This window comes from Streptomyces sp. NPDC048352, assembly GCF_040651895.1.
In the GTDB taxonomy this organism is placed as follows: Bacteria; Actinomycetota; Actinomycetes; order Streptomycetales; family Streptomycetaceae; genus Streptomyces.
In genome coordinates, this window is sequence record NZ_JBEZKZ010000005.1 from 115,344 (window position 1) to 167,081 (window position 51,738).

General features: G+C 74.9%; 49 protein-coding genes, 1 tRNA gene and 1 pseudogene (1 of these 51 cut by a window edge). 23 read left to right on the forward strand and 28 right to left on the reverse strand.

What is annotated here, in order from left to right; genetic code table 11:
- Nucleotides 1–210 carry the 3' end of a hydrogen peroxide-dependent heme synthase gene (gene hemQ / locus AB0D45_RS04900; RefSeq protein ID WP_361603574.1) on the forward strand. It extends 504 nt beyond the left edge of the window, so only the last 210 of its 714 coding nucleotides appear in the window; its start codon lies beyond the left edge, outside the window; its stop codon occupies nt 208–210.
- Between the two features lie 112 nt (nt 211–322).
- Here the strand turns inward: hemQ and AB0D45_RS04905 are convergent, their stop codons facing one another.
- The 6 genes from AB0D45_RS04905 to AB0D45_RS04930 form a co-directional block, all read right to left on the reverse strand.
- Nucleotides 323–2,062 (reverse strand): alpha/beta hydrolase, encoded by a 1,740-nt coding sequence (locus AB0D45_RS04905; RefSeq protein ID WP_362455306.1) that lies wholly within the window; start codon nt 2,060–2,062, stop codon nt 323–325.
- Nucleotides 2,063–2,199: 137 nt separating this feature from the next.
- The gene (locus tag AB0D45_RS04910; RefSeq protein WP_362455307.1) at nt 2,200–2,958 is read right to left on the reverse strand and encodes a TIGR04222 domain-containing membrane protein; all 759 of its coding nucleotides are present in this window, start codon (nt 2,956–2,958) and stop codon (nt 2,200–2,202) included.
- Between the two features lie 84 nt (nt 2,959–3,042).
- Nucleotides 3,043–4,110 carry a TIGR04222 domain-containing membrane protein gene (locus AB0D45_RS04915; protein WP_362455308.1) on the reverse strand — a complete coding sequence of 356 codons (1,068 nt, stop codon included), beginning with the start codon at nt 4,108–4,110 and terminating at the stop codon, nt 3,043–3,045.
- A complete protein-coding gene (locus tag AB0D45_RS04920) occupies nt 4,107–5,396 on the reverse strand; it encodes a DUF692 domain-containing protein (protein ID WP_362455309.1) in 1,290 nt (429 codons plus the stop codon). The genes AB0D45_RS04915 and AB0D45_RS04920 overlap by 4 nt, the downstream gene beginning before the upstream one ends.
- A 199-nt stretch (nt 5,397–5,595) precedes the next feature.
- Entirely contained in the window at nt 5,596–6,033 is a 438-nt protein-coding gene (locus tag AB0D45_RS04925) for an SMI1/KNR4 family protein (protein WP_362455310.1), read from the reverse strand.
- Nucleotides 6,030–6,779 (reverse strand): aminoacyl-tRNA hydrolase, encoded by a 750-nt coding sequence (locus tag AB0D45_RS04930; RefSeq protein ID WP_362455311.1) that lies wholly within the window; start codon nt 6,777–6,779, stop codon nt 6,030–6,032. Before AB0D45_RS04930 ends, AB0D45_RS04925 begins: the two co-directional genes overlap by 4 nt.
- 71 nt (nt 6,780–6,850) lie before the next feature.
- Between AB0D45_RS04930 and AB0D45_RS04935 the strand changes: the two genes are divergently transcribed.
- Genes AB0D45_RS04935 through AB0D45_RS04945 form a run of 3 tightly spaced genes read left to right on the forward strand, consistent with a single transcriptional unit; the run spans nt 6,851 to nt 8,993 of the window.
- Nucleotides 6,851–7,525, forward strand: coding sequence for an AIM24 family protein (locus AB0D45_RS04935; RefSeq protein ID WP_361610958.1), 675 nt, complete (start codon nt 6,851–6,853; stop codon nt 7,523–7,525).
- Nucleotides 7,522–8,340 (forward strand): ATP-binding cassette domain-containing protein, encoded by an 819-nt coding sequence (locus AB0D45_RS04940; protein WP_362455344.1) that lies wholly within the window; start codon nt 7,522–7,524, stop codon nt 8,338–8,340. Before AB0D45_RS04935 ends, AB0D45_RS04940 begins: the two co-directional genes overlap by 4 nt.
- A complete protein-coding gene (locus AB0D45_RS04945) occupies nt 8,337–8,993 on the forward strand; it encodes an ABC transporter (RefSeq protein ID WP_362455312.1) in 657 nt (218 codons plus the stop codon). The genes AB0D45_RS04940 and AB0D45_RS04945 overlap by 4 nt, the downstream gene beginning before the upstream one ends.
- 52 nt (nt 8,994–9,045) lie before the next feature.
- On the opposite strand, the gene AB0D45_RS04950 is transcribed toward AB0D45_RS04945, so the two are convergent.
- The 5 genes from AB0D45_RS04950 to zapE all read right to left on the reverse strand — a co-directional run bounded on the left by AB0D45_RS04950 (nt 9,046) and on the right by zapE (nt 14,044).
- Nucleotides 9,046–9,954 (reverse strand): polysaccharide deacetylase family protein, encoded by a 909-nt coding sequence (locus AB0D45_RS04950; RefSeq protein ID WP_362455313.1) that lies wholly within the window; start codon nt 9,952–9,954, stop codon nt 9,046–9,048.
- Nucleotides 9,955–9,971: 17 nt separating this feature from the next.
- Nucleotides 9,972–10,907 (reverse strand): PPK2 family polyphosphate kinase, encoded by a 936-nt coding sequence (locus AB0D45_RS04955; protein WP_362455314.1) that lies wholly within the window; start codon nt 10,905–10,907, stop codon nt 9,972–9,974.
- Nucleotides 10,908–10,953: 46 nt separating this feature from the next.
- Nucleotides 10,954–12,300, reverse strand: a complete 1,347-nt coding sequence (locus AB0D45_RS04960) for an alkaline phosphatase PhoX (RefSeq protein WP_362455315.1) — start codon at nt 12,298–12,300, stop codon at nt 10,954–10,956.
- A gap of 150 nt (nt 12,301–12,450) precedes the next feature.
- Entirely contained in the window at nt 12,451–12,876 is a 426-nt protein-coding gene (locus AB0D45_RS04965) for an OsmC family protein (RefSeq protein ID WP_362455316.1), read from the reverse strand.
- A 61-nt stretch (nt 12,877–12,937) separates the two neighbouring features.
- Entirely contained in the window at nt 12,938–14,044 is a 1,107-nt protein-coding gene (gene zapE, locus AB0D45_RS04970; protein ID WP_361609161.1) for a cell division protein ZapE, read from the reverse strand.
- Nucleotides 14,045–14,080: 36 nt separating this feature from the next.
- Between zapE and AB0D45_RS04975 the strand changes: the two genes are divergently transcribed.
- From AB0D45_RS04975 to msrB, 4 genes are all read left to right on the forward strand, one after another.
- A complete protein-coding gene (locus AB0D45_RS04975) occupies nt 14,081–14,863 on the forward strand; it encodes a pyrimidine reductase family protein (RefSeq protein ID WP_362455317.1) in 783 nt (260 codons plus the stop codon).
- A 146-nt stretch (nt 14,864–15,009) separates the two neighbouring features.
- A complete protein-coding gene (locus tag AB0D45_RS04980) occupies nt 15,010–15,477 on the forward strand; it encodes an indole-3-glycerol phosphate synthase (protein WP_361609157.1) in 468 nt (155 codons plus the stop codon).
- Nucleotides 15,478–15,519: 42 nt separating this feature from the next.
- Nucleotides 15,520–16,929 (forward strand): UDP-N-acetylmuramate--L-alanine ligase, encoded by a 1,410-nt coding sequence (murC, locus tag AB0D45_RS04985; protein WP_362455318.1) that lies wholly within the window; start codon nt 15,520–15,522, stop codon nt 16,927–16,929.
- Nucleotides 16,930–16,944: 15 nt separating this feature from the next.
- Entirely contained in the window at nt 16,945–17,352 is a 408-nt protein-coding gene (msrB, locus tag AB0D45_RS04990) for a peptide-methionine (R)-S-oxide reductase MsrB (RefSeq protein ID WP_361609153.1), read from the forward strand.
- On the opposite strand, the gene AB0D45_RS04995 is transcribed toward msrB, so the two are convergent.
- The 6 genes from AB0D45_RS04995 to AB0D45_RS05020 are packed head-to-tail and all read right to left on the reverse strand — an operon-like array spanning nt 17,333 to nt 23,321.
- The gene (locus AB0D45_RS04995) at nt 17,333–18,235 is read right to left on the reverse strand and encodes an NAD-dependent epimerase/dehydratase family protein (RefSeq protein WP_362455319.1); all 903 of its coding nucleotides are present in this window, start codon (nt 18,233–18,235) and stop codon (nt 17,333–17,335) included. The two genes, msrB and AB0D45_RS04995, sit on opposite strands and share 20 nt — an antisense overlap.
- Nucleotides 18,232–19,317, reverse strand: coding sequence for a cytochrome P450 (locus AB0D45_RS05000; protein ID WP_362455320.1), 1,086 nt, complete (start codon nt 19,315–19,317; stop codon nt 18,232–18,234). The genes AB0D45_RS04995 and AB0D45_RS05000 overlap by 4 nt, the downstream gene beginning before the upstream one ends.
- Complete coding sequence (locus AB0D45_RS05005) at nt 19,314–20,069, reverse strand: glycosyltransferase family 2 protein (protein WP_362455321.1); 756 nt, start codon at nt 20,067–20,069, stop codon at nt 19,314–19,316. The genes AB0D45_RS05000 and AB0D45_RS05005 overlap by 4 nt, the downstream gene beginning before the upstream one ends.
- Entirely contained in the window at nt 20,066–21,556 is a 1,491-nt protein-coding gene (locus AB0D45_RS05010) for a class I adenylate-forming enzyme family protein (protein ID WP_362455322.1), read from the reverse strand. Before AB0D45_RS05010 ends, AB0D45_RS05005 begins: the two co-directional genes overlap by 4 nt.
- Nucleotides 21,556–22,302, reverse strand: coding sequence for a glycosyltransferase (locus AB0D45_RS05015; protein ID WP_362455323.1), 747 nt, complete (start codon nt 22,300–22,302; stop codon nt 21,556–21,558). Before AB0D45_RS05015 ends, AB0D45_RS05010 begins: the two co-directional genes overlap by 1 nt.
- A complete protein-coding gene (locus tag AB0D45_RS05020) occupies nt 22,299–23,321 on the reverse strand; it encodes a ketoacyl-ACP synthase III (protein WP_362455324.1) in 1,023 nt (340 codons plus the stop codon). The genes AB0D45_RS05015 and AB0D45_RS05020 overlap by 4 nt, the downstream gene beginning before the upstream one ends.
- 290 nt (nt 23,322–23,611) lie before the next feature.
- Between AB0D45_RS05020 and AB0D45_RS05025 the strand changes: the two genes are divergently transcribed.
- From AB0D45_RS05025 to AB0D45_RS05040, 4 genes are all read left to right on the forward strand, one after another.
- Entirely contained in the window at nt 23,612–25,672 is a 2,061-nt protein-coding gene (locus AB0D45_RS05025; RefSeq protein ID WP_362455325.1) for a phosphocholine-specific phospholipase C, read from the forward strand.
- An 88-nt stretch (nt 25,673–25,760) separates the two neighbouring features.
- On the forward strand, nt 25,761–25,937 hold the full coding sequence (locus tag AB0D45_RS05030) for a hypothetical protein (protein ID WP_362455326.1): 177 nt from the start codon (nt 25,761–25,763) through the stop codon (nt 25,935–25,937).
- The gene (locus tag AB0D45_RS05035) at nt 25,934–26,272 is read left to right on the forward strand and encodes an XRE family transcriptional regulator (RefSeq protein WP_362455327.1); all 339 of its coding nucleotides are present in this window, start codon (nt 25,934–25,936) and stop codon (nt 26,270–26,272) included. Before AB0D45_RS05030 ends, AB0D45_RS05035 begins: the two co-directional genes overlap by 4 nt.
- A gap of 91 nt (nt 26,273–26,363) precedes the next feature.
- The gene (locus AB0D45_RS05040; protein WP_362455328.1) at nt 26,364–27,119 is read left to right on the forward strand and encodes an alpha/beta hydrolase; all 756 of its coding nucleotides are present in this window, start codon (nt 26,364–26,366) and stop codon (nt 27,117–27,119) included.
- Nucleotides 27,120–27,204: 85 nt separating this feature from the next.
- Here the strand turns inward: AB0D45_RS05040 and AB0D45_RS05045 are convergent.
- Together AB0D45_RS05045 and AB0D45_RS05050 are read right to left on the reverse strand one after the other, a co-directional pair.
- A tRNA-His gene (locus AB0D45_RS05045) sits at nt 27,205–27,277 on the reverse strand.
- A 74-nt stretch (nt 27,278–27,351) separates the two neighbouring features.
- Nucleotides 27,352–28,158 carry a hypothetical protein gene (locus tag AB0D45_RS05050; protein ID WP_362455329.1) on the reverse strand — a complete coding sequence of 269 codons (807 nt, stop codon included), beginning with the start codon at nt 28,156–28,158 and terminating at the stop codon, nt 27,352–27,354.
- A gap of 86 nt (nt 28,159–28,244) precedes the next feature.
- On the opposite strand from AB0D45_RS05050, the gene AB0D45_RS05055 reads away from it, so the two are divergent.
- Complete coding sequence (locus AB0D45_RS05055) at nt 28,245–29,111, forward strand: LysR family transcriptional regulator (protein WP_362455330.1); 867 nt, start codon at nt 28,245–28,247, stop codon at nt 29,109–29,111.
- On the forward strand, nt 29,089–30,240 hold the full coding sequence (locus AB0D45_RS05060) for an aminopeptidase P family protein (RefSeq protein WP_362455331.1): 1,152 nt from the start codon (nt 29,089–29,091) through the stop codon (nt 30,238–30,240). The genes AB0D45_RS05055 and AB0D45_RS05060 overlap by 23 nt, the downstream gene beginning before the upstream one ends.
- 17 nt (nt 30,241–30,257) lie before the next feature.
- Here the strand turns inward: AB0D45_RS05060 and treZ are convergent, their stop codons facing one another.
- On the reverse strand, nt 30,258–31,967 hold the full coding sequence (treZ, locus tag AB0D45_RS05065) for a malto-oligosyltrehalose trehalohydrolase (protein ID WP_362455332.1): 1,710 nt from the start codon (nt 31,965–31,967) through the stop codon (nt 30,258–30,260).
- A 152-nt stretch (nt 31,968–32,119) separates the two neighbouring features.
- Here treZ and AB0D45_RS05070 point away from each other — a divergent pair, with 152 nt between their 5' ends.
- Both AB0D45_RS05070 and AB0D45_RS05075 read left to right on the forward strand, forming a co-directional pair.
- Entirely contained in the window at nt 32,120–32,692 is a 573-nt protein-coding gene (locus tag AB0D45_RS05070; RefSeq protein ID WP_362455333.1) for a DUF1707 and FHA domain-containing protein, read from the forward strand.
- A 165-nt stretch (nt 32,693–32,857) separates the two neighbouring features.
- Nucleotides 32,858–33,022, forward strand: a pseudogene (locus tag AB0D45_RS05075) (GNAT family N-acetyltransferase); the annotation flags it as partial.
- Here AB0D45_RS05075 and AB0D45_RS05080 read toward each other — a convergent pair.
- Nucleotides 33,004–34,221: a M14 family zinc carboxypeptidase gene (locus tag AB0D45_RS05080; protein ID WP_362455334.1), complete on the reverse strand. Its 1,218-nt coding sequence runs from the start codon at nt 34,219–34,221 to the stop codon at nt 33,004–33,006. The pseudogene AB0D45_RS05075 and the gene AB0D45_RS05080 overlap by 19 nt on opposite strands.
- A 630-nt stretch (nt 34,222–34,851) precedes the next feature.
- Here AB0D45_RS05080 and AB0D45_RS05085 point away from each other — a divergent pair.
- Entirely contained in the window at nt 34,852–35,880 is a 1,029-nt protein-coding gene (locus AB0D45_RS05085) for a serine hydrolase domain-containing protein (RefSeq protein ID WP_362455345.1), read from the forward strand.
- A gap of 402 nt (nt 35,881–36,282) precedes the next feature.
- On the opposite strand, the gene treY is transcribed toward AB0D45_RS05085, so the two are convergent.
- On the reverse strand, nt 36,283–38,589 hold the full coding sequence (gene treY, locus AB0D45_RS05090) for a malto-oligosyltrehalose synthase (RefSeq protein WP_362455335.1): 2,307 nt from the start codon (nt 38,587–38,589) through the stop codon (nt 36,283–36,285).
- A gap of 82 nt (nt 38,590–38,671) precedes the next feature.
- On the opposite strand from treY, the gene AB0D45_RS05095 reads away from it, so the two are divergent.
- A complete protein-coding gene (locus AB0D45_RS05095; RefSeq protein ID WP_362455336.1) occupies nt 38,672–39,967 on the forward strand; it encodes an MFS transporter in 1,296 nt (431 codons plus the stop codon).
- On the opposite strand, the gene glgX is transcribed toward AB0D45_RS05095, so the two are convergent.
- Entirely contained in the window at nt 39,952–42,066 is a 2,115-nt protein-coding gene (glgX, locus tag AB0D45_RS05100; protein ID WP_361607378.1) for a glycogen debranching protein GlgX, read from the reverse strand. The two genes, AB0D45_RS05095 and glgX, sit on opposite strands and share 16 nt — an antisense overlap.
- A gap of 296 nt (nt 42,067–42,362) precedes the next feature.
- Between glgX and AB0D45_RS05105 the strand changes: the two genes are divergently transcribed.
- Both AB0D45_RS05105 and AB0D45_RS05110 read left to right on the forward strand, forming a co-directional pair.
- A complete protein-coding gene (locus tag AB0D45_RS05105; RefSeq protein WP_361607351.1) occupies nt 42,363–43,637 on the forward strand; it encodes an SAV2148 family HEPN domain-containing protein in 1,275 nt (424 codons plus the stop codon).
- Between the two features lie 125 nt (nt 43,638–43,762).
- On the forward strand, nt 43,763–44,482 hold the full coding sequence (locus AB0D45_RS05110; RefSeq protein ID WP_361607354.1) for a 3'-5' exonuclease: 720 nt from the start codon (nt 43,763–43,765) through the stop codon (nt 44,480–44,482).
- Nucleotides 44,483–44,755: 273 nt separating this feature from the next.
- Here the strand turns inward: AB0D45_RS05110 and AB0D45_RS05115 are convergent, their stop codons facing one another.
- Nucleotides 44,756–45,625 (reverse strand): aminoglycoside phosphotransferase family protein, encoded by an 870-nt coding sequence (locus AB0D45_RS05115; RefSeq protein ID WP_362455337.1) that lies wholly within the window; start codon nt 45,623–45,625, stop codon nt 44,756–44,758.
- An 80-nt stretch (nt 45,626–45,705) separates the two neighbouring features.
- Between AB0D45_RS05115 and mgt the strand changes: the two genes are divergently transcribed.
- From mgt to AB0D45_RS05130, 3 genes are all read left to right on the forward strand, one after another.
- Nucleotides 45,706–46,983 carry a macrolide-inactivating glycosyltransferase gene (gene mgt / locus AB0D45_RS05120; RefSeq protein WP_362455338.1) on the forward strand — a complete coding sequence of 426 codons (1,278 nt, stop codon included), beginning with the start codon at nt 45,706–45,708 and terminating at the stop codon, nt 46,981–46,983.
- Nucleotides 46,980–47,555 carry a DUF1697 domain-containing protein gene (locus AB0D45_RS05125; RefSeq protein WP_362455339.1) on the forward strand — a complete coding sequence of 192 codons (576 nt, stop codon included), beginning with the start codon at nt 46,980–46,982 and terminating at the stop codon, nt 47,553–47,555. Before mgt ends, AB0D45_RS05125 begins: the two co-directional genes overlap by 4 nt.
- Before the next feature lie 83 nt (nt 47,556–47,638).
- Nucleotides 47,639–48,652 (forward strand): 2-dehydropantoate 2-reductase N-terminal domain-containing protein, encoded by a 1,014-nt coding sequence (locus AB0D45_RS05130; RefSeq protein ID WP_362455340.1) that lies wholly within the window; start codon nt 47,639–47,641, stop codon nt 48,650–48,652.
- Here the strand turns inward: AB0D45_RS05130 and AB0D45_RS05135 are convergent.
- The 4 genes from AB0D45_RS05135 to AB0D45_RS05150 all read right to left on the reverse strand — a co-directional run.
- Nucleotides 48,649–49,410 carry a sirohydrochlorin chelatase gene (locus AB0D45_RS05135; protein ID WP_361607369.1) on the reverse strand — a complete coding sequence of 254 codons (762 nt, stop codon included), beginning with the start codon at nt 49,408–49,410 and terminating at the stop codon, nt 48,649–48,651. The two genes, AB0D45_RS05130 and AB0D45_RS05135, sit on opposite strands and share 4 nt — an antisense overlap.
- 7 nt (nt 49,411–49,417) lie before the next feature.
- Complete coding sequence (locus AB0D45_RS05140) at nt 49,418–50,314, reverse strand: ABC transporter permease subunit (RefSeq protein WP_361607372.1); 897 nt, start codon at nt 50,312–50,314, stop codon at nt 49,418–49,420.
- Nucleotides 50,301–51,092: an ABC transporter ATP-binding protein gene (locus AB0D45_RS05145; protein WP_361607375.1), complete on the reverse strand. Its 792-nt coding sequence runs from the start codon at nt 51,090–51,092 to the stop codon at nt 50,301–50,303. Before AB0D45_RS05145 ends, AB0D45_RS05140 begins: the two co-directional genes overlap by 14 nt.
- A 34-nt stretch (nt 51,093–51,126) precedes the next feature.
- Nucleotides 51,127–51,738, reverse strand: a 612-nt coding sequence (locus tag AB0D45_RS05150) for an ABC transporter substrate-binding protein (protein ID WP_362455341.1), incomplete at its 5' end; no start/stop codon positions are given.

Consider the following 51,738-nt stretch of genomic DNA (forward strand, 5'->3'; position numbering starts at 1 on the left):
TACCCGGACGTGCGCGCCAACACCGTCGCCTCCTTCTCGCTGGGCGACTACGAGTGGCTGCTGGCCTTCGAGGCCGACGAGCTCTACCGCATCGTCGACCTCATGCGCCACCTGCGTGCCTCCGAAGCCCGGATGCACGTCCGCGAGGAGGTGCCCTTCTACACCGGGCGCCGCAAGTCCGTCGCCGATCTGGTGGCCGGGCTCGCCTGAGACCTCCCCTGGGGGGAAGGACCGGAGGAACACCCGTGACACAAGGGTGGCCCTCCGGGGATCGGGAGGCCCTGCCCCCGAAACGACGCAGCCGGAGATCCCGCCCGGAAGTTCAGACGGCCGGCGGCAGCAGCGCCCTGGAGGTGCTCGCCGCCCGGTCGTCCAGCGACACCGGTGCGGGCTCCGGATGCGGCGCACACGTCACGCGCCACCCCGGGGTGGCCCCCGTCAGCAGGTACCGCTCCACGTGCCGGTCCACGCACGCGTTGCGTCCGCCGACCACCCCGTGGGCGCCCGCCCGCTGCTCCGTGACCAGCGCGGCCCGCGCGCCGAGCCGCCCCTGGAGCTCCAGCGCGCCCCGGTGGGGCGTCGCCCCGTCCCGCTCCGCCGCGACGATCAGCGTCCCCGGCAGCCGGCCCGGCGGCGCCCCGACGTCGACCGGCCGCCGGCGCGCGGGGACCGGCCAGGAGGCGCAGGGCAGGTTCAGGAAGGTGTTGGTCCAGGCCTCGAAGGGGGCGCGGCGGGCCAGTTCGGTGCTGTCGCGGTCCCAGGTCCCCCAGTCGGCGGGCCACGGGGCGTCGTTGCACAGCACCGCCGTGTAGACGGCCGTCGCGTTCGCCGCCTCGGCCGCGGTACGCGGATCCCGGGCGGCCTGCCGGACGAGCGGGCCCGGGTCCCCGCGCAGGAAGGCGGCGAGGGCCGCGGCCCGCTCCGGCCAGACGTCGTCGTAGTACGCGGTCTGGAGGTACGCCGCGTGCAGCTCGCCCGTCCCGACGACTCCGCCCGCCGGGTCGCGGGCCACGGCCGCGCGGACCTTCTCGTAACTCGCCCGCACCGCCCGCCCGGTGGTGCCCAGCCCGTACGTGGCGTGGTGGCGGGCGGCCCAGGCCCGGAAGTCGGCCCAGCGGCGCTCGAAGCCGGGGGCCTGGCCGAGGTTGTTGCGGTACCAGATGCGGCGCGGGTCGGGATCGACCGCCGAGTCGAACACCATGCGGCGCACGCGGTCCGGGTGGCGGGTGGCGTAGACGGCACCGAGGTAGGTGCCGTACGAGGCCCCGATGAAGGTCAGCCGCGGCTCGCCGAGCGCGGCCCGGAGCACGTCCAGGTCGCGGGCGTTGTTCAGGGTCGTGTACTGGCCGAGCGCCGCTCCGGCGTGCCGGGCGCAGCCGCGGGCGTAGGCCCGGGCGGCGGCCAGCCGCGCCCGCTTGTAGGCGGCGGAGGGCTGCGCCGGCACCTGCGTCGGCCCGTGCGGCCGCTCGGCCGGGTCCTGGCAGTCCAGCGGCGCGGAGCGGCCCACCCCGCGCGGGGCGTAGCCGACGAGGTCGTAGGCGGCGGCGACACGGGCCCACGCGGGGCGGTCGGCGAGCAGGGGGAAGAACATCCCCGACGCGCCCGGTCCGCCGGGGTTGTGGACGAGCGCGCCCTGCCGGGCGGTGCCGCCGCGGCCGCTGGCGGGGACCCGGCTGACGGTGAGGGAGATCTGCGGGCCGTCGGGGCGGGCGTAGTCGAGCGGGACCCGCAGGGTGGCGCACCGCACCGGATCCGGCAGCTCCTCCACGGTGGGGCAGGGGCGGAAGTCCAGCCGCGTGCCCCCGGTGGGGGGCCGGGGCACGGGCCGGGTCCCGGGGGCCGGAGGGCCGGCCGCCGGGCGCAGGGCGGCGGCCGCGGCGGCCCGCCGGGCGACGAGCTCCGCCCCGGCGTCCTCGGCGGCGACCCGTGCGTCCCCGGCACCGGGCCCGGGATCCGCCGCGCTCGCCCGGGCCGGCGCGGGGGCGGGGGCGCACAGGGCGAGGCAGAGGGCCGCCACGGCGGCTCCCCGGCGCGCGGGCGTCGTCGTCCGGCAGGTGCGCATGGCGGCCCCTTCATCTCATCGTCCGGTCCGATGAGATGCCAGGAGCGGGTGGCAGTACAGGCACACCGCCGCAATGCGGCCCGGGATACCCCCGGTTGACGGAGCGTCCGGCCGGCGGAGTGCGGCGGGCGGGCCCGCTACGGCGTGTCGCGCCCGAGGGCGGCCCGCAGGTCCGGGTCGCGTACGGCCCGCAGGCCGCCTATGGCCACCGCCGCCAGGGGGTCGGCGCCGGCGCGGTCGCGCTCCAGGGCCGCGAGCAGACGCCGGCCGGCCGGGGAGGCCCACGGGGACCGGGCGGGGCCGCCCGCCCCGGCGACGGCCAGGCAGCACACCGCGAGCAGCATCGGCAGCGCGAACCAGTACAGCACCTTCGCCACGTCCGCCCCGTCCGCCGGGACGGCCAGCGAGGCCCCCGCCATCGCTACGACCAGCACCGCGGCCCCCTGCACGGACCGGACCCCCTCCGCCACCGCCTCCCGTACCGCGCGCGGCACTGCGAGGCCCGCCCCGGCCAGCCGGTCCGCGAGGGCCGCCACGGCCGCGTGCGCGGCGGCGGCCCGCCGTACGGCCGACACCGGCGACTGCCCGTCGGGGCCGAAGGCGCCCAGCACCGCCCGCTCGTGGTCGTCGCGCCCGACCGGGTCGAGCACGGTGGCCCAGCCGGTGCGGGCGAGCAGCAGCCGGTGGCGGCGTTCCATCGACAGCAGGGTCAGGACGGCGACCCGCTCCGGGCCGCCGGCCAGGTACGCGGCCTCGTACAGGCTCAGCGTCCCCTGCCGCCGGGCGGGGGCGGGCCGGGGCGGCGGCTCGGCGGCCTCGGTGGCGGCCCGCAGCAGGCGGGTGGCCGAGGTCAGCACCCCGGCCCAGGCCAGCAGCAGGAACAAGATCCAGAACATGGCCGATTTCTACAGCCGCGGGAGCGGCATTCGGGCGGCCGGTGCCCAAGCGTGAGCAGCTCGTGATGCGGTGGTGATGGGCGGTCAGGAACTGCTGGAGCAGCTGGAACCGGAGGAACTGCTGCAACTCGAACCGCTGGAGCAACTGGAACCGGAGCTGCTGGAACAGCCGCCGCCGGAACTGCCGGAGCAACTCGAACCGGAACCGCCCGCACAGCCCTGCCCGGAGCCACCGGAACAGCTGCTGCCGGAGGACCCGCAGCCACCGGACCCGGAGGATGCGCCCCCGCCGTCGCCCGTCGCGCACCAGAGCACGGGCAGCAGCTCCGCCGACGACCCGTGCGCGTGCGCCTGCGCGTGCGCCGAGCCGGTCCCGCGCCCCCGGGACTGCGCCGCCGCCAGCCTGGTTCCGCGCGCCGCGGGCACCAGCTGCTCGCGCAGGTACGGGTCCCGCAGCCCCCGCAGACCGAAGAGCGCCGTCTGCACCTGCGGCGCGGGATCCGCCGCGTACCGCTCCCGGAAGCCGGCCAGCGCCCGCCGCCCCGCCGGGGTGATCCGCCGCGCCGCCCGCTTCGCGCACACCACGCCCGCCACGACGCCGCCCGCCAGCGCCGGCAAAACCTGCACGATGAACGGCACCCGGGGATCCGGGGTGAGCGCCCAGAACACGAAGGTGAGCGGCAGCGACACCGGCACCAGCACCGCGCACACCACCGCCTGGACCACCCCCCAACGCCGCGCCCGGCGTCCGGCGCCGGGCGCGCAGAGCAGCCCGCGGGCCGCCAGCGCGTCCCCGGTCTCCTGCACGGCCGGCTCGCGCATGGCGGCGTACCGCACCTGGTAGAGCCACCCGGACGGCGCCTGCGCGAGCGCCAGCAGCACGGCGCGCTCGGCCGGGTCCGCGCCCCGTGCGCCCGGCCGTGCCTGCACGACGCCCGGGCCGCCCGCCACCAGCCGGCCGTCCCCGAGCAGCGAGACGAGCGCGCAGTCCACGACCGTCCCGGGCCCGCCCGCCAGGAACGCGGCCTCGGACAGGTCGTGCAGGGCCGGCGCGGGCCCGGACACCGCCGGCCGGGCGCGGCGCAGGGCGCCGAGCAGCAGCGCGGTGGAGACGAGGACCGCCGCCCAGACGGCGACGGCCAGCGGGTTCACGCCCGCCTCCCGGCCAGGGCGCGGACCCAGCGCGTGACCCGGCTCGGGGGCCGCACCCCCGCCCGGTCGCGCCACCACTCGGTGAGCCGGCGCCGGGCGGCCGTGTCGGCGGGCAGGTCCCGTACGAGCAGGTGCTCGGCGAATTCCAGCGCATCCCGGCGGTATCCGGCCGTCATGGGGCGGTTGCGGGCGTAGTCGAGGAACGCGGTGCGGTAGGCGGCGGGGCCGCCCAGGATCCCGGGCAGCTCCGGCGCGACCTTCGCCACCACGGAGGCCCGCTTGGCGGCCAGCGCCCGCGCCTGCACCCGTACGCGCTGCCGGTTGAAGCCCTCCGGTACGGGGGTCCCGGCGACCAGCGCCGACAGCAGGGCCGCCTGCCCCAGCGCCACCCGGGTCCGCGCGGCCTCACCGGCCTCGCCGGGGGCGCCCTCGCGGACGGCGACCCGCTCGCGCACGGCACCGGAAGCCCCGCCCGCGTCCACCACCGCGCGGATCCGGGCCAGTTCGGCGGCCAGCTCCGCCTCGGGCGGGAAGTCGTCGTCCCGCTCCAGCAGGACGCCGGGCGGGTCCACCCGCTCGCGCAGCCGGGCCAGTACGTCGAGCACCACCGGCGGCACCGGGTGCGCGTGGGTGTCGTGCCAGACGCCGTCGCGCTCCACCCCGCCGGCGACGTGCACGTACGCCAGCGCCTCCAGGGGGATCCCGTCCAGCACGGCGGCCGGGTCCTCGCCGCGGTTGACCCGGTTGGTGTGCAGGTTGGCCACGTCGACGAGCAGCCGCACGCCGGTCCGCTCCACCAGCTCCGTCAGGAACCGGGCCTCCGTCAGCTCCTCCCCGGGCCAGGACACCAGCGCGGCGATGTTCTCCAGCGCCAGCGGCACGGGCAGCGCGTCCTGCGCGATCCGGACGTTCTCGCACAGCACGTCCAGGGCGTCGCGGGTCCGGGGCACCGGCAGCAGGTGCCCGGCCTCCAGCACGGGCGAGGAGGTCCGTACGAAGGCGATGTGCTCGGTGACCAGCGGAGCCCCCAGCGCCACCGCCCGCTCCGCGAGCGCCGCCAGCTTCGCCGGATCGGGGCGGTCGGCGCCCCCGAGGCCCAGCGACACCCCGTGCGGCACGACGCGGACCCCGCGCCCGCGCAACCGCTCCAGGGATGCGGGAAGGTGGCCCGGGCAGACGTTCTCGGCCACCACCTCGACCCAGTCCAGGCCGTCCAGGCGCTCGACGGCGTCCGCGATCTCCGGCCGCCAGCCGATGCCCACCCCCAGGCGTTCCATGGGCTTCATGTCCCCCTCGCCCCCTCTCACGGGCCGTGTGCCGTTGTCATCGCCCGGCCGCACCCGGGCCAACCCCCGGGAGGGGACGTTCAGAGCAACATTTGAGGTTCCCGCCGCCGGTTCCCTCTACCGGCTCCGGCGCCGGCACCGGCGCCGGTCCGCCCGCCGGGTCGGCCGCGGTTTTCCGCGGCGGCGGCGTCCGGGCCGCTCAGTGCCGGTACCAGTCCCCGGATGCCGGGAGGGAGCGGCGCAGGTAGTCCTCCAGGCCGGCCGCCGCCCAGGCGCGGGTGTCGGTTTCGTGGTCCCAGACGAAGACGTCCGGGCGCGGGGGGATCCGGACGGCGGCGAACCGGTCCCCGCCGCCGTTGTCCCCGAAGAACAGCAGCGGTTCGAAGGGCATGTACAGGGCCGCGAGTTCCGGGGAGTTCCGCAGCTCCGCGTTGTCCCGGGCGATCCGCCCGGCGCTCCAGACGACGTCGGTGCCGTGCCGTCCGACGACCCCGTCGCACGCGCGCAGCAGGTCCGCGAGGCCGGCCGGCAGCGGCTGCCCGAGCGCCCGCTCGACCGCGGCCAGCTCCGCCTCGTCCGCCGGCCCGCCGAGCTCCGCCTGCGGCAGCAGCCCGAGGATCAGCTCGCGCCAGTTCACAGCCGGGCGCGCAGGGCCGGGTGGTCCGCGACCACCGTGCAGGAGCCCGGGGCGATCTCCGTGAAGCCGGCGTCGCGGACCACCGGGAGCCCGCTCCCGCTCAGCTCCGGCCACCGCTCGCGCGGGGCGGTGCGTACCGCCAGGCGGAAGCCGGAGGCCCGCCACAGGGCACGCTCGGCCGCGGTCAGCTCCCACCAGGCCAGCTGCGCCGCGTGCCCGGCCTGGGCCATGGCCTTGCCGGCGGACATGCCGAGGTCCGGGTTCAGCCACAGCACCGGGACCCCCGGTCCGGCCGGCCCCGGCGGCTCGGGGTCGTCCAGTTCGGTGCCCGACACCTGGAGCTTGGCCAGCTCCTTGGGCCAGCCGTCCAGCGGCACCGGCGGGAAGACCCGGACCTCGGACGCCTCACCCTCCACGGTGACTCCCGGCAGGGTCCCCGCCTTGCGCCACTCCGCCCCGCGGGCCCGCCGCACCACCTTGCGGATCCGGGCGTCCTGCCAGTCGCGCACGGCCCGGGCCCATGCGCCGTCGCCGTGCGCCCGCTCGTCGGTCAGCAGGACCAGCACCGCACGGGCCGCCGTCTCCAGCGCGTCGGTCCGCGCCGGCGGGTCGGTCTTCTCGATCCGCACCACCAGGGGCAGGACGAACTGCGGGGCCTCGTCGCGCAGGGCGTGTTCGCGCCGGAAGCCGCTGTCCGCGCCGACCGCGGGTACGTCTGTGGTGTCGTTCGTGTGCTGGCTGCTCATCCCGTCAAGGATGCCAGGCTCCGCCTTCAGGAGGATGTCCCGGGTGGCGGGCGCGGGCGAGGATCGGGTCCATGAAGAGCGACCTTTTCGCGAGCGACCACCTCGCACAGCCGTCTGCCGCACCCGGTATGACCCTGCAGAACCCCAAGTCCGTCAAATACGCCGTCAACGGCGAGATGATCGCCCGCCAGGGCTCGATGGTCGCCTTCCGCGGCAACCTCCAGTTCGAGCGCAAGGGCCAGGGCATCGGCGGCATGCTCAAGCGGGCCGTCACCGGCGAGGGGCTCGCGCTGATGTCCGTACGCGGCCAGGGCGAGGCGTGGTTCGCGCACCGGGCCGGTCACTGCTTCATCATCGACTTCGAGCCCGGCGACGCCCTGACCGTCAACGGGCGCAACGTCCTGTGCTTCGACCCGACGCTGTCCTACGAGATCAAGATGCTCAAGGGCGCCGGCATGACCGGCGGCGGCCTCTTCAACAGCCTCTTCACCGGCACCGGCAAGCTCGCCGTGGTCTGCGACGGCAACCCGATCATCATCCCGGTCACTCCCCAGGCGCCGGTGTACGTGGACACGGACGCGGTCGTCGGCTGGAGCGCGGCACTGGAGACGGGGCTGCACCGCTCCCAGTCGGTCGGCTCCATGATCCGGGGCGGCTCCGGCGAGGCCATCCAGCTGAAGCTGAGCGGCGAGGGCTTCGTCATCGTCCGGCCCAGCGAGCTCACCGAGACACCGGCCGCGCACTGAGGCTCACCGAGGTGGGCCGCCGCTACGGCAGGCGCCGGCCCTGGGTGCTGCGCGGGGTCACGGCGGAGCTGCCGGCCGGGGCCCTCGTCCGCGTCGAAGGCGGCAACGGCGGCGGCAAGTCCACCCTGCTGCGCATCCTCGCCGGCATCGACACGCCGACCGAGGGCCGCGTCGAGGGCCGCCCGCCGCGCACCGCCTACGTCCCCGAACGCTTCCCGGCGGCCCTGCCGCTGACGGCGGGCGCGTACCTGACCCACCTGGGCCGGGTGCAGGGCCTGCCGCGCGGGCGGGCGGCCCGGCGGGCGGCCGAGGAGCTGGAGCGGTTCGGCGCCGCCGCCCACGCCCGCACCCCGATGGCCGAACTGTCCAAGGGCACCAGCCAGAAGGTCGCGGTCGCCCAGGCCCTGCTCGCCGCGCCCGGGCTGCTCGTCCTCGACGAGGCGTGGACCGGGCTGGACGCGCCCGCGCGGGCGGAGCTGGACCGCGCCGTCGCCGAACGCACCGCCGCCGGGGGCACGGTGGTGTTCGTCGACCACGACCCCGCCCGGCTCGCCGGTCTGCCCGACGCCCACTACCGGGTGCGCGGCGGCACGCTGCTGCCCGCGGCCCCGCCCGCCGGGAGCCGCGTACCGGCCGTACGGATCCACGCGGCCGGCCCGCCCGGCGCCGCCCTGCCGCCGGGCCTGTCCGCCGCGCCCGCCCCCGGCGGCGGGGTCCTGCTGACCGTGGACGCCGACCGCTCCGACGCCGTGCTGCGTGAGCTGCTCACCGCGCACCCGCCCTGGCACATCCGCGCCGTGGAGGAACTCCCGTGACCCTGACCGCCCTGATGCACTACCAGGGCGCCCTGCTGCTGCGCTCGCAGCGCTGGATCGCCCCGCTCGTCCTGTACGCGGCGTTCCTGGCCGTCGGGATCCGCTCCGGCGACCCGGCGCCGGACGCCCTCGGCTACGCGGCGGCGGGACTGGTGCCGGTGACCGCCTGGCTGGTGCGGATCTGCGTCACGGCGGAACCCCCGGCCGCCCGTGCCTGCTCCGCCGCCGCGGCCGGGCCGGTACGGGTGCATGCGGCGACGCTGCTGACCGCGCTGGCCGGAGCCCTGCTCGCCGGGGCGGCGGGGGCCGCGTACGCCGTGCTGCTCGGCGACCTCGAACGCCGCCCGGCCGCCGGGACGGTCCTCGCCGGAGCGGTGGCGGTGGCGGTGTGCGCCCTGACGGGGGCGGCGGTGGGCGCGGTGTGCAGCAGGCCGCTGGTGCGGGGGCGCGGCCTGGCGGTCCTCGCCGGCGGCGTCGGCTCGCTGCTGGCCTGGGTCGTGGCCGTCTCCCCGGCCCGCGTCGCGGTGTCCGCCCTGGTCGAGGCCGCCCGGTCGGACACCGTTCCGCTCCCGCTGGGCGCCCTGGCGGGGGCGCTGCTGCTGGCGGGGGCGGCGGGCGCGGCGTCCGCCCTCGCCAGCGCCCGCCGCAGCTGACCCGGGACGCGGAGCCGGCTGGGGGCCCGGAGCCGGTTCAGGGAGGGAAGCCCTACTTCCCCATCAGCTCCGAGACCTTCACGAAGCGGAAGCCGCGCTTCCGCAGTTCCGGGACGATCCTCTGAACCGCCTCCCCGGTCACCGGGGCCGCGCTGCGCGTGCAGTGCATGACCACCACCGAACCGGGCTTCACCCCGGCCAGCACCTGCTCCACCACCGCGTCGGGGTCCTTGGCGAAGGCGTCCCCGCTGACCACGTCCCACTGCACCGCGGTCACCCGGGCGGCGGACAGGGCCCGCAGCGCCCGGTCGTCGTAGCAGCCCCCGGGGAAGCGGAAGTACGGCACCGTGTTGACCGCCCCCGCCTTCCTGAACGCCGCGAAGGCCCGCTCCACGTCGGCCCGCGCCGCCTCGCCGTCCAGCGCGGGAAGCCCGTAGCAGGGGGTCGTGAAGGCGTGGTGGCTGTACGAGTGGTTGGCGATCTCGAAGTTCGGGTCCGTGCCGATGGACCTGGCCTGCTCGGGGTACTCCTCGGCCCAGCGGCCCGTCATGAAGACCGTCGACGGCACCTTCAGCCGGCGCAGGGCGTCGATCAGCTCCGGGTTGTCGAACCGTTCCCCCGAGGCGGCGCGCGGCCCCTGGTCGGAGGTCATGTCCGCGTCGAAGGTCAGCGCCACCGTCTTGTCGGCGCGCTGACGGGCCCGCTCGAAGACCGGGGTCAGGCCGTTCGGGCCGGGGGCCAGGGTCGGCACCCGGGCGGGCGCGCCGGGCACCGGCGCGGCGGTCGGGGCCGTCGGGGCGGAGGGGGAGGGCCGGGCGGGCGCGGCGGGGCCGGAGCCCTGGGGGCTGGCCAGCCGGGCCGCTCCCGCGCCCTGCGGGGCGCCGGAGGGGCCGCCCGCGCATCCCGCGAGGGCGGCGCCCAGCACCGCCACGGCCGCTACTGTGCGTACGGAAGGGGTCACGTACGCAAAATATATGACTATGTGGCAAGCAGGCGTTTACGGCACTCCTGCACGTCGAAGTCACCCGGCGGATACGCCGGACCGATGGCCTCCAAGTGCTCCAGCAGCAGCTTGCCGACCGCCCAGTTCCGGTACCACTTGCGGTCCGCCGGGACCACGTACCAGGGCGCCGCCTCCGAGGAGCAGCGCTCCAGCGCCACCTCGTACGCCCGCTGGTACGCCGGCCACATCGCGCGGTCCTCGATGTCCCCGGTGCTGAACTTCCAGTGCTTGTCGGGGTTGTCGAGCCGGGCCAGCAGCCGCTCGCGCTGTTCCTCGTAGCCGATGTGGAGGAAGACCTTCACCAGGGTCACGCCGTCGTCGGCGAGGGACTGCTCGAACTCGTTGATCTCCTCGTAGCGCCGCTCCAGCCGGTCGTGCGGGACCAGCTCGCGGACCCGGGCCACCAGGACGTCCTCGTAGTGCGAGCGGTCGAAGATGCCGATCTCGCCGGGCAGCGGGAGGGCCCTGGTGATCCGCCAGAGGAAGGAGTGCTCGCTCTCCTCCTTCGTGGGGGCCTTGAAGCCCTTGATCCGGCAGCCGGACGGGTTGAGGTGGCCGATCACGTGTTTGACGGTGCCGCCCTTGCCGCTGGTGTCCATGCCCTGGAGGATCAGCAGGACCCGGCGGCGGTCCCCGGCGGTGCTGGCCGCGTAGAGCCGCTCCTGGAGCGAGGCCAGCGGCCCGGCGAGCCGGGCGGTGGCGGAGACGGCTGCGGTCTTGTCGGCGGGACCGCCGGGCACGGCGGAGGGATCGAGGGCGCCGAGGTCCACGGGCCGCCCGGGCGCCAGCCTCAGCAGCGGCCCGAGGGCCGCGTCCTCGGGAGCCCCCTCGCCGTCCACGCGTGCCCTGCCGTCGCCGGCCCCGGCCACCGTCCCGGCCCTGCCGGCCTTGTCCTTCTTGGCCACCGCCATCCACCCCGATCCCGTCGGTTCCGTACGTTCCGGCAGGCGCCGGAGGTCACCGCCAGGGCCCGGTCACCGCGAAGGTGGTGCCCGGCGCGTAGGCGTTGACGTACATCGTCTGCCCGCCGGGCGAGAAGGTGACTCCCGCGAACTCGCCCCATTCCGGTGCCTCGGGCCCGCCGATGTCGTCCGCGTTGCGGGCCATCGGGTAGACCTCCCCGTCCGGGGTCACGCCGAGGACGTACTGGTCCCCGCCGCCGTCCTCGCACACCATCAGCCCCCCGTCGGGGGCCAGGCAGATGTTGTCGGGGGAGTCCCCGGGCAGGGCGGTGGCCGCCGCGGGGCCGAAGAGCACCTCCAGCCGGAGCCGGCCGCGCACCGGGTCGTGGAACCAGACCTGCCCGTGGTGGTCGGCGGCGGCCCCCTCGCCGCTGCGGGCGAAGCTGGAGACGAAGTACACCCCGGTGCCGCCCCAGTAGCAGCCCTCCAGCTTCTGCGCGTGGGTGATCCCGCGCGGGCCGAAGTCCTGGAACCGGACCGGCGTCCCGGCCGCCGAGGGATCCGGTACGCGGACCCACTCCACCGGGAACTCCGCCCCCGGCTCGTCCACCGCCGACAGGTCCGCCACCCCGGGCACGCGCAGGGCCTCGAGTACGCCGCCGGCCCGCAGGGAGCCGGGACCGCCGAGCGGCCGCGCCGGCAGGAAGCGGTAGAAGAGCCCGAAGGGCCGCACGAAGGCGTCCTCCGTCTCGTAGACCACCCCCCGGTACGGGTCCACGGCGACGGCCTCGTGGGCGAAGCGGCCCAGCGCGGTCAGCGGGACGGCGCCGAGCCGGTGCGGGTCGGCGGGGTCCACCTCGAAGACGTACCCGTGGTCGCGGGCGTACCCCGACTCCCCGGCCCGCTCCTCGGTCTCCTCGCAGCTCAGCCAGGTGTTCCAGGGGGTGCGGCCCCCCGCGCAGTTGACGGCGGTCCCGGCGAGGCCGACCCGCTCGCCGCGCACCGCGCCCGCCCGGTCGAGCTCCAGCACCGTGCAGCCGCCCAGGGCCCCGGGGTCGTACGTGAGCCCCTCCACGGCCGGGACGCGCAGCGCGGCGGTGGCCCGGTTCTCGTGGTTGCGGACGAGGCGGATCCGGCCGCCGCCCGCACCGAAGGCGGCCATGCCGTCGCAGTTGGCCGGCACCGTGCCCTCGCCCGAGCGCAGCTGGTCACCGGCGCGCGAGAGCACCCGGTACGAGAACCCCGCGGGCAGGTCCAGCAGCCCGCGCGGGTCGGGCAGCAGCGGCCCGTAACCCCGCGCGGAGGCCCGGGCGGCGCCGGCGCTCCCGGCGAAGAGCGCCCCGAGGGCCCCGCTGAAGGCGATCGTGCCGGCCGCGAGCAGGCTGCGTCGGGTGACGGACATCGGCAACTCCCCGGTGGACGGCTGGAGATGTGACCGGCCCGTGGTACCACGGCGCGCCGTGTCGGGGCCCGCGACGCGTGCGCCGGGGGCGGCCCGTCACCCCACCGGGCCCCGGACACGCGGGCGGGGGCCCGGCGGTGGTGCGGGGGATCAGGCGAGCTTGGCGCTCAGGGTGATCGTCGTACCCGTCAGCGCCTGGCTGACGGGGCAGTTCTTCTTGGCGTCCTCGGCGGCGGCGACGAAGGCGTCGTTGTCGATGCCCGGGACATCGCCCTCCACCGTCAGGTGGATGCCGGTGATGCCCTCACCGGGCTGGAAGGTCACGTCGGCCTTGGTCTCCAGGCGGGTGGGCGGATTGCCCGCGCCCGCGAGCCCGTGCGACAGGGCCATCGAGAAGCAGCTGGAGTGGGCGGCGGCGATCAGCTCCTCCGGGCTGGTCTTGCCGTTCGCGGCCTCCGTACGGGCGGGCCAGGAGACGTCGAACGAACCGAGGCCCGAGGAGTCGAGGGTGGCGACTCCCTTGCCCTTGAGCAGGTCGCCTTCCCAGACGGTGTGCGCGTGACGCGTGGTGGCCATGGTGATCCCTTCGCAGAAGTGGAAACGGCCGGGCCGCGAGGAGCGCCCGGCCGTGCCAAACCTACTGCGAGACCAGGGGTTTCGCGTCGCGTGCGAGTGCGGTGAGCCGCGATATGGCTCGGAAGTACTTCTTCCGGTAACCGCCGCCCAGCATCTCGTCACTGAAGAGCTTGTCGAAGGGCACGCCGGAGGCCAGCACCGGGACCTCGCGGTCGTACAGCCGGTCGGCCAGCACCACCAGGCGCAGCGCCGTCGACTGGTCCGGCACCGGGACGACGTCGGTCAGGCAGACCGCCGCTATGCCGTCCGTGAGTGCCCCGTAGCGGCTCGGGTGGACCTTCGCCAGGTGCTCCAGCAGGCCCGGGAAGTCGTCGAGGCTCGCGCCCGGGGTGGCGTACGCGGCCTTGGCGACCTGCTCGTCGGAGAACGGCGCCGGGGCTTCGGGCAGGCCGCGGTGGCGGTAGTCCTGGCCGTCGATGCGCAGCGGCCGGAAGTGGGCGGACAGCCCCTGGATCTCGCGCAGGAAGTCGGCGGCGGCGAAGCGGCCCTCGCCGAGCTTGCCGGGCAGCGTGTTGGAGGTGGCGGCCAGCGCCACGCCCTGCTCCACGAGACGGCTGAGCAGCGAGGACACCAGCACGGTGTCGCCCGGGTCGTCGAGCTCGAATTCGTCGATGCACAGCAGCCGGTGTCCGCCCAGGGTCTGCACGGTCTGCTGGAAGCCGAGCGCGCCGACCAGGTTCGTCAGCTCCACGAAGGTGCCGAAGGCCTTGAGCGCGGGCTCGGCGGGGGTGGCGTGCCAGAGGGAGGCGAGCAGGTGGGTCTTGCCGACGCCGTAGCCGCCGTCGAGGTAGACCCCGCGGGGGCCCGCGGCGGGGGCGGCCGCCTTCCTGCCGAACCACTTGCGCCGGCCGGCACCGCTGGCGTGGGCCCCGCCCAGGCCGGCGGCGAAGCCGCTCAGCACGGTGACGGCCTCGGCCTGGCTCGGCTGGGCGGGGTCGGGCTCGTAGGTGTCGAAGCGCACCGAGTCGAAGCGGGGCGGCGGGACCATCTCGGCCACCAGCCGTTCGGCGGGCACGCGCGGCGCGCGGGCGCACAGGGCGAGGGGGCCCGCGTCGGCTATCGGGGGCTGCCCGGAGGCAGGACCGGAGGTGGAGAGTGATGTTGACACAGCTCTTAACTCTACGGGGCGTGTCACACTGCACCGATGCGACGCCTGTTCCCTGTGACCGATCAGACAGCCGCCACACCGCGGGACCTCGCCGACCATGAGTGGTCGCTGGACGAGATCGCGGACGCCTACGCGTACCCCGAGCTGGAGCCCGGTGCCCACTGGCTGCGCGCGAACATGGTCTCCACCCTGGACGGGGCCGCCCAGCACGACGGCCGCTCGCATCCCATCTCCGGCGAGACGGACATGCGGATCTTCGGCACCCTGCGGGCCCTGGCCGACGTCGTGGTCGTGGGGGCCGAAACGGTTCGCCAGGAGGGCTACCGCCCGGCCCGGGCCCGGGAGGCCTTCGCCGCCCGGCGCGCGGCCGCCGGGCAGGGCCCCGCGCCCGTCATCGCGGTGGTCACCGCGAGCCTGGACCTGGACTTCGGACTGCCCCTGTTCACCGCGCCCCTCGTGCCCACCCTGGTGGTCACCGGCGCCGGCGCCCCCGCCGACCGGGTGGCGCAGGCGACCGCGGCCGGGGCCGAGGTCGTGGTGGCGGGCGAGGGGGCCGCGGTGGACCCGGCACGGGCGGTGCGCGAGCTGTCCGCGCGCGGGTTGCGCCGCCAGCTGACGGAGGGCGGGCCCCGGCTGCTGGGCCAGTTCGTGGCCGCGGACGTGCTGGACGAGCTGTGCCTGACGATCTCCCCGACGCTCACGGCGGGGGACGCCCAGCGGATCTCCGGCGGGCCCTCCGTCACGGTTCCGCACCGGCTCGCGCCGGCCTGCGTACTGGAAGAGGCCGGGTTCCTGTTCACCAGTTACCGTCGGATCTGAGAAGGGGCGGAATTTCGCGTTCCGCTTAGCTTCCGACGGGCACATACCTGGGCACAGATATCCGCGTGGCTCCGCGCGACAGCGGGGCAGGATGGTTTCCGCAGGGGCCGGCCGACCGGTCTCGGCCCATGAAGGAGAGGGCGTCCGTGTTCACGAGCGTATTGATGATCGAGCAGCCGCTGACCACGGTGGACGTGGACTTCGTCACCACCCTGCACGGAGACGACCCGGTCTCCTTCATCGTCCTGATGCAACCCAGGGGCGACCAGGACCGACTGCTCCGCGCCATCGACGACGTCGCGCTCGGCGAGCTGCCCGAAGCCCTCCGCGAGGCCGACGAACCCGAGGGCGAGGCCGCCCGGGGCCCCGCCGCACACGCGCTCGCACACTCCCTCAACGCCCTGCGCGCCAAGGGCGCCAGGGCCGTCGGCCAGATCATCGAGGACCACCCCCTCGACAAGCTCAAGGCCGTCGTGGACGAGACCGGCGCCGACGAGGTGATCGTCCTGACCGCCCCCCACCTGGTCGAGGAGTTCTTCCACCGCGACTGGGCCTCCCGCGCCCGGCACAGGGTGGAGGTTCCGGTGCTCAAGCTCTTCGCCCACAACGAATAGGCTGGGGCGGACACACCCGCACTCGATCCTGGAGCGACCTGAATGAAGCCCGGCCTGCCGACCGCGATGGAACGGCCCCACTTCATCGGCATCGGCGGCGCCGGCATGTCCGGCATCGCGAAGATCCTCGCCCAGCGCGGTGCGCAGGTGGCCGGCAGCGACTCCCGCGACTCCGAGACCGCCCAGGCGCTGCGCGCCCACGGGGCCACGGTCCACATCGGGCACGCCGCCGGCCACCTCGCCACCGACGCCACCTGCGTCGTCGTCTCCAGCGCCATCCGCGCCGACAACCCCGAGCTGGCCCGCGCCGCCGAGCTCGGCATCCCGGTCGTGCACCGCTCGGACGCCCTCGCCTCCGTCATGGACGGCCTGCGCCCCATCGCGGTCGCCGGCACCCACGGCAAGACCACCACCACCTCGATGCTGGCCGTAGCGCTCGGCGCCCTGGGCCTGGACCCCTCGTACGCCATCGGCGGCGACCTGGACGCCCCCGGCTCCAACGCCCACCACGGCGAGGGCGACGTCTTCGTGGCCGAGGCGGACGAGAGCGACCGCAGCTTCCACAAGTACTCCCCGCAGGTCGCGATCATCCTCAACGCGGAGCTCGACCACCACGCGAACTACGCGTCGATGGAAGAGATCTACGAGTCCTTCGAGACCTTCGTCGGCAAGATCGTCCCCGGTGGCACCCTCGTCGTCGCCCACGGCCAGGAGGGCGCCGCCGAGATCGCCGGCCGCGTCAGCGGCAACCCCGGGCTGACCGTCACGACGTACGGTGAGGAGGAGACCGCCGACGTCTGGATCCGCAAGGTCACCCCCCGGGGCCTGACCAGCGAGGTCTCCGTCGTGATCGACGGCCGCGAGATCGTCTTCACCGTCTCCGTGCCCGGCCGCCACTACGCCCACAACGCCGTCGCCGCCCTCGCCGCCGGCGTCGCCCTCGGCATCTCGGCCGACGACCTGGCCGCCGCGCTCGGCAAGTACACCGGCGTCAAGCGCCGCCTCCAGCTCAAGGGCGAGGCCGCCGGAGTGCAGGTCATCGACTCCTACGCGCACCACCCCACCGAGATGACCGCCGACCTGGAGGCCATCCGCGGCGCCGCCGGGGACTCCCGCATCCTGGTCGTCTTCCAGCCCCACCTCTTCTCCCGCACCCAGGAACTGGGCAAGGAGATGGGCCAGGCCCTCGCCCTGGCCGACGCCTCCGTGGTCCTCGACATCTACCCGGCCCGCGAGGACCCGGTCCCCGGCGTCACCAGCGAGCTGATCATCTCCGCCGCCCGGGCCGCCGGCGCCGACGTCACCCCCGAGCACGACAAGGACGCCGTCGCCGACGTCATCGCGGGAATGGCCAAGCCCGGCGATCTCGTTCTCACCATGGGCGCGGGCGACGTCACGGACCTGGGACCGCACATCCTGGACAGGATCCGTCTCGCCCACCTGTCGAACTAAGGGAGCGATGGAGTCATGGCGTACGAGGTCCAGAAGACGGACGAGCAGTGGCAGGCGGAGCTGACACCGTCGGAGTACCAGGTGCTGCGCCTCGCCGGCACCGAGCCCGCCTTCCGCGGTGAGTACACCGACACCACGACGGAGGGCGTCTACTCCTGCCGCGGCTGCGGCGCCGAGCTCTTCCGCTCCTCGGAGAAGTTCGCATCGCACTGCGGCTGGCCGTCCTTCTACGACCCGAAGGACACCGACGCGGTCGAGCTGAAGGCCGACACCTCGCACGGCATGGTCCGCACCGAGGTCCTCTGCGCCACGTGCGGCTCCCACCTCGGCCACGTCTTCGAGGGCGAGGGCTACCCGACCCCCACCGACCAGCGGTACTGCATCAACAGCATCTCCCTGCGGCTCACGCCGACCGAGGGCTGAGGTAGTCCGCCAGGGTCCGCCGCGGGGTCCAGCCCTGCGCGCGGGCCCTGGCCAGGTCCAGGACCACCGGGTGCGCCAGCTGGTCCACCGCGTAGCGGCTCAGGGCCGGCTCGGTGCCGGTCAGGCGGGCCAGGCGCTCCGCCGTACGGGCCGCCGCCCCCGCCACCGGGAGCGGGAGGTGGCGGATCCGGGCGCGGACGCCGTGGGCGCGCAGGACCGCCCCGACCGCCGCGTCCCGGGCGTACGGGGCCGCGTCCGCCACGTTGTACGCGCCCGGGGCCCAGCCGGGCGCCGCCAGGCAGGCGTCCGCCAGGTTCTCCACCGCCGTCAGGCTCAGTTCCACGTCCGGGCCAGGCAGCAGCAGGGTGCCGGCGCGCACCCGCGCCAGCAGACGGGGCAGGAGCTGGGTGTCGCCCGGGCCGTAGACCGCCCTCGGACGCAGCACCACGGCCCCCGCCTCCAGCGCCAGGGCCTCGCCCGCCGCCTTCGTACGGCCGTAGGCGTTGAGGTGGCCCGTACGCGGGTGGTCCTCCGTGACGCGGGCCCGGTCGCGGCGAGGGTCGTAGACGCTCGCGCTGCTCACCCACACCACCGGCCGGCCGGCAGCCGCGCGCAGCAGCCGCGCCGTGCCGTCCACGTTGACGGCGCGCATGGCCGCCTCCGCCCGCGAGCCCGGCGCCGGATCACCCACCGCCGCCGCGCAGTGCACCACGACGTCCACCCCCGACAGGTCCGGCCCGGCCGACGCCGCGTCCCAGAACCGGTGCACGCCCAGCGGGCCCGGCCGGCGGCCCAGGCAGACCACCGGGTGCCCGGCCGCCGCCGCCGCGCGGGCGACGTGCCCCCCGCAGAAGCCGCTCGCCCCCGTCACCGCGATCCTCACCGGCTCGCCTCCACCGTCAGCACCCGCCACCCCGGCAGCGCCGCACGCCGGTCCACCCGGGAGCGCGTCACCACCGGCCGGTACGGAGCCAGCGCCTCCAGCACGTCCTCCAGCAGGACGGTCGCCAGCCGTGCCCCCGGGCACACGTGCGGCCCCGCCCCGAACACCAGCCGCGCCGCCCCCGGCCCGGCCGGGTCCCGCCCGTCCGGATCCCGCCGGTGCGCCCCCGCCGCGTGCCGGGCCACCAGCAGCAGCCGGTCCCCGCCCCGCACCGGGCAGCCCTCGACCGTCCCCGCTCCCGCCGCGACCCGGGGCAGCACCGGCGAGGCCGCGGTCACCCGCAGCAGCTCCTGCGCCAGCCGGGGCCGCACCCCCGCGTCCGCGGCCTGCCCCCACAGCCCGGCGTCCGCGCACCAGGCGACCGCCCGGGGCACCGCCGCCACGGTGGTGTTCACCGCGGCCACCGCCACCATCGCGTCCAGGGCGTCCCCGCCGCCCAGCAGCCCCCGCAGGCGCCCCGCCGCCCGGGCCGCCGCGGCCGCCGCCCCGGGCCTCGGCGGGCCCGGCAGGTGGCTGCGCACCGAGGCCGCCGCGGCATCGGCGGCCGCCCGCGCCAGCGCCCGCGGCTCGGCCCCGCTCTCCAGCAGGGCCCCCGCCACCGTGCCGGCCAGCTCCCGCGCCAGGGCCGCCACGTCCACCTCCGCGCCCCGGCCCAGCGGCGCGCAACCCGGCTCCAGCAGCGGCCGCCACCGCGCGCGCAGCCCCTCCACCCCGGCCGCGCCGAGGCCCTCCGCGAGCGAGCGCCGGCCGGCCCGGTGCCCGCCGCCCTCCTGGTCGAACAGCACCCCGCCGGCCCCGCGCAGCGCCTCCCGTGCGGCCCCGCCCGTGGTCCCGGCCGCCGTGCGGTCCAGCGGGATCCGGGTCAGCGCCTCCCGGTAGGCGTCGGCGCCGTGCACCAGCACCGTGCCGCCGATCCGGCGTACGGCCCGCCCGCGGGTGGCGGCGAGCAGCCCGAACAGCAGGGGGTGGCTGCGCAGGTAGACCCTGCGGTCGCGCCGGCGCGCCCGGTCGTGGCTGGTCATCGGACGTGGACCTCTTTCGTGTCGGCGGGCCGGTAACGCCGGTCCCAGTACCAGAGCAGGGTGCGCCGCGCACCCCAGGACCGCAGCCGGCGCAGGCTGTTCTCCACCACCAGGTGCTCGGCGCGCACGATCCGCGCGCTGTGCTCGCGGGCCCGGTTGAGCAGCGTGACGTCCTCCGAGCCCTCCTCCAGCCGCTCGCGCGGGGTCCCGCCGCATCGCAGGTACAGCTCGGCGGTGATGCCGAGGTTGTGCCCGTGGCACAGCACGTACGGGGCCCGGTAGCGCGGACCGCGGTGCGCCGGCCGCCACCGCCCGTACAGCGCGGACAGCCGCACCAGCGCCGGCAGCAGCCGGGCCTCGGCGAAGCCCGGCCGCTCGTCGCGGCGCGGCACGCTCCGCCCGCACAGCACCTCGGCCCCCCGGCCGAACTCCGCCCGGGCGACGGCCGTCCAGTCCGGGGCCGGCAGGCAGTCCGCGTCCGTACGCAGCAGCAGGCGCGCCCCGGCGCGTACCGCGTGCCGGAAGCCGGTGTCGGCGGCCGTCCCCGCCCCCGGCTCGGGCTCGTGGACCAGCTCGACGGGGAACGGGGCCGACCGCGCGAACTCCCGTACGATCCGGGCCGTCCCGTCCGTGGAGGCGTTGTCGACCACCACCAGCGAGAAGGCGGTGTCCCGCTGCGCGGCCAGCGCCGCCAGGGTGCCCCCGACCGACGCCGCCTCGTTGTACGCCGGGACGACCACCCACAGGCTCACGGCCGCGTCCCCGACGCCGTCACCAGCCGGGCTGCCAGCGCCGAGACCGCCGCCCGGTCCGGCTTGCGCGAGCGCCCCGCCAGCGGGATCCGCGCGAACAGCAGCGCGTCGGGACGGGCCGTGCCCATCCGCCGCAGCGGCTCGGACAGCGCGGCCCGCAGGGCCGGCTCGGGCACGCCCGGCTGCGGCTGCACCACCGCCACCAGGCGCTCGTCCCCGTCGCCCGCCGGGACCCCGACGAGCACCCCCAGCTCCACCCCCGGCACGTGCAGGCCCGGCTCGTACAGGCCCGGGTAGATGTTCTCCGCCCGGCGCAGCACCATGTCCTTGCAGCGCCCCTCCAGCACGACCCGGCCGGCGCCGTCCAGGTGCGCCCGGTCCCCGGTGGCCACCCACGGATCGGGCGCCTCCCCCAGGTAGCGGTCCCGGGCCGCGGGGCCGGCCAGCAGCAGCTGCCCGCCCGCGTCCACGGCGGTCCGCACCCCGGGCAGCGGGGCCCCCACCAAGTCCCCGGTCCCGTCGAAGGCGTCCTTCTCCCGGGACTCCACCGCCGCCGCCGGGAACAGCTCGGTCAGCGCGTACACCCCCCACGCCTGCTCCGCGCCCGCCTCCCGGACCCGGCCGAGCAGGCCGGCGCTCGCCGGAGCCGAACCCGTCCACACCCGGCCCCCGAACCGCGCCCCGGCGCCGAGGGCGTCCCGCAGCTGCGGCGGGGTCAGGTAGGTGTCCCGCGGCCGCAGCCGGTCCAGCTGCCGGGCCAGCGTGGCCGGGGAGCGGGCCGGCAGCGCGACCGGCGCCCCGCATGTCAGCGAGGGCACCAGCACGAAGAAGGTGCCGCCCAGCACGGGTTCCCCACGGCCGGTCCCGGTGCCGAACAGCCCGGACACCGCCTCCATCCCGGCGGCCAGTCCCGCCCGGGTGTGCACCACGGCCCGGGGCCGCGAGGTGGTCCCGGAGGTGAACACGATCACCGCGTCGCCGTCCCCCTCGTACGGGGCCGGCACCCCCGCCCGCCGGGCCCCCCGCTCCAGCGCCGGCGCGCACCCCGGCAGCCGCGGCCCCACCGTGGCCACCGGCCCCAGCGCGGCCAGCTCCGGCAGTTCCAGCGCCGCCCGCCGGGCCAGCGGCCGGGCCCACCCCGCCACGGCCTGCGCGGGGGCGTCGGCCAGCACCAGCGCGGGCCGGGCCAGCGCGAGCCGGGCCCGCAGCACCTCGGCCCCGGCACCCGGGTCCAGCACGGCGCCGCGCAGCCCGAGCCGCCACAGCGCCAGCAGCACCGCGAGGGCGCGCGGCCCGGGCCGCACGGCCACCCCGACGGTGTCCCCGGCGCGCAGTCCGCGGGCGTGCAGCGCGGCGGCGAAGTCGTCGGCGAGCCCGGCGAGTTCGCCCCGGGTGGCGCGGACCCGGGTGCCGCCAGAACGGGTCGCGGAGAGTACGGCGGGCCGCTCGGGCCGGGCCCGCAGCGCGTGTTCGAGTCGGTCCAGCATCAGCGGGGGTCGTCCGTTCCGTGCGTGCCGCTGCCCTGGTCGAGGTACCAGCGGGCGGTCCCGGCGAGGCCGTACGCGCGCAGCCGGCGCGTGGAGTTCTCCACGACCATGCCCCGGCAGCGGGAGATCCGGTCGGTGTGGCGGCGCACCGCGTTCAGGAAGAGCCGGTCGGTAGGCGAAGGGCGCCGGGGCATCCCGCCCACGGCCAGGTACAGCTCGGCGGTGATGGCCATGTTGTTCCCCGCGTGCATCCGGTACGGCGCCCGGAAACCGTGCCGGCGGGCGTGCCCGGGCCGCAGCCGGCCGAACAGCGCGGCCAGTCCCACCAGGGCGGCGAAACCGGCCCGGCCCAGCGGGCCGTGCTCGTCGCGCCGCGCCGTGACCCGCCCGCACACCAGCCCGGGGCGGGCCGCCAGCGCCGCCCGCGCCGCACCCGTCCACCCGGGCCGGGGCAGGCAGTCCGCGTCCGTACGGGCCAGCAGGGTGGCGCCGTGCGCGATCGCGTACCGGAAGCCGGTGTCCACCGCGGAGCCGACGCCCTTCTCCGGCTCCTCGATCACCTCGACCGGGAAGGGCGCGTCCGCCGCGAACCCGCGCGCGACCCCGCCCGTGCCGTCCGCCGAGGCGTTGTCCACGACCAGCAGCGTGAAGTCCCGGTCCCGCTGCGCCGCCAGCGCCCGCAGGGTCCCGCCGAGCCGCGCCTCCTCCTCGTGCGCGGGCACCACCACCCACATGCGCCCGCTCACGCCTTCTCCCACACCATCGTCATGATGCTGATCCCGCCGCCCAGGCCGACGAACAGCACCCGCTCACCGGCGGCGAGCCCGGGGAAGACCCGCTCCAGCTGCACCCCGATACTGGCGCTCGCCACGTTGCCCAGCTCGGGCACCGTGACCACCAGCTTCCCGGCGGGCACCCCCGTCAGCTCCGCGAACCGCTCCAGGTACGGCACCGTCACCTGGTGGACGAGCACCTTGGCGAAACCGTCCCAGTCCATGCCCGTCCGGTGCAGCGTCCGGTCGATGACCGCCGTCCCCACCTTCTCGAAGACCCCGCGCAGCTCGTGCCCGTCGCCCTGGAAGTAGGTGTACGCGTCCCCGCGCGGGTGCCGCGACCCGCCGCCCGGGATGCCCCCGACCTCCCAGTGCTCCGAATGCGTCTCGCTGTCCACGTCCAGGATCCCGCCGCGCTCCACCTCCTCCAGCAGCACGGCCGCGCCCGCGTCGCCGAAGGTGTACCCCGCGAAACCGTTGCGGAACTCCGCGAAGTCGGCGGGGTCCATCCGCACCGCCCGGCTCGGCGTCTCCCCGGTGACCACGAGCGCCCGCCGGGCCCGCCCGGCCAGGACCGCGCTGCGGGCGAGGTCGATCCCGTTGACGAAGCTGTTGCAGGCGTTGGTGACGTCCACGGCGTGCGCCCGCGAGCCCAGCTCCGCCTGCACGATGTGGGCGGTGGCCGGCTCGACCAGGTCCCGCGAGGCGGAGGCGAAGACCAGCAGGTCCACGTCGAGCGGCGAGAGCCCGGCCGAGTCCAGCACCCGCCGGGCCGCGCCCGCCGCCAGCGTGGAGGCGTACACCCCCGGGCCCGCGACCCGCCGCGAGACGATCCCGGTGGCCTGCGTCAGGAGCCGCGCGGGCAGCGCCAGGCCACTGCGCCGGGACACCTCCCGCTGGAGGTCGTCGGAGGACAGCGCGTCCTCGGGCAGCAGGCTGGCGACGGCGGTGATGCCGACGCGCGGCCGCGGATCACATGACTGTATGGACATGCCCCCACGATGACGAGCGGACGCCGCCCGGACCTGAGTACGGATGCTCAGTTCCTGTGTGGGGGCGCTGAGTAGGACCCCGCTCTCCACCTCAGGGCGCACCTGATGGGGCGTCATGGGCCGTTGTGCGGCCGACGGGCCGGCCGTACCGTACCGGCAGCGGAGCGCGCGGGCCTTCCGTTCGCCCGCTGTACGGCCCGACGTCAGACGGGGATCTCCGTCAGGTACCCCGGGACCGCTGTCCTTGGGGCGCCCCTCGATCCCCCCTCACCCCCCAGAGGTCGTCACCCATGGCTGAACTCAACCGACGCAGGTTCCTCCGGATCGCCGGCGGGACCGCGGCCGCCGCGATGCTGAACGAGAGCATCGCGCGCGCCGCCGCCATCCCGGCGCAGGGCAGCACCGGAACCATCCAGGACATCGAGCACATCGTCGTCCTCATGCAGGAGAACCGGTCCTTCGACCAGTACTTCGGCACGATGAAGGGCGTCCGCGGCTTCGGCGACCCGCGGCCCGTGCTCCAGGACAACGGAAAGTCGGTCTTCCACCAGTCCAACGGGACGAAGGACATCCTCCCCTTCCACCCGCAGGTCAATGACCTGGGCATGCAGTTCGTCGAGGGGCTCAACCACGACTGGGCCGGCGGCCACCAGGCGTACAACAACGGCAAGTACGACAAGTGGGTCCCGGCGAAGACCGCCACCACGATGTCCTACATGACCCGGAACGACATCCCGTTCCACTACGCCCTCGCCGACGCCTTCACCGTCTGCGACGCCTACCACTGCTCCTTCATCGGGGCCACCGACCCGAACCGCTACTACCTGTGGACGGGCCACACCGGCAACGACGGCACGGGCGGCGGCCCCGTCCTCGGCAACCAGGAAGCCGGCTACGGCTGGAAGACCTACCCGGAGCGCCTGGAGGCCGCCGGGGTCTCCTGGAAGATCTACCAGGACGTGGGCGACGGCCTGAACGCCGCCGGCTCCTGGGGCTGGATCGGCGACGCCTTCCGCGGCAACTACGGCGACAACTCGCTGCTGTACTTCAACAGCTATCGCGGCGCCCAGCCGGGCAGCGCCCTGTACGAGAAGGCCCGTACGGGCACGAACGTCAAGGCGGGCGACGGCTACTTCGACCGGCTGCGCGCCGACGTGGTGGCCGGCACCCTGCCCCAGATCTCCTGGATCGCGGCGCCCGAGGCCTTCAGCGAGCACCCGAACTGGCCCGTCAACTTCGGTGCCTGGTACATCTCCCAGGTGCTGGACGCGCTGACCGCGAACCCGGCGGTGTGGGCGAAGACGGCCTTCTTCATCACCTACGACGAGAACGACGGCTTCTTCGACCACGTCGTGCCGCCGTACCCGCCGGCGTCCTCGGCGTGGGGCCTGTCCACGGCCGACGTGACCCGCGACCTCTACGCCGGTGGCGGCGGCTACGCGGCGGGCCCGTACGGCCTCGGTCCGCGCGTGCCGATGATCGTCGTCTCCCCGTGGAGCAAGGGCGGCTACGTCTGCTCCGAGACCTTCGACCACACCTCGGTGATCCGCTTCATGGAGAAGCGCTTCGGGGTGCGGGAGCCCAACATCTCGCCGTGGCGCCGGGCCGTCTGCGGCGATCTGACCTCGGCCTTCGACTTCACCCGGGCCGACGCCACCCCGGCGTCCCTGCCGTCCACCGCCGGCTACGTCCCGCCGGACCACGACGCGCACCCCTCCTACCACCCGGTCCCGCCCGCCACCGGCACCCTGCCCAGGCAGGAGGCGGGCTCCAAGCCGACCCGGGCGCTCGGCTACAGCCCGTACGTGGACGGCGCCCGCACCACCTCCACCGGCACGTTCACGCTCACGTTCTCCTCCGGCCCCACGCTCGGCGCCCACTTCCACAGCACCTCGGGCAACCGCACGGACGGCCCCTGGCCCTACACGGTCGAGGCGGGCAAGACCCTCTCCGACACCTGGAGCACCAGCAGCTCCACCGGCAACCAGATCAACCTCACGGTCTGGGGCCCCAACGGCTTCCTGCGCACCTGGAAGGGCCCGGCGAAGAAGGCCGGCCCCGAGGTCACGGCCCGCCACGCGGACGCCACCGGCAACCTCGCCCTGACCCTGGCCAACGGGGGGAGCGCGGCGGTGAACCTCACGGTGACCAACACCTACGGCGGCGCCCCCCAGACCTTCAAGGTCAACCCGGGCGCCGCGGTCTCCCACACGGTGGACCTGCGCGCCTCGGGCCGCTGGTACGACGTCTCCGTGGTCTCGGACGCCGACCCCACCTTCCTGCGCCGCTTCGCGGGCCACGTGGAAACGGGCGCCCCGGGCATCTCGGACCCGGCGATCAAGACCGTCTGACACGTGCTCCCGTACGGGTGAACCGGCCCGGTTCCGCGCCCGCTAAGTTAACGCTTGCTTTAACTTAGCGGGCGCGTCTCATCGGGAAGTGGTCCTCGTTGGCGAGGTGGCGGAGTGCTTCGAGCACCCGGTCCGCCGCGCGGTGTTGCTCGTGGCCGGCGACAAGGCGGGAAACTGGCAGCGGTGGTACGAGGTCAACATCCCGCTCGCGGAGAAGCGCTACCAGAACCACATCGCGGAGCTGGACACGAGGGAGTACGAATGAGTGCCGTCGGCTGGGAGGAAGCCAAGCGCCAGGTGCGCGAGCGCCGGGCGGCTGCGGGAGTGCCGGTGCGGTCCCCGGCGGAGAAGCGCGCCGCCATGGAACGGCTCATGGCCGAGGTCCGGGCCTACCGGCTGGCCGAGATCCGCCAGGAGCAGGCGCTGACCCAGAAGGACGTAGCGGAGACCATGGGCGTCTCGGCCCCCAGGGTGTCGGCCATCGAGAACGGCGAGACAGACCGCACGGAGGTGGCGACGCTGCGCTCCTACGTGGAGGCCCTCGGCGGCAGCCTGAGGGTGGTCGCCGACTTCGGGGACACGGAGTACACCGTGGCCTGAGGCCGCGGCTGGAGGCGGTGGTGTGATCGTAGGCGGGATGGGCAGTCCTACGGCGGCAGTTCCCACCGCGCCCGTCACCGAGGGAGAACGCATGGCCATCGCCCATCGCCGGATCGGCACCGGACCCGTCCGCGTCATCGTGCTGCACGACTGGTTCGGGACCTCCGCCAACTGGGGCTCCGTGCTCGACTACCTGGACCCGCAGGGGTTCTCGTACGCCTTCCTCGACTACCGGGGCTACGGCGAGCGCCGGGACGTCCCCGGCCGCCACAGCCTCCCCGAGATCGCCGACGACGTCCTCGCCCTCGCCGACGAGCTGGGCTGGGACACCTTCTGCCTGCTCGGCCACTCCATGGGCGGCAAGGCAGCCCAGCAGGTACTGGCCCGCGCCCCCGAGCGCGTCGAGAAGCTGATCGGGCTCGCCCCGGTCCCCGCCGGGCCGTACGCCATGGACGACGCCACCCACGCCCTCTTCCACGGAGCCGCCGACGACCCCGCCAAACGGCGGACCATCCTCGACCTGGTGACCGGCAACCGCGCCAGCCGCCACTGGCTGGAGCGCATGGTCGAACACTCCCTCGCCGTCTCCCGCCCGGAGGCCTTCGCCGGCTACCTCGCGGACTGGCAGCCGCGCGACCTGTCCGCCGCGGTCAAGGGCAGCACCCTGCCGGTGCTGGTCCTGGTGGGGGAGTACGACCTCGCCCTGACGGCCGACGTCATGCGGACCACCTGGCAGGCCTCCTACCCGAACTGCAGGATCGTCACGATCCCCGGTGCCGGCCACTACCCGCCGCACGAGACCCCGGTGGCCTTCGTCACGGAGGTCGAGTCCTTCCTGCGCGGCTGACGCCGCCCGGAGGGCCTGGCAGGGGCATGCAAAAAAGCCCGTAGGGGGTACGAGGCGAACCTCGTACCCCCTACGGGGCGAACAGGGTGAGTGACGGGACTTGAACCCGCGGCCACCTGGACCACAACCAGGTGCTCTACCAACTGAGCTACACCCACCACGAAGGGCGGCGGACCACCCGTTCGTTGTGCATGCACAGCATAGCCGATCGGACGGGTGGCCCCGCGACGGGTTATCCGGCGGTCCGGCCGCCGGCCGGGGCCCCGGACGTCCCGGCCGCCGCCCCTGCCGCGCGGCGCCCGGCGCGGGCCACGGCCGCGACGGCCAGGGCCCGGATCACCGGGTGCGGCCGCGAACCGTCCCCGGCCAGCTCCGGCTGGAAGAGGGTGGCCAGGAAGAAGGGGTGCCCGGGCAGCTCGGCCATGCGGACCCGGCCGTCCTCGTCGTGCCCCGACAGCCGCAGCCCGTGCGCCGCGAGCGTCGGCAGGTGCCGGGCCACGGGCCCGTAGTGGCAGTGGTAGCGCTCCGTCGACCGGTCCGCCCCGAGCGCCGACTCGGCCAGGGATCCGGGCTCGGCCCGTACGACCGCCTCGTGGCCGGCCAGCGAACACGCGAGCGGGGCGATCAGCGGGTCGTCCGCCCCCGGGTCGTTCTCGGCGTGCGCGGCGTCCGGCAGCGCGCAGACACCGCGGGCGTACTCCAGCAGCGCGTGCTGGAAGCCGCCGCAGGTCCCGAGGAAGGGGATGCCCTCCTCCCGGGCCACCCGGATCGCCGCCAGCGCCCCCGCCTCACTGGCGTACGGGCTGCCCGGCAGCACCCACACGGCGTCGAACCCGGACAGGGTGCCCGCCGCGGCCTCCGCCTCCGCCCCGGCGGTCGGGATCCAGTAGCCGTCCAGGACGAGCCCGTCGCGCGCGGCCAGCGCCTCCAGCAGGAGCGGGATCCGGGTATGGGACTCCACGTGCGGAGAGCGGTCGCCCACGAGGGCGATCCGGGCGACGGCCGGGCCGGACGGGATGGTCTGTCTCGCGGTGGTCATACGGCCATCCTGCGGCCCGGTCCCGGTTCAGCGCCAACGATCGTTCCTGAATGATCGATAAGCAGAACTGATGACATCCTGCGGTCATGGACCCGCACCTCCTGCGCACCTTCACCGCCGTCACCCGGCTCGCCTCCTTCTCCGCCGCCGCCCGCGAACTCGGCTACACCCAGTCCGCCGTCTCCCAGCACATCGCCGCCCTCGAAGCCGACCTGCGCACCGAGCTCCTCACCCGCAGGCCCGTCGCCCCCACCCCGGCCGGGACCCGGCTGCTGGAACACGCCCGGCCGCTGCTGCTGCGGATCGACGCGGCCCGCGCCGACGTACTGCGGCTGGCCGCCGCCCCGCCCGGCCTGATCACCCTCGCCGCCTCCCCCCTCGCCGCCGCCCGCCCGGCGCTGCTCGCCGCCCTGCCCCCCACCGGCGTCACCCTGCGGGTCCTGCCCCCGGCCCGGGTGCCGGCCGCCGTCGCCGCCGGCGAGTGCGACCTCGGACTCGTCGACGGGCTCGCCGCCCCGAGCGACCCCCTGCGGCTGCCCGACGTGGCCCCGCTCCGGGTGACCGGCATCGCCGAGGAGGAGCTCGCCGTCCTCTTCCCCGCCGGGCACCCCTTCGCCGCACGGGACTCCGTCCGGCTCGACGACCTCGCCGACGCCCGCTGGCTCGACGCCCCGGACGTGGGGCTGCCGCTCACCGCCCGGCGCGGCGCCCTGCGCTACGACGGCACCGACCTGCACGCCCTGTGCGCCCTCGCCGCAGCCGGGCACGGCCTGGTGCTGCTGCCGCGCCCGGTCGCCGAGGCCGCCCGCGCCGGGGTCGCCGTACCGCTCGCCGCACCCCGCCTGGCGCACCGTACGGAGCTGCTCGCGCCCGCGAGCCTGTCCGGCGCGGCCGCTGCGCTCGCCGCACGCCTCACGGCAGGATCCCCGTATGACCACCGCCCCGACGCCTGACCCCGCCCACGCCGAACCCGAGGCCTTCACCGCCGCCGACTACGCCGCCCGCATGGCCGCGGCCGCGCGGAGCGCCGCCGACGCCGGACTGGCCGGGCTGCTCGTCGCGCCCGGCCCCGACCTCACCCACCTCACCGGCTACCGCCCGACCGCCGAGACCGAGCGGCTCACCCTGCTCGTCCTCGCCGCCGGCCGGGACCCGGTGCTGGTCGTGCCCGCCCTCGAAGCCCCCGACGCGGCCAAGGCCCCCGGCGCGGCCGCGCTGACCCTGCGCGACTGGACCGACGGCAAGGACCCCTACCGGGTCACCGCGCCGCTCCTCGACGCCGACGGCCGCTTCGGCGTGAGCGACAACACCTGGGCGCTGCACCTGCTCGGCCTGCAAAGGGAGTTGCCCGCCACCTCCTACGCCCCGCTCACCGACGCCCTGCCCATGCTCCGCGCCGTCAAGGACGAACGGGAACTGGCCCGGCTCGCGGCCGCCGCGGCCGCCGCCGACGCCGCCTACGCCCAGGTCCTGCACGTCCCCTTCGCCGGCCGCACCGAGAGCGAGGTCGCCGCCGACCTGGCCGGACTGCTGCGCGTCCACGGACACTCCCAGATCGACTTCACCGTCGTCGGCTCCGGCCCCAACGGCGCCAACCCGCACCACGAGGCGGGCGACCGGGTCATCCGCCACGGCGACATGGTCGTCCTCGACTTCGGCGGCCTCAAGCACGGCTACGGATCCGACATCTCCCGCACCGTCCACGTCGGCGAGCCCACCCCCGAGGAGCAGCGCGTCCACGACATCGTCCGCGAGGCCCAGCAGGCCGGATGCGCGGCCGTCCGCCCCGGCGCGAGCTGCCAGGACGTGGACCGGGCGGCCCGCGCCGTGATCACGGAGTTCGGCTACGGCGAACGCTTCATCCACCGCACCGGCCACGGCATCGGCGTCACCACCCACGAGCCGCCGTACATGGTCGAGGGCGAGGAGCAGCCCCTCGTCCCCGGCATGTGCTTCTCGGTGGAGCCCGGCGTCTACCTGCCCGGCCGGTTCGGCGTCCGCATCGAGGACATCGTCACGGTCACCGGCTCCGGCGGCCGCCGCCTGAACCACGCGCCGCGCGAGCTGGCGATCGTCGAATAACGGCCCCGCCCGCGGCCCTACGGCCCGAGGACCACCGCCGACTCGCCCGGTACGTGGATCCGCCCGTCCGGACCCGGATGCTCCACCGGCTCCCACGAAGCCAGCACCCGCACCCCGTTGCGGCCGAGCGCGACCGTCACCGACTCCGTCGAGAGGTTCACCACCACCCGGACCTCCCCCCGCCGGAACGTCAGCCAGCGGCGCTCCTCGTCATGGGCGACCCGGACCGCCGCCAGGTCCGGGTCGCGCAGGTCAGGATGGGTGCGGCGCAGCCGGATCAGCGTCCGGTACCACTCGAGCAGCCACGCGTGCGACTCCCGCTCCGGCTCCGCCCAGTCCAGGCAGGACCGGTCGCGCGTCGCCGGGTCCTGCGGGTCCGGGATCTCCTCGGCCTTCCAGCCGTGCGCCGCGAACTCCCGCCGCCGGCCGCTGCGCACCGCCTCGGCGAGCTCCGGGTCGGGATGGTCGGTGAAGTACTGCCACGGCGTCCCGGCCCCCCACTCCTCGCCCATGAACAGCATCGGTACGAACGGCCCCGTCAGCGCCAGCGCCGCCGCGCAGGCCAGCAGCCCCGGAGAGCACGAGGCGGACAGCCGGTCGCCCAGCGCCCGGTTGCCGACCTGGTCGTGGGTCTGGGTGTAGCCCAGGAAACGGTGCGCGGGGGTGCGCGGGCGGTCCACCGGCCGGCCGTGGGTGCGGCCCCGGAAGGAGGACCAGGTGCCGTCGTGGAAGAACGCCCGCGTCAGGGTCTTGGCGAGCGCGCCGAGCGGGGCCTCGGCGAAGTCGGCGTAGTAGCCCTGCGATTCACCGGTCAGCGCGCAGTGCAGGGCGTGATGGAAGTCGTCGTTCCACTGCGCGTGCAGGCCCAGGCCCCCGGCGGAACGCGGCGCCGTGAGCCGCGGGTCGCACTGGTCGGACTCGGCGATCAGGAACAGCGGCCGCGTGGTCTCCGCCGCCAGCTCGTCCACGGCCGCCGCCAGCTCCTCCAGGAAGGACAGCGCCCGCCCGTCGGCCAGCGCGTGCACCGCGTCCAGCCGCAGGCCGTCCACGTGGTAGTCCCGCAGCCACGCCAGCGCACACCCCATCAGGTACGCGCGGACCTCGTCGGAGCCGGGCGCGTCCAGGTTCACCGCCGCGCCCCACGGGGTGTGGTGGGTGTCGGTGAAGTACGGCCCGAAGGCCGGCAGGTGGTTCCCGGAGGGGCCCAGGTGGTTGAGGACCACGTCGATCACCACGCCCAGCCCGGCCGCGTGCGCGGCCTCCACGAAGGCCGCCAGGCCCGCCGGGCCCCCGTACGGCTCGTGCACCGCCCACGGCGCCACCCCGTCGTACCCCCACCCGTGCCGGCCGGGGAAGGGGCACACCGGCATCAGCTCCACGTGCGTGACGCCCAGCCCCGCCAGGTATCCCAGGCGGTCGGCCGCCGCCTCGAAGGTGCCCTCGGGGGTGAAGGTGCCGACGTGCAGCTCGTACAGGACCGCGTCCTGGAGCGGGACCCGCGGCGGCGGCACCCGGGGGGCGAGGCGGGTGAAGTCGACCACCGCGGACAGGCCCTCCGTACCGTCCGGCAGCCGCCGCCCGCGCGGATCGGGCCGGACCACCGGATCGTCGCCGAGCCGGAACCCGTACCGGTCGCCGTCGGCCGCCGGCGCCTCGGCGGTCCACCAGCCGGAACGGCCGGGGGCCGGGTCGGGGGTCATGTCGTAGGTCGTGTCGTTCAGTCGCATGGCGACCCGACCTGTCAGCGGTGCCCACACCTCGAACTGCACGGACGGTCCCCTCGTCTTGGGCGGTGTCCAGCATGCGTATCGTGCCCATCATTCCGGGCCCGGCGCGGGAGTTCTGGACACTCCGCACCCGACGGGCCGACAATCACCCTGTGACGTCCAGTTTCGAGTTCCCCGCCTACCCCGCCCCGCGGCTCTCCGACGCGGAGCGCGACCGGGCGCTGGGCCAGCTCAGGGAAGGCGCGGCGCTGGGGAAGCTGTCGCACGACACCTTCCTGCGCCGCATGGAACTCGCGCTGGTCGCCCGCCGCTCCGAGGACCTCGCGGTCCTGCTCGCCGACCTCCAGTCCAGGCAGGGGCCCGCCGGCGCCGACAGCCCCTGGACGAGCCGGCTGTTCGGCTGGGTGGGCCGGGCCTCGGCCGTGTCCGCCGGGGTGCGCCGCGCCTGGCAGGCGGAGCGCCTGCCCCGGCTGCTCTTCCCGCACCCGGCCGCGGGCCCGCTGCGCATCGGCCGCGACCCGGGCAACGGCCTGCGGCTCAGCCACGACACCGTCTCGCGGGCCCACGCCGAACTGAGCATGCGCGACGGGGTGTGGCTGCTCAGGGACCTCGGCTCGACCAACGGCACCACCGTCAACGGACTCCGGGTGACGAACGCGGCGGTGGTCCGGCCGGGGGACCAGGTGGGGTTCGGCCGGATGACCTTCCGGCTGTCGGAGAACTGACGCGAGCAGGTTCCGGCGGTCGGTGGTGCCGGTGCCGGTGCCGGTGGCGGTGCAGGGGCTGGGGCCGGGCGGGCCCTTCGTCGTGGGGCGGGCCCCCGGCAGGATGCCCTTCATGGATCACACCGGCCTCGTCCGCCCCGCCCGCCCCGAGGAGCCCGGGGCCACGGCCTCGGCGCCGCCCTCATGGCCGGCGTGGCCGGCCTCGCCCGCGACCTCCGCCTCGACCACGTCGAATGGCAGACCCCGGACTGGAACGAGGGCGCCATCCGCTTCCACGACCGCCTCGGTGCCACCGGCCGCCCCAAGCGCCGCTACGCCTGGCCGGTCTGAAGGCACCCGTACGCGGCCAACACCGTCCGCGACTGGTGCTCCACCTGCGTGGCCACCGGCACCCAGCGCGCCCTGAAGCGGGCCGCGAACTCCTCGCACCACCCCGTCACCAGGCGGTCCAGCCCGGGTGCCGCCGGATGCGCCTGGGCCCGCAGGACGCGCAGCAGCATCGCGGCGGCGCGCAGCGAGAGCCGCCGCCCGAACGCGTCGATACTGGCGAGGGAGGCCGTGGTGGCCTCGGGGGGCACCCCGGGAGCCGTCCACCCGGCGGCGACGTCCGGGATCAGCCCGAGCGTCCAGTCCACCGCCCGCAGCAGCGCGGCGGCGCCCGGCTCCGTGCCGAGGAGCCCCTCCCGCAGCCCGGCCACCCGGGCGGCGTCCCGGGTCAGCCGCTCCGCCAGCATCCGCAGGGCGCCCCGGGGGTCGGGGTGCGGGGCGGGATCGTCCACCAGCCCGGAGGCCCACATGGGCACCTCGACGATCGCGGTGGTCCCGCGGTGGCACCAGGTGCTGAGCCGGGTGTCCGCGCTCCCCGCCTGCGGCATCACGAAGATCCCGGGCCCGCGCGAGCCCCAGCCGGCCGCGTCCGAGGCCCCGGTCTCCACGGGGATCCGCAGCTCGGCGGCCGACTTCCCGAAGGGCTCGGCGAGCCCGGGTATGTCACGGATCAGCTGGACCCAGGACCCGCCGAGATCCGTTCCGTGCAGGGAGACCTGGAGGACCGGCCGCAGCTCCTCGAGGAGCGCGGTCAGGGCGAGGGTTTCCGGCGGGAGCCGGTCCGGGGGGAGCAAGGACGGCGCCCACTCGGGCTGCTCGGGTCCCGGCGGACGGTAGAAGTGGCGGTGGTAGTCCAGCAGCGAGTACGGGCGGGGCGTCCGGTGCAGGTCGGCGCCGTCGGGGTCGGCGCAGAGCAGGAAGTGCCAGCCCGACCCGCCGCCCCCGGCCCGGACGACCCGCCGCGCGAGGTCCAGCGCGGTCGCCCCGCCGACGGGTTCGTTGGCATGGGCCCCGGCGACGACGAGCACCTCCCGGGGCCCGCCGCGCTGCCCGTCGACGGAGAGCAGCCACAGCGGCCTCCCGCCCCGGGAGACGCCGGCCTGCCGCATCCGCACCCGGCCGGGGTGCTCGTCGGCCAGCGCCCGCCCGGCCAGGGCGAGTTCGTGCGGGGTGGGGTAGCGCATGTCACGTTGGAGGGTCACATGGGATGCCATGCCCGCCACACCGGCCGGCTACTGCTCCACGGGGATCGAATGTGTGTGTTGGGGGGTGGGGGCGGGGTAGGGGGCGGGGTCTCGGTGGCGCCGTCTCACAGCTGGTTCGGGGGTTTCCCGTCAGTCCCATCGTCCTTCCGGTTCGGGCCGGTCCCTCAAGAGCGCTCCTTCGTCGCGTCGCTTCGCGATGTCGCTTCGCTCCACTCTTGACCGACCGTCCCGCCCCGGAAAGCCGAAAGACTGCCGGGAACCCCCCGAAAGAACGGTCACGGGGCAGGAGAGGCAGAAGCGGCCCCTCAGGGACCAGGCGAGGGGCCGGGCCCGGCCCGCCTGCACCTAATGATGATCAGGAGCCCGGTCGGCACCGGGAGGCGCATCAGATCGCTACGTGCTCCTCATGGTTCAGCGTCCGGCGGCCGTCTGGGGCCGATGCCTGCACCAGACGACGACCGGAGCAGTGCGGGTGCCACAGAGGCGGGGTAGCCCCAGTGGGGTCGGGTGGGTAGCAGGATCGTCGGCGCCGGCGGACACGGACATGCTGGGCACATCCGACCGAGGAGTTGACTCGTGCATCAGCAGACATGGCGGAGGCTTGTCCTGTGGGCCGCCGCAGGCGTGATGGCCACCGGTGTCCTCACACCGTCCGCATCGGCCACGGCACGGCCGGACACCGTCCAGCGGGCCCTGAACGCCCTCGTGCAGACCGACGGCGTGCCCGGCGCGCTGGCCGGCGTCACGGAGCGCAACGGTCGGACCCGTTCGTACACCGCAGGGCCCGACGTGCCCCGGGACGGCCAGGTACGCATCGGCAGCAACACCAAGATGTTCACCGCCGTGGTCGTGCTGCAACTGGTCGGCGAAGGCAAGGTCGGCCTCGACGCCAAGGTCGAAACCTACCTGCCGGGGCTCGTACGGGGCGAGGGCATCGACGGACGCGACATCACCGTCCGCGAACTCCTCCAGCACACCAGCGGCCTGCCCGAGTACGAAGCGGACGTGACCGACGACATCCTCCAGCGCCGGTACCTCGAACCCCGCGACCTGCTCGACATCGCCTTCCGGCACAAGTCCGACTTCTCCCCGGGGACCAGTTGGGCCTACAGCAGCACCAACTACGTCCTGGCCGGCCTGATCGTCCAGAAGGTCACCGGCCGACCCCTCGGCGAGCAGATCGACAAGCGCATCATCCAGCCCCTCGGCCTGCGCCATACGTACTTCCCCGCCCCCGGCGACATGACCATCCGAGAACCCCACCCCAAGGGCCACGACCAGCGGCGCGACGTCACGGAGATCGACCCTTCCGCAGCCTGGGCGGCGGGCCAGATGATCTCCACCAACTCCGACCTGAACCGATTCCTCACCGCCCTCCTGGCCGGCCGCCTCCTCCCGCCGGCCCAGCTCGCGCAGATGCGCACCACCGTCCCCCTCGGCGACACCGGCGCCGGCTACGGCCTCGGCCTGATGAGCAGGCCGCTCTCCTGCGGCGGCGTCTACTGGGGCCACGGCGGCGACATCCCCGGCTTCGAAACCCGAGGCGGAGTCACCGACGACGGCCGCGCCGCCAACATCGCAGTGACCGTCAGCCCACCCGACGGGGCGACCACGAAGCACCTCGAACAGGCCGTGGACACAGCCCTGTGCCGATGACCCCGCACGGACCGGGCTCCTGATGGTCGTTCGGTGCAGGTATCAGCCCCAGACGGCCGCCGGACGCTGAACCATGAGGAGCAGGTAGCGATCTGATGCGCCTCCCGGTGCCGACCGGGCTCCTGATCATCATTAGGTGCAGGCGGGCCGGGCCCGGCCCCTCGCCTGGTCCCTGAGGGGCCGCTTCTGCCTCTCCTGCCCCGTGACCGTTCTTTCGGGGGGTTCCCGGCAGTCTTTCGGCTTTCCGGGGCGGGATGGTCGGTCAAGAGTGGAGCGAAGCGACATCGCGCAGCGACGCGACGAAGGAGCGCTCTTGAGGGACCGGCCCGAACCGGAAGGACGATGGGACTGACGGGAAACCCCCGAACCAGCTGTGAGGCGGCCCCGTCGGAGCCCCGCCCCCTACCCCCGCACCAGCGCCGCCACCGGCCCCTCCTCCAGCAGCTCCGCCAGTGCGACCCGCCCCTCGTACCCCGAACCCGTGCCCGCGCCCGCGGGGCCGCAGGCTCCCAGGCGGTGCCAGCGGCCCTCCGGCAGGGTCAGGGTGGTGTCGCGCCAGCCGCCTGCCGCCGCCAGGCGGTGCGAGAGGCGGGTGGCCACCGCGACGAGGCCGCCCGGGCGGGTGAACGCCAGGCAGTGGTCGGCCGCCGGGCCCGAGGCCGGCAGCGGGGCGTAGCCCGTGAACAGCCCGGGCCGGTCGCGGCGCAGCCGCAGCAGGGCCGCCGTCAGCGCGAGCTTCTCCCGCGCGAGGTCCGGCGGGACGGTGCCGGCGTCCAGGGCGGCCAGCGCTTCCCGGGGGAACTCCACCGGGCGGCGGTTGTCGGGGTCGACCAGCGCCCTGCACTCGGACTCGGTGCCCTGGTACACCTCCGGTACTCCCGGCATCGCCAGGTGCAGCAGGGTCATCCCCAGCACGTTGGCCCGGGCGGCCTCCGCGAGCTGCGGCGGCAGCTCCACCGCCTCCCGGGGCACGAGGTCCGTGATGCCCGCCTCGTACTCCTCGTCGGGGTCGGTCCAGGAGGTGCGCAGCGCCGCCTCCCGTGCGGCCTTGAGCAGGGCCGCCGCCAGCCGGGGGCCGCGTTCGGGTGCGTCGCCCAGCCCGAGCGCGCTCTGCCACGCCACCCAGGCCAGCTGCGGGTCGTCCCCGCCCGCTGCCCCCGCTCCCGGGACCTCCATCGCCTCCGGCGCCTGGGACAGCACTGCGATCCGCGCCCGTACGTCCGCGCTGCGCTTCGTGTCGTGCGTGGACAGCACCGTCCCGGAGGCGGGCCAGTCCCGTTCCCGTTCCGCGCAGTACGCGTGGAACTCCGCGGCCGACACCGCCGGGGCCCCGGGTTCTCCGCCGACCTCGGTGGCCGACAGCAGGGGGGCCCAACGGTAGAAGGCGCGGTCCTCCAGGGACTTGGCGCGCAGGGCGGCCGAGGTCTGGGCGAAGCGCGCCGCGAAGGCCGGCTCCCGCAGCAGGAGCTCCCGTACCCCCTCGACCGCGTCGGCCCCCGCCCGGGCGGCGGCGCGCCGAAGGGTCGACGCCGCCGGGCCCGGCCCGCCGGGGTAGGTCCGGTACACCGGTGTGGCGATGAGCAACTCCCGTACTGCGCCCGAGAGTTCCTTGCCGGCCCACCGTTCCAGTGTCGCCAGCTCGGCGGCGAGGTCGACGGTGAGCACCTCCCGGGCCGCAGTCGAGGCGGTCTCCTCCCAGGAGGGCAGGCCGGTCGACTCCTGGTACGCGAGGGCCAGTTGCCGTGCCCCGGCCGGGTCGGTGAACACGCCGTCGACCCGGCGCAGCGCGTCGTACCCCGTGGTGCCCGCCACCGGCCAGGACGCCGGCAGTCGTTCCCGCTCGCCGAGGATCTTCTCCACGACCACCCAGCAGTCGTTCCCCACGGCGGCCCGCAGCCGGCGCAGGTACTCCTCGGGGTCCGCCAGCCCGTCCACGTGGTCGGTCCGCAGTCCGCCGACCACCCCCTCCCGCACCAGCTCCAGCACCTTCGCGTGGCTTGCGGCGAACACGGAGGGATCCTCCACCCGCACCCCGATCAGGTCCGAAATGGTGAAGAAGCGGCGGTAGTTGAGGGAGGTGCGCGCCTCGCGCCACCATGCGGCCCGGTACCACTGGGCGGCCAGCAGCTCCGGCAGCGGCAGTGCGGCGGTCCCGGCCCGCAGGGGCAACTCCAGCTCCCCGTACCGCAGTACGCCCGCCCGGGCCTCCACCTCGCAGGCCTCGTCCCCTCCGGGGAGCACCGGCAGCAGCACCTGCCCCGCGCCCCCCTCCCAGTCGATGTCGAACCACCGGGCGTACGGCGAGTGCGGCCCCTCCCTCAGCACCTCCCACAGCGGCCGGTTGAGCCGCACCGGGACCGGTACCGCCATGTGGTTCGGCACGATGTCGAGCACCAGCCGGAGGCCGTGTTCGTGTGCGGCCGCCGCGAGCGCCCGCAGGCCCGGCTCGCCGCCCAGTTCGGTGCGCACCCGGGCGTGGTCGGTGACGTCGTAGCCGTGGGCGGAGCCGGGCACCGCCTCCAGTACGGGGGACAGGTGCAGGTGTGACACGCCGAGCGAGGCGAGGTACGGTACGGCTGCCTCGGCCGCCGCGAAGGGGAACTCCGGGCACATCTGGAGCCGGTAGGTGGAGGCCGGAGCGAGCGCCGCCGGAGCGCCATTCGCCGGAGCCTCATGTTCCGATTGACTGCTTGCATACCCCTGGGTCATGAGAACGTACGTACCCAGTCGACGCGATTCCGTGCCATTACCCAATGCATCCGGGTGACTCCACCGCGTTAACGTCGATCAAGTGGTTGGAACCGTCAGTACCTATCGTCACGTCATCGCCCTGACCGGGCCCCTACTCCCGCTCCTCTCGTTCCTCGCCCGACTCCCCGTCGCGATGTCCCAGTTCGGGAGCGTCCTGCTGGTCGCCGAGACCAGCGGCTCGCTCGCCACCGCCGGCATCGTCGGAGGCACCCTCTCCGCCGGCCAGGTGGTCTGCGGACCCGTCCTCGGCCGGCTCGCCGACCGCCACGGGCAGCGGCCCGTCGTCCTCGCCGCGGCGGCCGTCAACGCCGTCGCCACCGCCGCGCTCGTCGCCGGGGCCCTCGCCGGCCTGGCGACCGCCCCGCTCGCCGCGATCGGCGCCGTCACGGGGGCCTCCGTACCGCTGATCGGGCCGCTCGCCCGCACCCGCTCCGTCGCGCTCGCGCGCCGCGCGAAGGCCGGCGAGGACGTGGTGGCCGCCGTGCACTCCCTCGAAGGCACCCTCGACGAGGTCTCCTTCGTCTTCGGCCCGGCCCTCGTCGGACTCGCCGCGCTCGGCGCGCACCCCGCCGTCGCCCTCGGCGGGGCCGCGGCCCTCGTCGCCGTCTTCGGCACCGCCTACGCCCTGCACCCGACCGCCGCCGTCACGGCCGGGACCCCCGCGCGGCCGCGTGGCAAGGGCGTCCGGGCGCCGCGCCACCCCCGCGTGGTGCACGCCGTACGCGGCTCCCTCGCGCTCCAGGGCGCCATGTTCGGCGGCTGCCAGGCGGGCATCGCCTCGCTCACCGCCCAGCTGGGGGTGCCGGGGCAGGCGGGTGTCGTGTACGCCGCCATGGGCGTCGTCAGCGCCGCCGTCGGTCTCGCGCTCGGCGCCCTGCCCGCCCGCTTCGGGCTGCGGCTGCGCTGGCGGGCGGCCACGGGCGCCGCGCTGCTCCTCTCGGTGCCGCTGCTGTTCACCGAGACCCTGTGGCCGCTGTACGCGGTCGTCACCGTCCTCGGGGCCGCGTACGCACCCCACCTGATCACCGCGTTCGCGCTCACCGAGCGCGTGGTGGAGCCGACCCGGCTCGCCGAGTCGATGGCCTTCGCCGCCAGCTCCCTGGTGGCCGGGCAGGCCGCCGCGCTCGCCGTCTCCGGACGGCTCGCCGAGTCGTACGGGCCCGCCGGCGCGTTCGCGGTGGCGGTGGGGGCTGCCGCGCTGTGCCTGACCATCGCCCTGGTGACCCGGGTACCGGCCGCCCGGCCCCCGGCCGGGGCCTTCATCCCCGCCCAGCGGACCGTCCGGCACGAGGGATCGGGGACGGCCGGCCCCGGCTCCGCCTACGCCGGGCGCTGAAGCACCACCAGACACCGTCCCGTCAGGGCCACCCGGTCGCCGGCCGCGTACTGCGGCCCGGTGCCGGGTGGCAGCACTTCCGCCCGCGCCGTGTCCACGACCGTCCGCCAGTGCGAGCCGTGGCCCTGCGGGACGGTGAAGTCCTGTGGGTCGGCGCCCGCGTTGAACATCAGCAGGAACGAGTCGTCGGTGATCCGCTCCCCCCGCGAACCGGGCTCGGAGATCGCCTCCCCGTTGAGGAACACGGTCAGCGCCCGCGCGTGCTGCGCCTGCCAGTCCCGGGCCCGCATCTCCTCGCCGTGCGGGGTGAACCAGGCGATGTCGGAGAGCTCGTCGTGCGTGCCCTCCACCGGCCGGCCGTGGAAGAAGCGGCGCCGCCGGAACACCGGGTGGTCGCGGCGCAGCCAGACCATCCGGCGGGTGAACTCCAGCAGGGCCGGCGGCGGTTTGCCCGGCTCGGGCCAGTTCACCCAGGACAGCTCGTTGTCCTGGCAGTAGGCGTTGTTGTTGCCCTGCTGGGTCCGGGCGAACTCGTCGCCGTGGCTGAGCATCGGCACGCCCTGCGACAGCATCAGGGTGGCCATGAAGTTGCGCATCTGCCGCTCGCGCAGCTCCTGGACCTCCGGATCCTCCGTCGGCCCCTCGACCCCGCAGTTCCACGACCGGTTGTGCGTCTCGCCGTCCCGGTTGCCCTCCCGGTTGCCCTCGTTGTGCTTCTCGTTGTACGAGACGAGGTCGTGCAGGGTGAAACCGTCGTGGCAGGTGGTGAAGTTGATCGAGGCCAGCGGCCGGCGCCCGTCGTCCTGGTAGAGGTCGGAGGAGCCCGTCAGCCGCCCCGCGAACTCCGCGAGCGTGCGCGGCTGCCCGCGCCACAAGTCGCGTACGGTGTCGCGGTACTTGCCGTTCCACTCCGTCCACAGGGGCGGGAAGTTGCCCACCTGGTAGCCGCCCTCGCCCAGGTCCCAGGGCTCCGCGATCAGCTTCACCTGGCTGACCACCGGGTCCTGCTGCACCAGGTCGAAGAACGACGACAGCCGGTCGACCTCGTGGAACTGCCGGGCCAGCGTGGCCGCGAGGTCGAAGCGGAAGCCGTCCACGTGCATCTCGGTCACCCAGTACCGCAGCGAGTCCATGATCAGCTGGAGGACGTGCGGGGAGCGCATCAGCAGCGAGTTGCCCGTCCCGGTGGTGTCCATGTAGTGCCGGGGGTCGTCCGCGAGCCGGTAGTAGGAGGCGTTGTCGAGGCCGCGGAAGGAGAGGGTCGGACCCAGGTGGTTGCCCTCGGCGGTGTGGTTGTAGACCACGTCCAGGATCACCTCGATCCCGGCCTCGTGCAGCGCCCGGACCGCCGACTTGAACTCCAGCACCTGTTGGCCCCGGTCACCGGAGGCGTAGCCGTTGTGCGGGGCGAAGAAGCCGATGGTGTTGTAGCCCCAGTAGTTGCTCAGCCCGTCGTTCACCAGCCGGTGGTCGTTGACGTACTGGTGGACGGGCATCAGCTCCAGCGCCGTCACGCCCAGCTTCGTCAGGTGCCCGATCACCGCCGGGTGCGCGAGCGCCCCGTAGGTGCCCCGCAGCTCCTCCGGCAGGTCGGGGTGGCGCATGGTCAGGCCCTTCACGTGGGCCTCGTACAGCACGGTGTGGTGGTACTCGTGGCGCGGCGGCCGGTCGTTCGCCCAGTCGAAGTACGGGTTCACCACGACGGAACTCATCGTGTGCGGGGCGGAGTCGAGGTCGTTGCGGGAGTCGGGGCGCCCGAAGTGGTAGCCGTAGACCTCCTCGCCCCAGGCCACCTGCCCGCTGATGGCCCGCGCGTACGGGTCGAGCAGCAGCTTGGCCGCGTTGCAGCGCTGTCCGCGCTCGGGCTCGTAGGGGCCGTGCACGCGGAACCCGTACCGCTGGCCGGGCATGATCCCGGGCAGGTAGGCGTGCCGCACGAAGGCGTCGGTCTCGCGCAGTTCGACGGCGGTCTCCGAGCCGTCGTCGTGCAGCAGGCACAGCTCGATGCGCCGGGCGACCTCCGAATAGACCGCGAAGTTGGTGCCCGCTCCGTCGTAGGTGGCGCCCAGCGGATACGCCTGCCCCGGCCAGACTTGCAAGGCCAATGACTCATCCCATCTTGGTCCGGCTCGATCCGGCGCGGATCACGTCTCTGCCAGATCTTCCCCGAAAGAGGGTCCTCACGCGTGGACTTGGAATGCTGCCGATGGGTGAACCGGAGAGCTGATATACGGGTCAACGTACGGTCCGGGCATCACATAATGGGTCAACGGGCCGCTGGACCAGGGGACGTGAGGCCGGCGAGGACGGCTTCGGGCTGCGTCGGGCCGCGTGCGCGGAGTACCCTTCCGTGATCACTGGAGACGGGCGTCCAGACGCAGAAGGCGGTGCACGGGTGAGCTCGGGAGGTCTGGAGCTGCCCCCTGGTGACGGCGGTCACGAGGGTGGCCCGGTGGATGCGCCCGGCGGTGCGTCCGGCGGTGTGCCGGGCGCGGCGGCGGCCGGGGCGGCGGTGTCGCTGGCCCCGCAGGCGGCCGGGGACGCGCGGGCCGCGGCCGAGCTGGACTGGGGCGCGGACGCGTGGAGCGAGGTCCGTACGCGGGCCCAGCGCGCGGGCCGCGCGTACATCTGGCTGAACCTCATCGAGCAGCGGCTGAGGTCGGTGGTGGGCGCCGTGCTGCGGCCCGTCTACGAGCCGGTGCACGGCGGGGACGACTGGGTCGTCGCGGCCGCGGGCCCCGCCGGGCAGGAGTGGGTGCAGCGGGCGGTGGCCGTCCGCGAGGTCAGCCGGCGCAAGGGCTACCTCCTCGACCCGGCCGACGACAACGTGCTGAGCTTCCTGACGCTGCCGCAGCTGCGCGAGCTGATGGTCCAGCACTGGCCCTGCTTCGAGCCGTACTTCGACGACCGGCGCGAGATCGAGCTGGCCCTCGACGAGCTGGAGGTCACCCGCAACGTGGTCTCCCGCAACCGGGCGCTGTCGCGGGCCGTGCTGGAGCAGGCGGAGCGCGCCTCGGCGCGGCTGCTGGAGGTGCTGGGCGCGGGGTCGGGCAGCCCCTCGGCGGACCGGCTGCCGATCGATGCCGTCGAGGACCTGGTCGGGGACCGGTACGCGGACGTCATCTCGGTCCACCCGGACCGGGTGCGGCTGCAGCGGCAGCTCCCGGCGGAGGACCTGTTCGGGGGCGCGCGGCGCCTCGACGCCATCGGCATAGGCCTCAACCTGCTGGTGCAGAACTTCTCCGGCCGAAGACTCGTCAGGCTGACGGAGGCGGGCTGCCGGGTGCGGCTGCTGTTCCTGAACCCGGCGAGCAGCGCGGTCAAGCGGCGCGAGCGCGAGCTGGGACTGCGCAAGGGCGAGCTGAGCCGGTCGGTGGAGATGAACATCCTGCACGTGCGCCGGGTGCGGGCGGGACTGAAGGACCCCTCGCGCTTCGACATCCACGTCTTCGACGAGACCCCCCGTTTCACGGCCTACCTGGTGGAGGGGCAGTCGTCGGGCATCGCGGTGGTCCAGTCGTACCTGCGGCGGGCCCGGGGGATGGAGGCGCCGGTGCTGGTCCTGCGCGGGGGCGGGCGGGGGGTGCCGAAGGACGCCGAGCACGGACTGTTCCAGACGTACCGGGAGGAGTTCGAGTCGGTGTGGGAGGATTCGCGGCCCGTGTCGTGACCCCGGCCGGCCGCCGGACGTATCAGGCCGCGTCCGGGCAGCGGCCGGGGGGCGGCCCGGTCCGGTGTCAGTGCCCCGTGGCAGGCTGAAACGCGTTGACCGGAAAAACGGGGGAGGGGCGCGTCATGGAGGCGTGGCACGGGGGAGCGCTGGTCGGGTTCGACCTGGAGACGACCGGTACGGAGCCGGGGGAGTCGCGGATCGTGACGGCCGCGCTGGTCGAGGTGCGGGGCGGTGAGGTGCGCACGAGGCGCGGCTGGCTCGCGGACCCGGGGATACCGATCCCGGAGCAGGCCGCGGCGATCCACGGCATCAGCACGGAGCGGGCCGTCGCCGAGGGCCGGCCGGTGCGGGAGGTCGCGGAGGAGGTGGCCGCGGCGCTGGTGGAACACTGGCGCGGCGGCGCGGTGGTCGTCGCCTACAACGCGGCCTTCGACCTGACCCTGCTCTCCGCGGAGCTGGCCCGGCACGGGCTGCCCTCGCTCGCCGAACGGCTCGGCGGGGCCGAGACCGGGCCGGTGGTGGACCCGTTGACGATAGACCGGGCCGTGGACCGCTACCGGCGGGGCAAGCGGACCCTGGAAGCGGTGTGCGGGGTGTACGGGGTCACCCTCGACGCCGCGCACGACGCGGGGGCCGACGCGCTGGCGGCGGTCGAGGTGGCCCGGGCGATAGCCGTCCGCCACCCGGCGGTGGCCGGGCTGAGCCCGGCGGAGCTGCACGACCGGCAGGGCGGCTGGCACGCCCGCTGGGCCCGTGACTTCCAGTCCTACCTGCGCCGGCAGGGCAGCCCGGACGCGGTGATCGACACGGCGTGGCCGCTGCGGGCGCTGGTCACCGCCTGACCCTCCTCGGGGCGACGCCCCGCGGTACTCCCGGTGCAGGCCCGGGAGTGGCGGTCACCCTGCACGCTGCGGCGGTGGTGCCGGTGGTGGGAGCGGCTGGGCGGTGTCCGCACGGGAGCGCCGGCCGCCCGAAAGGCGGGCCCTGCGGCGTCTGGTGCGGTGCGTCGCACAGCGGAGGGCCGCCGCGTACAGGGACGTCCTCGGGCGGGCCCGACAACGCGGCGAGGTGCGGTGCCGGCCGCCCGCCGGGCAGGCGGGACTGTTCGGCACCCCCTAGAAGGGGTGCCAGCGGGCTTTCCGGTCGCCGTTGCGCAGGGAGGCGACGCGGCGTCGGAACTCGGTCAGGGCCTTCGGGTTGGCGGGGGCGTGCTGGGCGACCCAGGCGCAGCTCGCCGTCTCGCGGGCGCCGCGCAGGACCGCGCAGCCCTCCCACTCCCGTACGTCCCATCCGTAGGCGTCCGCGAAGGCCCGGTAGGAGTCGGCCGGGAGCCCGTACCGGTCGCGGGACAGGGCCATCACCACCAGGTCGTGCTCCCGCAGGTCGGCCGACACGGTCTCCAGGTCCACCAGGACCGGCCGCCCGTCCGGCCCCACGTGCACGTTGCGCGGCAGGGCGTCGCCGTGGACCGGGCCGGGCGGCAGGTGCGGGGTGAGCGCGGCCACCTCGCCGGCGTAGGCGTCGCGCCGTGCGCGCAGGTACGCCGCGTCCTCGGGGTCGACGGCCCCGCCGGCCAGCCGGAGCCAGCGCTCGACCCCGCCCAGCAGGTCGCGCGGGGGCAGCGCGAAGGAGGGCGCGGGCAGCGCGTGCAGGGGCCGCAGCAGGGCGGCGAGGTCCTCGGGGCCGGCCGGGCGCAGGGGTTCCGGGAGCCGGTGCCACAGGGTCAGCGGGTGTCCGTCCACCAGCCGCGGCTTCGGCTCGGCGGCCCGGACTGCCGGGATCCCGGCGTCGGCGAGCCAGCCCGCCACCGCCAGCTCCCGCTCGGCCCGTTCCAGCAGTGCCGCCTCGCGGCCCACCTTGACCACGAGGGGGCCGAGCGCGAAGACGGCGTTCTCGCCGAAGGCGAGCAGTTCGGCCCGCTCCGCCCGGCCCGGGCCCGTGAGTCCCGCCTGCGCCAGTACGTCCCTGGCCCGCGCCTCGTCCATGCGTCCGTCTCGTCCTTCGCCCGGTCGTCGTGCTCGCCGTGAGTCCCCCTCAGTCTCGCATCCGGCCCAGGGGATCCCTGGTGGGGAGAATGTGGTTGCACGAGACGTCTCGTCTCGTTAAGGTCGTGTCCATGACCTCAGCCAAAACCGCACACATCGCCATGTTCTCCATCGCCGCCCCCGGCCACGTGAACCCGAGCATCGAAGTGATCCGGGAACTCGTCGCCAGGGGCCACCGCGTCAGCTACGCCATCCCCGCCTCCTTCGCCGAGACCGTCGCGGAGACCGGCGCCACTCCGGTGGTCTGGAAGTCCACCCTGCCCACCCACGACGACCCCGAGGCCTGGGGCACCGAGCTCATCGACAACGTCGAACCCTTCCTGGACGACGCCGTGCAGGCGCTCCCGCAGCTCGCGGCGGCCTTCGAGGGCGACGAACCGGACCTCGTCATCCACGACATCACCGCCTACCCGGCGCGCGTCCTCGCCCGCCGCTGGGACGTCCCGTCCATCTCGCTCTCCCCGAACCTGGTCGCCTGGACCGGCTACGAAGAGGAGGTCGGCGCCCCGATGACCGCACAACTGCGCGCCACCGAACGCGGGAAGGCCTACTACGCCCGCTTCCGCGCCTGGCTCGACGAGAACGGCATCGACGAGGACGCCGACCACTTCGTCGGCCGTCCCCGGCGCAGCATCGTCCTGATCCCGCGCGCCCTCCAGCCGCACGCCGACCGCGTCGACGCGTCCGTGCACACCTTCGTCGGGGCCTGCCAGGGCGACCGCAGCGCCACCCAGGGCACCTGGGAGCGGCCGGCCTCCGTCGAGGGGAAGAAGGTCCTGCTCGTCTCCCTCGGCTCCACCTTCACCAAGCAGCCCGCCTTCTACCGGGCCTGCATCGAAGCCTTCGGCGACCTGCCCGACTGGCACGTCGTGCTGCAGATCGGCACGTTCACCGACGAGGCCGACCTCGGGGAGATCCCCGCCAACGTCGAGGTCCACCGCTGGGTTCCCCAGCTGGACGTCCTGCGTCAAGCCGACGCCTTCATCACCCACGCGGGCGCCGGCGGCAGCCAGGAGGGCCTGGCCACCGCGACCCCGATGGTCGCCGTGCCCCAGGCGGTCGACCAGTTCGGCAACGCCGACATGCTGGCCGCCCTCGGCGTGGCCCGCCACGTCCCGATGGAGGAGGCCGACGCCACCACCCTGCGCGAGGCCGTCCTCGCACTGCTCGACGACCCCCGGGTGACCGAACGCCTGGAGGACATCCGCGCAGGCATGGCCTCCGAGGGCGGCACCCGCCAGGCCGCCGACCTCATCGAGGCCGCGCTGTCACAGACAACCCCTAGGGTGCGGCCATGACGAAGAAAGCCAGTACGACAGCGCATACGAAGAAGTACGCCGCCCTCCTGCGCGGCATCAACGTCGGCGGGAACAAGAAGGTCCCCATGGCCGAGCTGCGCTCCCTGCTGGAGGGGCTCGGCCACGGCGACGTGCAGACGTACCTGCAGAGCGGCAACGCCGTCTTCAGCAGCCCGCAGACGGATCCCACCGCCCTCGCCCGGGCACTGGAGGCGGCCATCGAGGACCACTTCGGGTTCCGCGTGGCCTGCCTGGTCGTCGACGGGGACCACCTGGCCGCCGTCGCCGAGGCCTGCCCCTTCCCTGCGGCCGACCTGGAGGGCAGGCAGCTCCACGCCACCTTCTTCTCCGAGCAGCCCGGCCCCGAGCGCTTCGCCGCCCTCGACGCCCCCGCGTACCTCCCCGAGGAGTACCGCCTGGGAGACCGCGTCCTCTACCTCTACGCCCCGAACGGCCTCGGCCGCTCCAAGCTGGCCGAAGCCCTCGCCCGGCCCGCCGTCGTCAAGGGCCTGGACGTCACCACCCGCAACTGGAACACCGTGCTCAAACTGGTGGAGCTGACCCGCTCCTAGCGTTCCGCGGGCAGGGCCCCCCGCATCGCCCCCCGCCCCGGCCCGGCCGCGTCCGGACACGGCCGGTGTGTCAGGCTCTGGGCATGCGTTACATCATCATCGGCGCCGGTGCGGTCGGCGCGGCCATCGGCGGACGCCTCGCCGAATCCGGCCAGGAGGTCGTCCTCGCCGCGCGCGGCGCGCACGCCGAGGCCCTGAAGTCCGACGGACTGCGGCTCACCACCGCCGACGGCACCCGCGTCCACCGGCTCCCGGTGGTCACGGCCCCGGCGGAACTGGGCGAACTACGCCCGCACGACGTCCTGCTGCTGACCGTGAAGACCCAGGACGCGATCGCCGCGCTCGACGCGTGGGGCGACGCGGAGGTCGCCGGCGGCGGCACGGCCGCGCAGCGGCTGCCGCTGCTGTGCGCGCAGAACGGCGTGGAGAGCGAACGGCTCGCGCTGCGCCGCTTCGCGCGGGTGTACGGGGTCTGCGTCTGGCTGCCGTCGACCTTCCTGGAGCCCGGCGCGGTCTCGGCCCTGTGCGCGCCGCTCACCGGGATCCTGCACCTCGGGCGGGCGGCCGGCGGAGCGGACTCCCGGATCAGGGCCGTTGCCGCCGACCTCGCCGGGGCGGGCTTCGGGGCGCCGGTCGTCGAGGACGTGATGCGGTGGAAGTACGCGAAGCTCCTCGGGAACCTGGGCAACGCGATCCAGGCCACCACCGGCCCCGAGCCGGACCCCGCCAAGGCGGCCCTGCTGCTGCGCGCCGTCCGCGAGGGGAAGGCGGCCTTCGAGGCGGCGGGCATCGGCTACGCCACCGAGGCCGAACAGTCGGAGGCCCGCGACGGCAAGGTCGACCAGCCGGCGGGCGTACGCGGCGGCTCCTCCTGGCAGAGCCTGGCCCGCGGCACGGGCTCCGTCGAGGCCGACTACCTCAACGGTGAGATCTCCCTGCTGGGCCGCCTCCACGGCGTCCCCACCCCGGTCAACGACGTCCTGCGCCACGCGGCGAACATCTTCGCCCGCGAGGGCCTCCCCCCGGGCGCGATGTCCATCGCCGACCTGACCGCCCTCGCCGACGAGGCCACCGCCCGCGCCGGAAGCCAAGCCTAGGCCGACAGGGCCGCGAGCCGGGCCGGAGCCGAGGCGGACGTGTCGTAGCGGTGGAGGAGGAGGCGGGCCAGTTCCGGGGTGGCGCCCAGGACGTCGGCCACCACGTCCGCGCCCGCCGCCGCCGCGCCGGCCGCGATGCGGTCCGGGAGGCGGCCCGGGGCGATGACGTACGGGGCCACCGCGACGCGGCGGACGCCCTCCGCGCGCAGGGCGCGTACGGCGTCCTCCGTGCGGGGAAGGGCAGCGGAGGCGAACGCAGGCCGCACGGCGCACCAACCGGTGTGCCGCCACTCCCGCGCGATTTCAGCGATCACTGCGATCGCCTCCGGGTCTGAGGATCCGGCGGACGCGAGGACGACGCCGGTCGTCGCGCGGTCCGCCGGGGTGAGGCCGAGGCCGGCCTCGGCGAGGCGGCGTTCGAGGGACGCCACCAGCAGGGGGTGCGGGCCCAGGACCTCCGCCACCCGGACCGACAGGCCGGTCAGGCGCGTGGTGGACTCCGCGAGCACCGCCGGGATGTCGGCCTTCGCGTGGAAGGCGCGGGTCAGCAGCAGCGGCAGGGCCACGACCTCCCGTACCCCCGACAGGTACAGGGAGGCCAGGGCCTGGGAGACGGTCGGCCCGTTGAAGTCCAGGAAGGCCGTCTCCACCCGCAGCCCGGGCCGCAGCGCCCGCGCCCGCCCGACGAGGGCGTGCACGGTCGCCGCGTGCCGCGGATCGCGGCTGCCGTGGGCTATGACCAGGAGTGCGCGGGACATCGCAGGCTCAGCTCTTGACCAGCAGGCCGCGGCTGCGCAGCACCCACCGCTCGACCGGGCTGAAGATCAGCAGGTCGATGGCGATGCCGACCACGAGGATCAGGATGATCGCGAGGAACACGCCCGGCAGGTCGATGTTGTTGCGGCCGTTCTCCAGCAGCTGGCCGAGGCCGAGGCCCAGGTCGGGGGAGCTGGCGATGATCTCGGCGGCCATCAGGGAGCGCCAGGAGAACGCCCAGCCCTGCTTGAGGCCGGCGACGTAGCCGGGCAGCGCGGCCGGCATGACGACGTGCCAGGCGCCGCGCAGGCCGGTGGCGCCGAGCGTGCGGCCGGCCCGCAGGAACAGCGGCGGTACCTGGTCGATGCCGGAGACGAGGCCGTTGGCGATCGACGGGACCGCGCCCAGCAGGATCACCGTGTACATCATGGCGTCGTTGAGGCCGAACCAGAGCACGGCCGGCGGGACCCAGGCCACCGACGGCAGGGACTGGAGACCCTGGAGGATCGGTCCGATCGCGGCGCGGACGAACTTCACCCGGGCGACGAGCAGGCCCAGCGGGGTGCCGATGGCCAGGGCGAGGAGGAAGCCGAGCAGGCCGCGGGAGACGGAGGTCCAGATGACCTCCAGCAGCGTGCCCTTGAGCCACATCTCGGAGAGGCTGTCCCATACGGCGGACAGGGCGGGCAGCTTGGTCTCCTCGGCGACCTTCGCCGAGACGAGAACCTGCCACACGACCAGCACCAGCGCGACCGCCAGGACCGGCGGCAGGACCTTCTTGGTGAGGACCTCGCGGACCGGGGTGCGGTGGGTCTGGACTGCGTCGAGGGCGTCCAGGCCGGCTTCCAGGCCGGCCAGGTCGTCGCTTTTCGCCGCGGCCTTCGGGGTGGTGTCAGTGCTGGCCATGGCGGCGGATCTCCCCACGCAGGTGTTCGGTGATCTCGAGGGACAGCTCCGCGACGTCCGCGTTCTCGATGCGGCGCGGCTGCGGGATGTCCACGGTCCACTCCTTCGCGACCCGGCCGGGGCGGGAGGAGAGGAGGACGACGCGCTGGGCGAGGCGGACGGCCTCGCGCACGTTGTGGGTGACGAAGAGGACGGACAGGCCGGTCTCTTCCCAGATGCGGGTGAGTTCGCCGTGCAGGACGTCGCGGGTGATGGCGTCGAGGGCCGCGAACGGCTCGTCCATCAGCAGCAGCCGACTGTCCTGGGCGAGGGCGCGGGCGAGGGCCACGCGCTGGCGCATGCCGCCGGACAGTTCGTGGACGCGCTTGCCGTGGGCGCCGCCGAGGCGGACCAGCTCCAGCAGCCGTTCGGCCTCCGTCGTGCGGTCGGCCTTGGCCACCCCGCGCAGCCGCAGGGCGAGCTCGATGTTCTTGCCCGCGGTCAGCCACGGGAACAGGGCGTGCTCCTGGAACATCAGGGCCGGGCGGCCGAGGGTCTCGATCGACCCCGCGGACGGCTTGTCCAGCCCCGCGACCAGGTTCAGCAGCGTGGACTTCCCGCACCCGGAGGCCCCCAGGAGGGTGACGAACTCTCCGGGAGCGACATCGAGGCTGATGTCGTCCAGGACGAGCTGCGATCCGGCCGGACCGGAGAAGGACTTCGAGACGTGCTCGATGCGGGCGGCGTGCGTCAGCTCCGCTACCGCGCCCTCGGCAGCCTTGGCGAGTGTGGTGGCCATGGTCGTCACCTCCTGGGGTTGCTGGACTACGGACTTACTTGGCGCCGAGACCGGCGTCGGAGACCTCGGGCTTGCCGGCGGCCTTGAGGACCTTGTTCAGGAGCGTCAGGTCGTAGATGCCGGCCAGGTCGGGCTTCTCGAGGAGCTTGGCCTTGACCGCGGAGTCGGCCTGCGCCTTGAGCGTCGTGGCCAGCGGGTCGTCGGTGACGAGGATGCTCGACCATGCCGGGTCGATGATCTTCGCGTCGAGCGGCTTGCCGCCGTCCGCCGCCAGCTTGGCGTTCGCGGAGGCCTTCGCCTTGTCGGGGTTGGCGTTGATCCACTCGTTGGTCTTCACCGTGCCCTTGAGCACGGCCTCGACGACGTCCGGGTGCTCCTTGAGGAACTTCTGCGACACGATCACGTTCGTGATCACGAACTTCTTGTCGGGCCACAGGGTGGTCTCGTCGAGGAGGACGGAGCCGCCGTCGGAGACGAGCTTGGAGGCTGTGGGCTCCGGTACCCAGGCGCCGTCGATCGAGCCCTGCTTGAAGGCGTCGGGGGTGACCTTATTGTCCGTGCGGACGACGGAGACGTCGCCCTTGCCGGACTCGGCGTCGACCGTCCAGCCCTTCTCGGAGATCCAGTTGAGGAACGCGACGTCCTG

What these genes read in the sequence shown, in the direction of transcription:
- AB0D45_RS04965 (WP_362455316.1), bottom strand. Translation starts at nt 12,876, where the DNA reads ATGGCCACCACGCGTCACGCGCACACCGTCTGGGAAGGCGACCTGCTC.
- AB0D45_RS05020 (WP_362455324.1), bottom strand. Translation starts at nt 23,321, where the DNA reads ATGTCCATACAGTCATGTGATCCGCGGCCGCGCGTCGGCATCACCGCC.
- AB0D45_RS05145 (WP_361607375.1), bottom strand. Translation starts at nt 51,092, where the DNA reads ATGGCCACCACACTCGCCAAGGCTGCCGAGGGCGCGGTAGCGGAGCTG.
- AB0D45_RS04930 (WP_362455311.1), bottom strand. Translation starts at nt 6,779, where the DNA reads ATGAGCAGCCAGCACACGAACGACACCACAGACGTACCCGCGGTCGGC.
- AB0D45_RS05140 (WP_361607372.1), bottom strand. Translation starts at nt 50,314, where the DNA reads ATGGCCAGCACTGACACCACCCCGAAGGCCGCGGCGAAAAGCGACGAC.
- AB0D45_RS05115 (WP_362455337.1), bottom strand. Translation starts at nt 45,625, where the DNA reads ATGGACGAGGCGCGGGCCAGGGACGTACTGGCGCAGGCGGGACTCACG.
- AB0D45_RS05125 (WP_362455339.1), top strand. Translation starts at nt 46,980, where the DNA reads ATGACGAAGAAAGCCAGTACGACAGCGCATACGAAGAAGTACGCCGCC.
- treY (WP_362455335.1), bottom strand. Translation starts at nt 38,589, where the DNA reads ATGACCCAGGGGTATGCAAGCAGTCAATCGGAACATGAGGCTCCGGCG.
- AB0D45_RS05025 (WP_362455325.1), top strand. Translation starts at nt 23,612, where the DNA reads ATGGCTGAACTCAACCGACGCAGGTTCCTCCGGATCGCCGGCGGGACC.
- AB0D45_RS05060 (WP_362455331.1), top strand. Translation starts at nt 29,089, where the DNA reads ATGACCACCGCCCCGACGCCTGACCCCGCCCACGCCGAACCCGAGGCC.
- treZ (WP_362455332.1), bottom strand. Translation starts at nt 31,967, where the DNA reads ATGCGACTGAACGACACGACCTACGACATGACCCCCGACCCGGCCCCC.
- AB0D45_RS05000 (WP_362455320.1), bottom strand. Translation starts at nt 19,317, where the DNA reads ATGACCAGCCACGACCGGGCGCGCCGGCGCGACCGCAGGGTCTACCTG.
- AB0D45_RS05130 (WP_362455340.1), top strand. Translation starts at nt 47,639, where the DNA reads ATGCGTTACATCATCATCGGCGCCGGTGCGGTCGGCGCGGCCATCGGC.
- AB0D45_RS04935 (WP_361610958.1), top strand. Translation starts at nt 6,851, where the DNA reads ATGAAGAGCGACCTTTTCGCGAGCGACCACCTCGCACAGCCGTCTGCC.
- murC (WP_362455318.1), top strand. Translation starts at nt 15,520, where the DNA reads ATGAAGCCCGGCCTGCCGACCGCGATGGAACGGCCCCACTTCATCGGC.
- AB0D45_RS04960 (WP_362455315.1), bottom strand. Translation starts at nt 12,300, where the DNA reads ATGTCCGTCACCCGACGCAGCCTGCTCGCGGCCGGCACGATCGCCTTC.
- AB0D45_RS05110 (WP_361607354.1), top strand. Translation starts at nt 43,763, where the DNA reads ATGGAGGCGTGGCACGGGGGAGCGCTGGTCGGGTTCGACCTGGAGACG.
- AB0D45_RS04905 (WP_362455306.1), bottom strand. Translation starts at nt 2,062, where the DNA reads ATGCGCACCTGCCGGACGACGACGCCCGCGCGCCGGGGAGCCGCCGTG.
- AB0D45_RS05040 (WP_362455328.1), top strand. Translation starts at nt 26,364, where the DNA reads ATGGCCATCGCCCATCGCCGGATCGGCACCGGACCCGTCCGCGTCATC.
- AB0D45_RS05035 (WP_362455327.1), top strand. Translation starts at nt 25,934, where the DNA reads ATGAGTGCCGTCGGCTGGGAGGAAGCCAAGCGCCAGGTGCGCGAGCGC.
- AB0D45_RS05050 (WP_362455329.1), bottom strand. Translation starts at nt 28,158, where the DNA reads ATGACCACCGCGAGACAGACCATCCCGTCCGGCCCGGCCGTCGCCCGG.
- AB0D45_RS05055 (WP_362455330.1), top strand. Translation starts at nt 28,245, where the DNA reads ATGGACCCGCACCTCCTGCGCACCTTCACCGCCGTCACCCGGCTCGCC.
- AB0D45_RS05010 (WP_362455322.1), bottom strand. Translation starts at nt 21,556, where the DNA reads ATGCTGGACCGACTCGAACACGCGCTGCGGGCCCGGCCCGAGCGGCCC.
- AB0D45_RS05085 (WP_362455345.1), top strand. Translation starts at nt 34,852, where the DNA reads ATGGCCACCGGTGTCCTCACACCGTCCGCATCGGCCACGGCACGGCCG.
- AB0D45_RS04955 (WP_362455314.1), bottom strand. Translation starts at nt 10,907, where the DNA reads ATGGCGGTGGCCAAGAAGGACAAGGCCGGCAGGGCCGGGACGGTGGCC.
- AB0D45_RS04975 (WP_362455317.1), top strand. Translation starts at nt 14,081, where the DNA reads ATGCGACGCCTGTTCCCTGTGACCGATCAGACAGCCGCCACACCGCGG.
- AB0D45_RS04910 (WP_362455307.1), bottom strand. Translation starts at nt 2,958, where the DNA reads ATGTTCTGGATCTTGTTCCTGCTGCTGGCCTGGGCCGGGGTGCTGACC.
- AB0D45_RS04920 (WP_362455309.1), bottom strand. Translation starts at nt 5,396, where the DNA reads ATGAAGCCCATGGAACGCCTGGGGGTGGGCATCGGCTGGCGGCCGGAG.
- msrB (WP_361609153.1), top strand. Translation starts at nt 16,945, where the DNA reads ATGGCGTACGAGGTCCAGAAGACGGACGAGCAGTGGCAGGCGGAGCTG.
- AB0D45_RS05135 (WP_361607369.1), bottom strand. Translation starts at nt 49,410, where the DNA reads ATGTCCCGCGCACTCCTGGTCATAGCCCACGGCAGCCGCGATCCGCGG.